Origin of the sequence: Aromatoleum sp., assembly GCF_032027225.1 — a bacterium.
Taxonomy (GTDB): Bacteria; Pseudomonadota; Gammaproteobacteria; order Burkholderiales; family Rhodocyclaceae; genus Aromatoleum.
This window is the reverse complement of the sequence record NZ_JAVSMM010000002.1, coordinates 285,046-338,928: the sequence shown is the minus strand read 5'-3', so window position 1 is coordinate 338,928 and position 53,883 is coordinate 285,046. Positions and strand designations below refer to the sequence as shown.

The following is a 53,883-nucleotide window of genomic DNA, read 5'->3' as shown; positions in this document are numbered from 1 at the left end:
GTCGGGTGCGATCCAGCACCTCGCGGGCATGAAGGATTCGAAGGTCATCGTCGCGATCAACAAGGACCCCGAAGCGCCGATCTTCCAGGTCGCCGACTACGGCCTCGTGGGCGATCTGTTCGAGGTCGTGCCGGAACTGACGCAGAGCACCTGAGAACGTTCTTCCTGCCGGTGCCGGGAATCCTGCCTTTTTCCTGCGTCGCGCCGTCGGTTGAATTCGGCTTCCCGGTTTCACTCCGGGAAGCCGATTGTCGACGTTTGCGGCACAGATCGGCGATGTCCCGGCATGAGTGCCGATTCATTCGAATGCGAAATCGACGTAGGGAAAAAGGAGGCCTTTCCCCCTGAATTTTTCCGTCACGTTAAATTCGCCGAGAATCCCGACGCTAAAACCCGATTTCGCTACCGGGATCGAGAATCCGCCTCTCAATCGTGTCAGACGCTAGCCCGTCCGTCGCCCAACCTCTCCCGCTTCATTCCTTGTCCTGATAGGTCGAGGGTGTCACGCCCGCATGCGCGAGAAATTCCCGCAGCATCTTGATGTCCTGCCGGGAGCAAGTGCTGCCGTGATGCGGGTAATGCAGGAATCCCTCGGCCTTGTTCAGCACCACACGGAATCGCGCGCCGTGCGACGGTTCGATCGTGGCACCGAGGTGGTGCAGCAACGACTCGATTTCGCGCCAATGAATGTTGTTGCCGATCGGGTCCTGGAAGATCGTCCGTAGCAGATGCGCGTGCTTGTGACTCATTGCGGCCCTCGTTCGATGGTCGATCCCGAACGGTGGCGGGTACGAAGCGGGACCGGGGTGAACGCTGCGTCTCCGCCGGCATTTTTCGAGCGCTCCGGGCGGAAGACGGGAGGAACTGCTGCCTCGACTAGTGTAACGCCGCGACGTGGATCGATTTTGCCCTGAATGAGGCCAAGCACGCCTGAAAGGACGTTGCGGCGGTCGAGCCGTTCACCGCAGCAGGGCCCGGCTACGGTCGGGCACGGGCATTGCCCGGACATTCTTCTTCCGACAAAGAGGGGATAGTCATGGCAGACCGGACGCTGGTGCAGGCGATTGCCGGCGCTGCGCGGCCGCTGAAAGAAGGGCCGTCAGCTTGGGATCCACTGCTGGAAAACATAGGCGATGCCCGAATCGTGCTCCTCGGTGAGGCGACGCACGGCACGCACGAGTTCTACAACGCACGCGCCCAGATCACGCGACGGCTCATTGTCGAGAAGGATTTCGACGCAGTGGCAGTGGAGGCCGACTGGCCCGATTCGCTGCGGGCGAGTCGCTATGCACAAGGTGCGACGCAGGACCCGGACGCGAACAGGGCGCTGGGCCGCTTCGAGCGCTTCCCTCGCTGGATGTGGCGAAATGCGGAGGTTCTCGCCTTCATCGAGTGGTTGAAGCGCGAGAACGAGTTGCGCGGTCCCGGGGAGCGCGTCGGTTTTTTCGGCCTCGATCTCTACAGTCTGCGCGCATCGATGGACGCGGTTGTCCGCTATCTCGCGACGGTCGATCCGGAGGCCGAGCAGCGCGCGCGGGCCCGCTATGCCTGTTTCGATCATATCGGTGAAGATCCGCAGCGCTATGGTTACGCAACCACGTTCGGCCTGGTCGAGCATTGCGAGCGAGAGGTCCTGCATCAACTCGTCGAACTGACGCATAACGCCGAACGCTTCCTGTGTCAGGACGGTGTCGCCGCGACCGACGAGCTCTTCTACGTGCAGCAGAACGCGCGGGTCGCGGTGAACGCCGAGCGGTATTACCGGAGCATGTTCCGTGGCCGCAATGAGTCGTGGAACCGGCGCGACACGCATATGGCCGAGACGCTGCATGAGCTGGACGAGCATCTCAGCGGCCGGCGCGGGCGACCCGCCCGGATCGTGGTGTGGGCGCACAACTCGCATCTCGGCGACGCGCGCGTCACGGAAATGGGCGAATCCGGCGAACTCAATCTCGGCCAGCTCGTGCGCGAGCGTTACGGCCCGGCCCACTCGCGACTGGTCGGTTTCACAACCCATCGCGGAACCGTCACGGCGGCGTCCGAATGGGATGCGCCGGCCGAATTGAAGCACGTGCGGGACTCGCACCCCGACAGCTTCGAACGTCTGTTCCATGAGACCGGCATCACGCGCTTTCTCCTGATTTCTTCCGAGGCGCCTGCGCTGCGCCGCGAGCGCCACCTCGAGCGGGCGATCGGGGTCATCTATCTGCCCGAGTCCGAACGCGTCAGCCACTATTTCTACGCCGATCTGGCGAAGCAGTTCGACGCTGTGATCCATTTCGACGAGACGAGGGCTCTGGTGCCGCTGGATCCTTCGGATCTGTGGAAGCACAGCGATCTGCCGCAGGAGATGGAGACTTATCCGAGCGCGATTTGACGAAACCGGAGCGATTCGCGGCCTGCGAGCGCGAATTGAGGGGTTGGAAGGAGGGCGTATGGCGACTTCGGCGGACAAGTCATCGAGCGCGGGGCAGACGGTCGAGATCCCGGCCGGATCCGTGCGGCTCTCGGGCGAGCTGACGATTCCGGCCGACGCGCTCGGGGTTGTCCTCTTCGCGCACGGCAGCGGTAGCAGCCGGCACAGCCCTCGCAATCGTTACGTTGCGCGCACCCTTTGCGACGCGAAGATCGGGACGCTGTTGTTCGATCTGCTGAGCCTCGACGAAGAGGCGGTCGACGCCTCGACCGGCGAATTGCGGTTCGACATCGGCCTGCTCGCGCGCCGCCTCGAGGAAGCGACGCACTGGCTGCGGCGTCAATCAAAGTTTGGTGGTCTGCCGGTCGGCTATTTCGGTGCGAGCACCGGCGGCGGCGCCGCTCTGGTCGCCGCGGCGGCACTCGGCGACGAGGTCAGGGCGGTGGTGTCGCGCGGCGGACGGCCGGATCTTGCCGGGGACGCACTGGGCGCCGTGCGTGCCCCGACGCTGCTTCTCGTCGGGGGGCTCGACGGGCCGGTCATCCGGATGAACCAGGAGGCGTTCGCCCGACTTTCCTGCACGAAGGAACTCACGATAATTCCGAACGCCACCCATCTGTTCGAGGAGCCGGGCACGCTCGAAGCGGTGGCGCAGCATGCGGCCGCGTGGTTCAGGCGCCATCTGCCGGAACGCGTGTAAGCGGAGAACCGCATGTCGGACCGATATTCCGACCGGTGCGAGGCGGGCCGATTGCTTGCCGACCGCCTGAAAGGGTTCGCGACGCGCCGCGGCGATCGCGTTACGCCGTTCGGCTCCGGCTCGGCCGGTGGTCGCCGTGTCGGTTGCCGCGCCCGACACTTGCCACCGGATCGAGACCGACGCCGACGAACCCGTCTGTCTCGCGGAGCCGGACCCGTTCCAGGCAGTCGGCCTCCGGTACCGCGATCTTCCGCAGATCAGTGACGACGAGGTACGGGATCTTCTGGACGATGCCGAATCCTTCGGGCGAAAGGCTTGATCGAGGCGGAATGCCCGCGCTTCTCACGGCCGATGTCGCGTGACGTCGATGGGCACAGGGTTTTACGTCGATTCGATTCAGCGCTAGACGCCGATGCCTCTTGCCCTTGAAGGAATGTGCAGAGGCGTGAAAGTTTTACAGACAGCCGGCGAAGCACCGCACCGCACCGGGTCCGCTGGCCGTTGTACGGCACGTCTTTTGCCCATTGAAGCTTTACGTCGTCTTCAATCTCTGTCCGCGGCTGCAAAGCAGAAAACACGACGAAGCAGGCCAGCCCACCTCTGCTTGAACGCAGCCACTGAACGCAATGCGTCGCTGGCAATTCGGCGAGGAGGTGTGTGATGAGAAGCAGCGAGAATCGGTTTGTGGCAGTTGCGAGGGCTTTCAGCTTCGGACTGCTCGCGATGTATCTTTTCGACCCTGATATCGGACGCCGGCGGCGTTCCTTGCTCGCGGACAAGATGAGGAAGACGCGGCACCGCGTGTCCGATCTAGCCGAAGTGGTGTCCCGGGACGCCGCCAACCGTACGCAGGGCCTGCGCACGACAATCGGTGCTCGGCTTTCGGGCGAACGGCACGCCTCGCCGCGCGTGATCGAGGAGCGCGTGCGTGCACGGATCGGGCGCGCCGTTTCGACCCCGGGGGCGCTGAAGGTGCGGGCTCAGGACGACGGGACTGTCATTCTTGCGGGACCGGTGCTGGCAAGCGAGGTGAGCCGTTTGATGAGGGCGGCGTGGTCGGTGCGGGGCGTGAAGGGGGTGGATGACCAGCTGGAGGTTCACGATCATCCCGGGAACATCTCCGCCCTGCAGGGCGCCCGACAGTCTCGTTCGTCGACGGGCCATGGGGTTACGGAGAACTGGCCACCGTCGGTCCGCGTCCTCGCCGCTGCGGCCGGTGCATCGTTGGCTGTCGCGAGCCTGTTTCGCGGTGCGCCGACGAACCTCGTGGGGCCGGTGTTGGGCGGCGCGTTGTTGATGCGTGCCGCAGGGAACAAGAGCCTCAAGCGGACGGTGGGATTTTCGCGGACGAAGAGTGTGCATATCGACAAGGAGATGTTCATCGCTGCGCCTCCGGAGCGCGTGTTCGATTTCTGGCGCCATCAGGAGAACTTTCCCCAGTTCATGCGCAACGTCCAGGAGGTGCAGCCTGCGGGCGAGGACCGCTGGCACTGGAAAGTGGCCGGACCGCTGGGGCCGGTCGAATGGGATGCCAAGATCGTCGAACGCGAGGAGAACAGGCGCCTCGCGTGGCACACGCTGCCCGGCACGCCGGTGGAAAGCGAAGGGCGGATCGACTTCGAACCTGAAGGTGAGGGCACTCGCCTGCGCGTGTCGATGGGCTACACGCCCGTCGCCGGCGCGCTCGGGCATGCCGCTGCCCGACTTTTCGGCAAGGACGCCAAGAGCGAGATGGACGAGGACCTGATGCGGGTGAAATCCTACCTGGAGACCGGGGTCGCGGCGCGTGACGCAGCAGGCGGGCAACGAAACCAGGCGGAGGACGCGCGCCGCTTGCACTGACGACTGATGCCGCTCGGGAATGGTGATCTTCTCGCGGCAGCGACCCCTCTGAGTGTGGTTCCGCTCGATGGACCGCTTGCGGCTTTCCGATGACGGGCTCCGCCCGTCATCGGAACCGAAAGAAATATTTCGGCTCGTGTGGAACTCTCGAGCGTTAGTCGCTCTCTTAGTGTGGTACCGTTCGCGGCGGCTTGAAATTACAGCAACCAGTCGCCAGATAGGTAACGTCTCACAGGGGGCCGACTTGGCTTCGACGTGGGTCGCGAAGCAGCGCAGTGCATACCGAGGACCAGTGACCTCGTAAATCCATCTGGAAATCAACAAACGCCAACGACGAGCGTTTCGCTCTCGCCGCTTAATCCCGGCGGGCGCTGCACCGGCAGGTCTCTGGGCCGGGTGGTCTCAGCGTAAGCTGAGCCGCTGCAGTGTCATTTACAGAGACTCGCTAGTTGCGCCGGGTTACTTGGCGCAACGGCTAAAACCAAGGTAACTCGCCGCTGGTCGGCCTGCCGTTCGGCTAAGCCAGTAGCTAAATTCAAATAGAGCGGCTAAGTATGTAGATCTGTCTGTAGAGGGCTTGCGGACGGGGGTTCGATTCCCCCCGGCTCCACCACTATTCAAAAAACCAACCGTTCTCGGTTGGTTTTTTTTCGCCCGTTTCCCCCAGTGTTGGCGCGGTTTCCGGGCCTGGCCTCGCGAGCGCCACCCCTGCGAACCCATCGTTTTCACCCCTTCCGGTGCCTCTCTGTTCTCCGTTTTCTCTGCCTGCTCCTGTTCAGTGACGCAGGCCGTGTGGTTATCGAGGTCGACGGATCTCAGCACTTCGCGGAGGACGGGAAACCTTCTCTTGCCAGGTACGCGGACATGGTGGCGGCCGACCGTGACCTCCGGCTTGCCGGGTACGAGGTCTACCGTTTCGGCGCCAACGAGCTCACCGGTCACGGATCGGCAGAACGGATCGAAGGGTTTTTCCGCCGCTTACTTCGGAAGCACGCAGTCCTGCCTGGGACTGGTCTGGCTCAGTGAAGCTATGCCAGCTGAAACGGAATTGCGGACACGGGTTCAATTCCGCAAACGGGAATTCAACTGGCGTCCTGCATGATGCACTTGTCTGGTGACCTCGGACGGGCAGCACTGATAGGATTGACAGCAGTAGGGGCTGGATTCCGTACCTTTCCGCAGGAGTTCGCAGCGGTTCTAAGGCGCTGAGTTACGTAGGTTTGGCGCAGGGTTCCACCCCACCCATACCCCGCAAGTGTTCGATTCTTTCCGCAGGGACCCGCAGGAGTTCGAAATAGTCCGCACAGTCTGATGGTAGGTTGTTGATTTTCAACAAACCGCTTGATCGGTCCGCGCTTGCGGACTGCGGACTTTCAATACCCCGGCAATCTGGCTTGTAAGCGTCGTCGCTGGTGCCGTCGTGTTGCGAAACGTCGGTACTTGGCAATATCTACCGACGATACGGAACATCCTTCAGCCGGCACTGGTCTGCGCCACGACCGTCTTGGTCGAGGTCGCCAAGCAGGACTCCTCATAGGCCTCGATGTCGATCTGGCGGTAGATCACCCGGCCGCAGAGCTTCAGGAACTTGGGTCCGAGCCCCTCACTGCGCCAGCGCTCCAGGGTGGCCTCGCTGAGATGCCAGCGCGCGGCCAGTTGCTTTTGATTGAGGTGAACGACGTCCATCTTGGTCTCCTTCCGAATGAGTTGGCAGGAGTCCATGAAGGCGCTGTTCCGCCCACGAGCCAAGTTAATTCCAGACGCGGCTACTCTGGCAGATCGTTCAGCTCATAGCTGGTGCTACGCCCACCCGCATCCGTTTTCCGCAATACACCTCGCCCAAGTAGATCGTTGATGTCACGCAGAGCCGTGTCCGGCGAACACTTGGCAATGGCCGCCCACTTGCTGCTGGTGAGCTTGCCTTCGAAGCCGTCGAGCAGTTTGTTGAGCAACTTCACCTGTCGCTCGTTCAACGGCATGGTCGCCCAGCGCTGCCAGAAGCGAGCCTTGGTCAGCACGGCGTCGAGCGTGTGCTGCGCCTGATCGACAGCGCGATGCAGCGTATCGAGGAACCAGGCGAGCCACTCGGTGACGTCCATCGATCGCTTCTGGGTCCGCTCCAGGATGTCGTAGTAGGCCTTGCGCTCCCGCTGGATCTGCGCCGACAGACTGTAGAAGCGTTGCGGGCTGCCGTCGGCACGCGCCAGCAGCAGGTCGCCGATGGCCCGAGCGATACGTCCGTTGCCGTCGTCGAACGGGTGCAAGGTGACGAACCAGAGATGCCCCAGGCCGGCCTTGAGGAGCGGCGGTTCGTTCAGCGCTCCATTCACCCAGTCGAGGAATCGGCTGGTTTCAGACTCCAGACGATCGGCGGGCGGCGCCTCGAAATGCACGCGCTGGCGACCGATGGGCCCGGAGACTACCTGCATCGGACCACTGGCATCGTCGCGCCAGCCGCCGACCTCGATCTTGGAGAGGCCTGAGTAGCCGGTAGGAAACAGCGCTGCGTGCCAGCCGAACAGCCGCTCCCGCGACACCGGCGCATGGCAGTTGGCGGTGGCATCGAGCCCCATCTCGACCACGCCTTCGACGTGGCGATCGACCGGGGCGAGCGCGCCGATGTCCACGCCCAGCCGGCGGGCGATGGATGAACGCACGGATTCGACATTGAGCTGCTCGCCCTCGATCTCGCTGGTCTTGACCACGTCCTCGGTGAGCGCGGCCAGGCTGGCCTGGTCGCGCAGCGCCATGCCCACGTCGGCCAGGCGGCCCATCAGGAGCCCTTGGGCACGACTGACCTCGGCCATAGGTCCAGCCAGAGCTGCCAGGTCGAAGCGCCAGGTCGGCCAGTCGCTGGCCTGCCAGATGTATTTGTAATCACCGCTATTCATGCGGCGATTATGGGCCGAATTCTCCGCATGTGCAAGTTATTCACCGCACAGGATGCGGAGAAAGATGACGCCATTCGCCGGAAGAGGGTTCCGGGCCGGTGCCACGCGTCCGAAATGGGTGTAAATGGGTGTGCTTTTGGTCGGGGCGACGGACGCGGGTTCGATTCCGCGTTTGGGAATTGAACTGGCCCCGGAAAGCAGACGAGGTTGAACGGCATTTCCGGTGACCGATCAAGGCGAAAAACCTGTTTGATCGTCCGCCGCCGAAGGGCGCTCCGGCAGACTTTTCGATCGAGTTCGCAATGGTTCGCAGGAGCCCGCAGCGCTTCGATTCCGTACTTTCAATAGTCGTTTGATGCGGGGTACCATCCCACCACCAATACCCGAAACCCCCGACCGTCAGGTTCGGGGGTTTTCTTTTTTTGCACCGAGACCTGCCATCGACGCGGGGGGCGCCTGCTCGGACGAAACCGGGTCAAGCGCAAGCATTCTATGTCCCGATCATCAGTGGACGGTTTCGCGGCACTCGCACTTCCGAGACGAACGGTTCAAGCCAGGCGCTTCGCGTGAACCAGATAATTCACATCCGTGTTTTGCCCCAACGAGTAGGTCTTCGTCAGCGGGTTGTAGCTCATGCCGAGGAGTTCGATGGTATCGAGTCCCGACGAGCGGCAATATCGCGAAAGCTCGGACGGCTTGATGAATTTCGCGTACTCGTGTGTGCCGCGCGGCAACAGGTTTAGAACGTATTCCGCGCCGAGAACAGCGAGCAAATAGGCTTTCACGTTTCGATTGATCGTCGAAAAGAAGACGTCACCTCCGGGTCGGACCAATCGCGCACAAGCCGACACCGTGCTCGCGGGATCGGGCACGTGCTCCAGCATTTCCATGCAGGTAACGATATCGAAACTCGCCGGTTGTTCGGCGGCGAATTGCTCGGCGCTGGTGAGGCTGTAATCGACCTTTTGCCCGCTCTCGAATAAATGCAGGCGCGCGACGCCGAGTGCCTTTTCTGAAAGGTCGATTCCGCAGACGGACGCGCCGAGGGAAGCCATGCTCTCAGCGAGGATTCCACCGCCGCAGCCCACGTCCACGACGCGTTTTCCGCTCAGTCCCGCGCACCGATCGATCCATCCCAAACGCAGCGGATTGATTTCATGGAGCGGTTTGAATTCTGAAGCCGGGTCCCACCAGCGATGAGCGAGATCACTGAATTTCTGCAATTCGATCGGATCAGCATTCGTCTTCGTCAATTTGAAAATCCTCGCGATTTATCGGTCTGAGACCGTCACTCGCACCCGATGTTCGGCTCGCTAAATGAAAAAGCCCTGCCTAAGCAGGGCTTTCCGACAGCAGGTGCGTAACGAGTTAGCGCGTGCCGATCACTTCGACTTCAACGCGGCGATCCGGCTGGAGGCACTCGATCAGAGCCTTGCGACCGAGTTTGTCCGAGCAGTTGTTGCCGGTTACCGGCTGACGCTCGCCCTTGCCTTCGGTGTAAATGCGGTTGGCTTCGATGCCCTTGCCGACGAGGTAGGTCTTCACCGCATTCGCGCGACGCTCGGAGAGTTTCTGGTTGTAGGCATCCGAGCCGAGGCGATCGGTATGACCGACGGCGAGAATGACTTCCAGCTTCACATCCTTGGCCTGGGCGGCCAGTTCGTCGAGCTTGCTGCGGCCTTCCGGCTTCAGGACTGCCTTGTCAAAATCGAACAGCGTGTCGGCAGACAGTTTCACCTTCTCCGCGGTGGGGCGGGGCGCAGCGGCCGGAGCCGGGGCGGGAGCCGGGGCCGGCGCAGCAGCGACGACGCACTTGTCCTTCGGAACGATGTCGCTGTCGCATTCGCAGCCCGCCGGGAATTGGCCGGCCATCGCCGTCCCCGCTGCCGCCGGGCTCCAGTAACCCGTTCTCCAGCACAGGCCGGTGCCGCTGCGGGCGACCGCGTTGCGGGCGTCGATCGCGTAGGGAACCTCACCCTTGCCATCGACCACGACGTCCTTGGTCTGGGCGAACGCGGCGGAGGCGGAAAGGCCGATCGAGGCAATTGCGGCCAGTGCGAACATCTGCTTTTTGGTCTGTTTGATCATGATTTCCTCGTCGATGGGCAGGAGGATGAGTAGGGCGACTGTTTTTAACCGGCGGATGAATTCTTCCATACTCGCCAAGAGTAAGAGCTAAACATATCCAGTTCAGCTACTGAGCCTAGTTTGCCACACGGCCGCAAACGCGAGCAATTCAGCGTTGTTTAATTGCAACATCGATAGTCCTTTATTTACGCGGATTTCGCCGCTTACCCACACGTGCGACACATGCTCCCGGCCGGCGACGTACGCGAGATGGGAGGCCGGATCGAAGCATGGGCGGGTCTCGATGCGGTCGAGCGCGACCGCACAAAGGTCCGCTTCCTTGCCCGCAATTATCGAGCCTATGCGGTCGCCGAGTCCCAGGGCGCGAGCGGGATTGAGCGTCGCCATGCGAATTGCGGCGTGAGCCGGGATCGCCGTGGCATCGAGCGTCGAAACCTTCGCGAGCAGGCTCGCATGACGCATCTCCTGGAGTATGTCGAGGCGGTTGTTGCTTGCGGCGCCGTCGGTGCCGAGGCCGACGTTGATCCCCGCGTCGAGCAGCCGGGTGATCGGCGCGATGCCGCTCGCAAGCTTCATGTTCGAAGTCGGGCAATGGGCGATGCTCGCGTCGCTGCGCGCGAGGATGTCGATGTCCGAGGCGTCGAGATGGACTGCGTGAACGCCGATGACGTTCGAGCCGAGCAGGCCGAGTCTCGCCAGCCGCTCCAGCGGGCGTACCCCATGCTGGGCGATTGAATCGGCGACCTCCTGTGCCGTCTCGTGAACGTGGACGTGGATGCCGGCGTCTAGTTCGGCGGCGAGGGTCGCGATGCGGGCGAGCGTCGCGTCCGAGACGGTGTAAGGGGCGTGCGGCGCGAACGAAAAACCGATGCGCGGGTCGTGGCGCCATTTGTCGCGCGCAGCGAGCCCCTTCCGAAGGTAATCGTCGGCGTCGCTGGCGTAGGGCGTCGGGAAGTCGAGCACGGTGACGCCGACGATCGCGCGCATTCCGGCGCGGGAAAATGCTTCGGCGGCCGCGCCGGGATAGAAATACATCTCGTTGCATGTGGTGATTCCGCCGCGAAGCATCTCGGCCGCTGCGAGCAGCGTGCCGTCGCGCACGAAGTCCGGCGACATGTGCTTGACCTCGGCCGGCCAGATCGCCTCCTGCAGCCAGCGCATCAGCGGCAGATCGTCAGCGATGCCGCGCATCAGGCTCATCGCCGAGTGAACATGGAGGTTGACCAGGCCGGGCATCAGGATGTGCTCGGGCAGTTCGACCGTTTTCTCCGGATGAAAGCGTGAGTGCGCGTCGTCGCGCGGCAACACGGCGACGATGCGGCCGGCGCGTACCGCCACGGCGTGATGCTCGAGTACGGTATCGGCCGGCTCGACCGGGATGATCCAGCGTGCGTTGATCTGCAGGTCGATTGATTCACTCAAGCTATTAACTCCCCGATTTTCAGAAGCGGCGGGCGAGGCCGAAAGTGCTTGAAGCATAGCGCGGCGGCCGTGCCTCCGCGAACGCGGGGTTGGGGCGCGTGCTCGTGGGGGGGGGCGGACAACAGTCGCGCAGGGGGCCGACGCCGTAGTTAGCGATCGCATCTTCATGCGCATCGCGGGACATCCCCGCGGCTCCGGTCGGAAACGGTCCTGGGGGTCCGGCGTGGTAACATTCCACGCTTTTGATCAAGCGGTTTTCGCCGCTGCGGCTAAATGACCCTGTTCGCAAAGGAAACGTTGCCGATCAGTCTCGAAGACGAGATGCGGCACTCCTATCTGGATTACGCGATGAGCGTGATCGTCGGGCGCGCGCTGCCCGACGCGCGCGACGGCCTCAAACCGGTTCACCGGCGCGTGTTGTTCGCGATGCATGAGCTGTCGAACGACTGGAACAAGGCCTACAAGAAGTCCGCGCGTATCGTCGGCGACGTCATCGGCAAATACCACCCGCACGGCGATTCCGCGGTCTATGACACGATCGTCCGCATGGCGCAGGACTTTTCGCTGCGCTACATGCTCGTGGACGGCCAGGGCAACTTCGGTTCGGTCGACGGCGACAGCGCCGCGGCGATGCGTTACACGGAAATCCGCATGGCGCGGATCGGCCATGAACTTCTCGCCGATATCGACAAGGAAACGGTCGATTTCGGGCCGAACTACGACGGCTCCGAGAAAGAGCCGCTGATCCTGCCGGCGAAGATTCCGAACCTGCTGATTAATGGCTCGTCCGGTATCGCGGTCGGCATGGCGACCAATATTCCGCCGCACAACCTCGGGGAAGTCGTCGATGCCTGCCTGAAGGTGCTCGAGAACCCGGACGTCGACATCGAGGAGCTGATCTCGATCGTCAAGGCACCGGATTTTCCGACGGCGGCACTGATCTACGGTCTGTCGGGGGTGCACGAGGGTTACCGTACCGGACGGGGCCGCGTCGTGATGCGTGCGCGCACCCACTTCGAGGATCTCGAGCGCGGAAACCGCCAGGCGATCATCGTCGACGAGCTGCCGTACCAGGTGAACAAGCGCACGTTGCTCGAGCGCATCGCCGAGCTCGTGAACGAGAAGAAAATCGAAGGCATCAGCGAGATCCGCGACGAGTCCGACAAGTCGGGCATGCGCGTCGTCATCGAACTCAAGCGTAACGAAGTGCCGGAAGTGGTGCTGAACAACCTGTTCAAGCAGACCCAGCTGCAGGACACGTTCGGCATGAACATGGTCGCGCTGGTCGACGGCAAGCCGCGCACGCTGAGCCTCAAGCAGATGCTCGACTGCTTCCTGTCGCACCGGCGGGAAGTGATCACGCGGCGCACCGTGTTCGAACTGCGCAAGGCGCGCGAGCGCGGGCACATCCTGGAAGGCCTTGCCGTCGCGCTGTCGAACGTCGACGAGATCATTGCGCTGATCAAGGCGGCGCCGACCCCGTCGGATGCGAAGCGCGAGCTGATGGCGCGCACTTGGCGCTCCGCGCTCGTCGAAGAGATGCTCGCACGGGCGCTGGCCGACAGCTACAGACCCGAAGGACTGCCGCCCGAATTCGGCATGTCGGCCCAGGGCTACCGGCTATCCGATGCGCAGGCCCAGGCGATCCTGGAGTTGCGCCTGCAGCGTCTGACCGGGCTCGAGCAGGACAAGATCGTCAACGAGTACCGCGAGGTGATGGACGTCATCACCGACCTGCTCGACATTCTTGCGAATCCGGCGCGCATCACCGCGATCATCGTCGAGGAGCTGAACGCGGTCCGCAATCAGTTCGGCGACCCGCGGCGCTCCGAGATCGTGCTCAATACCGCGGAAATCAACATCGAAGACCTGATCGCGCCGGAGGACATGGTCGTCACGCTGTCGCACGCGGGTTACTTCAAGCGCCAGCCGTTGACCGATTACCGCGCGCAGCGGCGCGGGGGGCGCGGGAAGCAGGCGACCGGCATGAAGGATGACGACTTCATCGATCACCTCTTCGTCGCGAACACGCACGACTACATCCTGTGCTTCTCGAGCCGCGGTCGCGTCTATTGGCTGAAGGTCTACGAGGTTCCTGAAGGCACCCGAAATTCGCGTGGTCGGCCGATCGTGAATCTCTTCCCGTTGGTCGAAGGCGAGAAGATCAACGCGGTTCTGCCGGTGCAGACGTTCGACGACGATCATTTCGTCTTCATGGCCACCGCCGAGGGCACCGTCAAGAAGACCGCGTTGACTGCGTTCTCCAATCCGCGCAAGGCCGGCATCATCGCGGCGAACCTCGACGACGGCGACCGGCTGATCGGCGTGGCGATCACCGACGGCAACAGCGACGTGATGCTGTTCTCCGACGCCGGCAAGGCGGTACGCTTCCCCGAGGGCGACGTGCGGCCGATGGGACGCGAGGCGCGCGGCGTGCGCGGGATGAACCTCGAGGACGGTCAGCGCGTCATCGCAATGCTCGTCGCGAAGGATGAAACGCTGTCGGTGCTGACCGCAACTGAAAACGGCTACGGCAAGCGCACGCCGGTCGCCGAATACACCCGCCACGGTCGCGGTACGAAAGGCATGATCGCGATTCAGACCTCGGATCGGAACGGCAAGCTCGTCGGTGCCTGCCTCGTCGACGAAAGCGACGAGGTGATGTTGATCTCGACTGGCGGCGTGCTGATCCGCACGAAGGTGCAGGATATCCGTGAACTCGGCAGGGCAACCCAGGGTGTCACGCTGATCAACCTCGACGAAGGCACCTGGCTCGCCGGAATCGAGAAGGTCGCCGAATCCGAAGTGGGCGAGGCGAACGGCGACGACGAGCAGAACGGCGCAGTGCCCGACGCCGCAAATGGTGAGGCTTCCGACGGAAGCGAGGATGGGCACGGCGAGGGCCTGCCGGAGTAAGACCAGCAAGCTGGAGATACGGACGATGACGCGCGTATTCAATTTCAGTGCCGGCCCTGCGGCGCTGCCCGAGCCGGTGTTGCGGCAGGCAGCCGAGGAGATGCTCGACTGGCACGGCGCCGGCTGCGGCGTGATGGAAATGAGCCACCGTGGCAAGGAATTCACGTCGATCATCGAGCGCGCGGAAATCGATTTCCGCGAACTGCTTGCGATCCCCGACGAATACCGGGTGCTGTTCCTGCAAGGCGGTGCGACGCAGCAGTTCGCGCAAATCCCGATGAACCTGCTCGCCGGCGGCTCGGCCGATTACCTCGTCACCGGGACGTGGTCGAAGAAGGCATACAGCGAGGCGAAACACTTGGCGGTCGCGCTCGGCGGCGGGGCGCGTCTTGCCGGCAGCACCGAGCAGGACGGCTTCACGCGCCTGCTGGACGCCGAAGAACTCGAACTCGACGAGAACGCGCGGTATCTGCACCTCTGCACGAACGAGACGATCCACGGGGTCGAGCTGCGCGACCCGGCGCGGTTGCCGCGTACCGCCGTCCCGATCGTCGCCGACATGTCGTCGCACATCCTGTCGCGGCCGATCGACGTGAATCGTTACGGGCTGATCTACGCCGGGGCGCAGAAGAACATCGGCCCGTCCGGGCTCGTGATCGTCATCGTCCGCGAGGATCTGCTCGGCCGTGCGTCGGCGGTGACACCGGCCGTCATGGACTACCGCGTGATGGCCGACAACGGTTCGATGCTGAACACGCCTCCGACCTACGCGATTTACGTCGCCGGCCTCGTCTTCCAGTGGCTCAAGGGTCAGGGCGGCCTCGCGGCGGTCGAGGCGAACAACATTGCGAAGGCGAAGCTGCTCTACGATTTCCTCGATGCAAGCGATTTCTACGCGAACCCGGTCGAACCGACGGCGCGTTCGCGAATGAACATTCCGTTCCTGCTGCGCGACGAGTCGCTCAACGATGCGTTCCTCGCAGGCGCGAAGGAAGCGGGTCTCGCGCAGTTGAAGGGGCATAAGTCCGTCGGCGGAATGCGCGCCTCGATCTACAACGCGATGCCGCTCGCAGGCGTCGAGGCGCTGGTCGATTACATGCGCGATTTTTCAGCACGCAAGGGCTGAACGGGGAAACGGATCAAGGGGCGAAGGGCGAGGATGAGCGACGAACTGCTGCAGCTTAGGAACAACATCGACCGGCTCGACGAGGAAATACTGCTCCGGCTCGCCGAGCGCGCCCGCAACGCGCAACGCATCGGCGAGGTCAAGCAGGGGAACCTCTATCGGCCGGAACGCGAGGCGCAGGTTTTGCGCCGTCTCGGCGAAGCGAACCCCGGCCCGCTGCCGGACGCGTCGGTGCAGCGGATCTTCCGCGAAATCATGTCCGCGTGCCTCGCGCTCGAGCGCCCGCTTCGCGTCGCGTACCTCGGCCCCGCCGGCACATTTTCCGAGAGCGCGTCGCGCAAGCATTTTGGCTCGGCGCCGAATTTTGCGCCGGCGGCGACGATCGAGGATGTCTTCCGAGCCGTCGAGGCCGGCAACGCGGATTATGGCGTCGTTCCGGTCGAAAACTCGACCGAAGGCGCGGTAGGCGGGACGCTCGACCTGTTGCTCGGGAATCCGCTGCAAATTTGCGGCGAAGTCAATCTGCGCATCCATCAGCATCTGCTGTCCAAGGCAGACGGCATCGGTGCGGCGAAGCGCTTGTATTCCCACGCCCAGTCGCTCGCGCAATGCCACGAATGGCTGAACCGCAAGCTCGCCGGCCTGTCGCGCGTGCCGGTCGCGAGCAACGCGGAAGCGGCGCGGCTCGCCGCCGAAGACCCGGAGTCCTGCGCGATCGCCGGAGAGGCGGCCGCGGAGCTTTACGGGCTGAACGTGCTTGCCGCGAACATCGAGGACGAGCCGAACAACACGACGCGCTTCCTCGTCATCGCGCACCACGACGCGGAGCGCTCCGGGCACGACAAGACTTCGCTCGTCTGCTCGGCCGCGAACCGACCGGGAGCGATGCACTCGCTGCTCGCTCCGCTCGCGCAGCACGGCGTCGGCATGACCAAGCTGGAATCGCGCCCGGCCCGCGCCGGCTTGTGGGAGTACGTGTTCTACATGGATGTCGAAGGGCACCGCGACGACCCCGAGGTAGCCGCCGCGCTTAAGGAACTGAACGACCGGGCGGGTTTCGTGAAGGTGCTCGGCTCGTACCCGGTCGCGGTGATCTGAACGGGCCGCGCAGGCAAGAGATACTAGTCAGGAGATCGCAATGACCGTCGCCAGCAAGGCTCCCGAATACATCCGCCGGATTTCACCGTACGAACCCGGCAAGCCGATCGGCGAACTCGCCCGCGAAATGGGGATTCCGGAAGCAGGCATCGTGAAGCTCGCTTCGAACGAGAATCCGCTCGGAATGAGCAGTCTGGCGAAGGAGGCCGCTGCGGCCGCACTCGTCGCCGGCGAGCGCTACCCCGACGGCAACGCGTTCGATCTCAAGGCTGCGCTGTGCTCCCGCTTCGGCGTTCAGCCGGATCAGCTCGTGATCGGCAACGGCTCGAACGACGTCCTCGAACTCGCGGCGCGGGCGTTCCTCGGCGCGGGGCGGTCGGCGGTGTTCTCGCAGCACGCATTCGCCGTCTACGCGCTGTCGACAAACGCCACCGGCGCTGTCGGTATCGAGGTGCCCGCGAAGAACTTCGGGCACGACTTGCAGGCGATGGCCGCCGCGATCCGGCCCGACACGCGCATCGTCTTCATTGCGAACCCGAACAACCCGACCGGCACCTTCCTCGACGGGGCGGCGATCGAGGCCTTCCTCGCGAGCGTCCCGTCGGACGTGCTCGTCGTGCTCGACGAGGCCTACACGGAATACCTCGGCGCGCAGCAGCGCTACGACAGCCTTGCGTGGCTGCCGCGCTTTCCGAACCTGCTGGTCTCCCGCACGATGTCGAAAGCGTACGGCCTCGCGGGTTTGCGTGTCGGCTACGGGATCGGCCACCCGGAAGTCGCGGACCTGATGAACCGCGTCCGGCAGCCGTTCAATGTCAGCAGCGTCGCCCTCGCGGCGGCCGTCGCGGCGCTCTCCGACGTGGAATTTCTCGAGCGGACGGCGGACCTCAACAGTCGCGGAATGGCGCAGATCACCGAAGCGCTCGCGGAACTGTCGCTCGAATGGATTCCGTCGGCCGGCAATTTTCTCGCGTTCAAGGTCGGCGACGCCGCGGCGGTCAATCGCGCGCTGCTGCAGCAGGGCGTGATCGTGCGCCCAATCGCGGGCTATGGCCTGCCCGAGTGGTTGCGGGTGTCGATCGGGCTGCCCGAAGAGAACGCGCGGTTCATCGCGGCGCTGCGACAGGCGCTTTCGTGATTTGGCGAGGGTGATTCGGATGGCGGTGATCGAGAAGCTCGTCGTCTGCGGGGTCGGTCTGATCGGCGGGTCGTTTGCGCTCGCACTCCGCCAGGCCGGTGTCGCGAGGCGGATCGTCGGCATCGGGCGCAGCGAGGCGTCGCTCGCACGGGCGGTCGCGCTCGGCGTGATCGACGAGGCCACCAACGACTGGAGCAGGGCGCTCGACGGCGCGGATTTTGTACTGCTTGCCCCGCCCGTCGGTCAGATGGACGCGGTGATGGCTGCGATGGCGCCGCATCTCGCGGCCGGAACGATCGTCACCGATGCCGGCAGCACGAAGCGCGACATCATCGAAGCCGTTTACCGTCATCTCGGCGCCCACCTGGCGAGCGTCGTGCCTGCGCATCCGATCGCGGGTGCCGAAAAGAGCGGCGTCGAGTCCGCGTTCGCGAGCCTGTATGCCGGGCGCAAAGTCGTCGTCACGCCGCTGCCCGAGAACGAACCTGCCGCGGTGCTGCGGGTGCGCGAGGTATGGGAGGTCTGCGGCGCCCAGATCCACGAAATGCCGCCGCAGGAGCACGACCGCGTGTTCGCGGCGGTGAGCCATCTGCCCCACCTGCTCGCGTTCGGGCTCGTCCACGACCTTGCAGGCCGGGCAAACGCCGACCAGCTCTTCAACTTCGCGGCCGGCGGCTTCCGCGATTTCACGCGCATTGCGGGCAGTCATCCCGAAATGTGGCGCGACATCTGCTTGGCGAATCGGCAGGCATTGCTCGCCGAACTCGACCAGTACCTCGCGGAACTCGCGTATCTTCGCGCGCTTCTTCTGTCGGGCGACAGCGAACGGCTCGAGCAGCTTTTCGATGAGGCGCGGACCGCGCGCAATACCTGGGCCGAGCAGTTTTCGGGGCCGCCCGACCCGACTTTCCCTTCGGAGTGATCATGGATTTTCTCGATCTTCCGCCGATGCTGGGCGCGCGCGGCTGCGTGCGCCTGCCCGGTTCGAAGAGCATTTCGAACCGCACCCTCCTGCTCGCGGCGCTCGCCGAGGGCAAGACCGAGATCCGCGATCTGCTCGCGTCGGACGACATCGAACGGATGCTCGATGCGCTGCGCGCGCTCGGCATCGAGTGGTCGCGTGACGGTGAAAGCGATACGTATCGCGTCACCGGGGGGGCGGGCACCTTCCCGGTGAAGCACGCCGATCTGTTTCTCGGCAACGCGGGCACCGCGTTCCGCCCGCTGACCGCGGCGCTCGCGTTGTCGGGCGGCGAGTATCGGCTGTCGGGCGTGCCGCGGATGCACGAGCGGCCAATCGGCGATCTCGTCGATGGTTTGCGGCAGGTCGGGGCCGACGTGCGCTACGCGGGTACGGAAGGTTTTCCTCCGCTCCATATTCTTCCCGCGGTGATCCGGCCGGGCGGCGTCGTGCGCGTACGGGGCGACGTTTCGAGCCAGTTCCTGACCGCGTTGCTGATGGCGCTGCCGCTGACCGGAGTCGAGACGACCATCGAGGTCGTCGGCGAACTGATATCGAAACCGTATATCTCGATCACGCTCGAACTGATGAAGCGTTTCGGCGTGGACGTGCGGCGCGAGGGGTGGGCGCGTTTCGTTGTCCCCGGCGGTGTTCGCTATCGCAGCCCGGGAACCGTTTTCGTCGAAGGCGATGCCTCGTCGGCGTCGTATTTCCTCGCGGCCGGCGCGATCGGCGGCGGTCCGGTGCGCGTCGAGGGCGTCGGGCGCGACAGCATCCAGGGCGACGTGCGTTTTGCCGAGGCGCTTTCGACCCTCGGCGCCGAGATCCGAGTCGGCGACAACTGGATCGAGGCTGAAGCCTCGCGAAAAGGCCGGCTGAAGGCGTTCGACCTCGACCTGAACCACATCCCGGATGCGGCGATGACGCTCGCGGTCGCGGCGCTCTTCACCGACGGTCCGTGCCGACTGCGCAACATCGCGAGTTGGCGCGTCAAGGAAACCGATCGCATCGCGGCGATGGCCACGGAACTGCGCAAGGTCGGCGCGACGGTGGAGGAGGGCGCCGACTACCTGTGCGTGACGCCGCCCGACGAGCTGACGGCGGCCGCGATCGACACCTACGACGACCACCGCGTCGCGATGTGCTTCTCGCTGGTCAGCCTCGGCGGTTGCCGCGTGCGGATCAACGACCCGAGATGCGTCAATAAGACGTTCCCGACCTACTTCGAGCGCTTTCTCGACATCGCGCAGCCGGTCCCGGTCGTCGCGATCGACGGTCCGTCGGCCTCAGGTAAAGGGGCCGTCGCCGCGCGCGTCGCCGCGGCGCTCGGTTATCACTATCTCGACAGCGGTTCGCTGTACCGTCTCGTCGCGCTCGCGGCAATCAAGGCAGGTGTGTCGTTCGACGACGAGCGGTCGCTCGCGGAACTTGCGGCCGGACTCCCGGCACGCTTCGAGCCCGCAAGGGTGTTTCTCGCCGACGTCGACGTGACCGACGCGATTCGCTCCGAAGACTGTTCCGCCGGCGCCTCGCGCGTGGCCGTGATGCCCGACGTGCGCGCGGCGCTCCTCGATCGCCAGCGCGATTACCGGCGTGTTCCGGGACTCGTTGCCGAGGGGCGTGACATGGGCTCGGTCGTTTTCTCCGACGCGGCGACGAAGATCTTCCTCACCGCCACGGCCGAGACGCGCGCAGAGCGTCGTTATAAGCAGTTGATGGAAAAGGGGATGGCTGCTAACATGGAGAGTCTTTTGAAGGATCTTCAGGATCGGGACGCGCGTGACGCCGCCCGGCCCGTGGCTCCGTTGAAGAAATTGCCGGATGCGGTGCTGCTCGATACGACCGAATTGGACATCGACCAGGCCGTCGGTTTCGTGCTGGACCGGGCGCGCTCCTGATCGAGCGTCTCGGAGGTGGGTAGCCGGATCTTGTCCGAGTGCTGCCTATTGTTAAATCAACCCCTGCGTGCCGCTTTCGGGCGGTTTTTGGATTACCATTCTTTATGACGACTGCCACCCCCGTTTCCGATTTCCAGGAAAGTTTCGCCGATCTGTTCGAAGAGAGCCTTTCCCGGCAGGAAATGCGCTCCGGCGAGGTGATCACCGCCGAAGTGGTCAGCATCGACCACAACTTCGTTGTCGTGAATGCCGGCCTCAAGTCCGAGAGCTATGTTCCCATCGAAGAGTTTCGCGATGACCGCGGTGAACTCGAAGTCACGGTCGGCGATTTCGTTCACGTCGCCATCGACGCGCTGGAAGACGGTTACGGCGAAACGCGCCTGTCGCGAGAGAAGGCCAAGCGTATCGCCGCGTGGAACGACCTCGAGCGGGCGCTCAACGAAGGCACGCTGGTCAAGGGTCTGATCTCGGGTCGCGTGAAGGGTGGTCTGACCGTCATGACCAACAGCATCCGTGCGTTCCTGCCGGGCTCGCTGGTCGATATGCGTCCGGTCAAGGACACCTCGCCGTACGAAGGCAAGGAATTCGAATTCAAGGTCATCAAGCTCGACCGCAAGCGCAACAACGTGGTTGTGTCGCGCCGCGCCGTGCTCGAGGAGACGATGGGCGAAGAGCGCGAAAAGCTGCTCGCGAACCTCAAGGAAGGCACCGTCGTCAAGGGTATCGTCAAGAACATCACCGATTACGGTGCGTTCGTGGATCTGGGCGGCATCGACGGCCTGCTGCACATCACCGACCTCGCGTGGCGTCGCGTGCGTCACCCGTCCGAAGTGCTCAACGTCGGTGACGAGATCGACGCGAAGGTCCTCAAGTTCGACCAGGAAAAGAACCGCGTCTCGCTCGGCCTCAAGCAACTCGGCGAAGATCCGTGGGTCGGCATCTCGCGCCGCTACCCGCAGGGCACCCGCCTGTTCGGCAAGGTGACGAACATCACCGACTACGGCGCGTTCGTCGAAGTCGAGCAGGGCATCGAGGGCCTGGTCCACGTGTCCGAGATGGACTGGACCAACAAGAATATCCACCCGACGAAGGTCGTCCAGCTCGGCGACGAAGTCGAAGTGATGATTCTCGAGATCGACGAGGACCGCCGCCGCATCTCGCTCGGCATGAAACAGTGCATGTCGAACCCGTGGGACGATTTCGCGATCAACCACAAGAAGGGCGACAAGGTTCGCGGCCAGATTAAGTCGATCACCGACTTCGGCGTGTTCATCGGCCTCGAGGGTGGCATCGACGGTCTGGTTCACCTGTCCGACCTGTCGTGGAGCGACGCGGGTGAAGAGGCCGTGCGCCGCTTCAAGAAGGGCGACGAAGTCGAGGCGGTCGTGCTGGCGATCGATGTCGAGCGCGAGCGCATCTCGCTCGGCGTCAAGCAACTCGAAGGCGATCCGTTCACGAACTTCATCGCAACGCACGAGAAGAACAGCATCGTCAGCGGCGCCGTGAAGTCGGTTGACGCGCGCGGTGCGGTGATTGCGCTGAACGACGACGTCGAAGGCTATCTGCGCGCTTCCGAAGCGGCCGCGCATCGGATCGACGACCTGACGACCGTGCTGAAGGAAGGGCAGGACGTCGAGGTGATGATCATCAACGTCGATCGCAAGACGCGTTCGATCAACCTGTCGATCCGGGCGAAGGACCAGGCCGAGCAGAGCGACGCGATGCAGAAGTTCGCCGCGGATAGCTCTGCCGCCAGCGGTACGACCAACCTCGGTGCACTGCTGAAGGCCAAGCTCAACGAGCAGAAGCACTAAGCTCCCGCTGTCATGACCAAATCGGAGCTGATTGCGAGGCTGGCGGCGCGCTTTCCGCAGCTGGTCGCAAAGGACGCCGATTACGCGGTCAAGATGGTGATCGATGCGATGTCCGACGCGCTCGCGCGGGGGGATCGCATCGAGATCCGGGGGTTCGGTAGCTTCGCGCTGAACTACCGGCCGCCTCGCGTGGGACGTAACCCCAAGTCCGGCGACAAGGTGCTCGTGCCGGAAAAGTACGTGCCCCATTTCAAGGCGGGCAAGGAGTTGCGGGAGCGCGTCGATATTGCCGGATGATTCGCGGCAATCGGGTTGGAGTTTGCAACACAATAGTGTGGGAAGGCGGCGCGAGCCGCCTTCTTTTTTGCCTTTCGCTCGGAGATAATCGACGCCCATGCGCATCGTAATGTGGATAATCCGGCTGCTTCTGTTCTTCTTCCTGTTCGGTTTCGCAGTGAAGAACGACCACCTCGTGAGCCTCCAGTTCTTCTTCGGGAGCCATTGGCAACTGCCGCTGGTGTTCGTGATCCTCGTGGCCTTTTCGGCCGGCGCGCTGCTAGGAGTGACGGCGACCTTCGGCTCGCTGCTGCGGCAGCGCCGTGAGATCGGCAAATTGCGGCGACAGCTCGATCGCGCGACGCGGGAACGCGAGGCCGTGCCAGTGCCGACGGAGCGTCTGCCCGAGGTCCAGGCGCCCGAGATGTTCTGAACAGTATGGACATCGAATTCTGGTGGCTGTTGGCGCTGCCGCTTTTCTTCGCGCTCGGCTGGCTCGCCGCGCGTATCGACATTCGTCAGGTCGTCCATGAATCGCGCGCGTTGCCGCGTTCGTATCTGTCCGGCCTGAACTTCCTGCTGAACGAGCAGCAGGACAAGGCGATCGACGCGTTCATCGAGGCGGTGAAGATCGATCCGCAGACGGTCGAGCTGCATTTCGCGCTAGGCAACCTGTTCCGGCGCCGCGGCGAGACCGATCGGGCGATCCGGATGCACCAGAACCTCGTCGATCGCGAGGATCTTTCCGAGGAGCAGCGCCTGCAGGCGCTCGCCGAACTCGGACAGGATCACCTGAAAGCCGGGCTGCTCGACCGCGCGGAAGCTGTGTTCGCACGGCTTCGCGGTTCGCGTCTCAATGACCTCGCGATGCGATTCCTGCTCGAGATTTATCAGCAGGAAAAGGACTGGGAGAAGGCGGTCGAAGCTGCCGAGGCGCTCCCGGGGCACGAGAGCGTGCTGTGGCGCAAGGAGGTTGCGAATTTCTACTGCGAGCTCGCGACGTCCGCGCTGGCGAGTTCGCGCCTGGATGCGGCCCGTCGTTACCTGGATGAGGCGTTCGCCGTCAATCGGCGCTGCGTCAGGGCGAGCCTCGTGCTCGGGGACGTGCTCGTCGCCGAGCAGCGCTACGAAGAAGCGATCGAGACCTGGAAACGGGTCGAAAGCCAGGATCCCATCTATCTCGCGCTCGTCGCGGAGCGAGTCATGGAGGCGCACCGGAAGCTCGATCGCGTCGAGCAGGGTCAGACCTTGTTGCGTTCGTGGCTCGAGCGCCACCCGTCGTTGGATCTGCTCGACGAAGTCTTCCATTGGGAACTCGAAAAGGCGGGTGCCCGAGCGGCTTACGATCTCGTTCGCGAAGAACTGCGCCGCAATCCGACGCTGCTCGGACTCGACAAGCTTCTCGAAGCAGCGCTGCTGAACGCTCCGGTCGAGCAGCGCAGCGACATCGAGCTCGTCAAGCAACTGATCCACGGTCATACCCGCAGGGTCGCCCGCTACCGCTGCACCGAATGCGGTTTCAAGGCGCGTCAATTCCAGTGGCGTTGCCCCGCATGCGGCGGTTGGGAGACCTATCCGCCACGCCGGACGGAGGAATACGACCTCGAGCCTTGAGGCGGTCCGGCGGTCCTTCGCGAACAGCGATCGAAGTCTCACCTTTCAATCGAGGGCGCATCATGAAGATATCTGTCGTTGGAACTGGATATGTCGGACTTGTCAGCGGCGCGTGTCTTGCCGATGTCGGCAATGACGTGCTGTGCCTGGACCTCGATCCCGAGAAGATCCGGGTCCTCGAGGCTGGGGACATTCCGATCCACGAGCCGGGACTGCTCGAGATCGTCCGCCGCAACGTCGCTGCCGGACGCCTGTCCTTCACGACCGACATCGAGGCAGCAGCCCGATTCGGGACGATGCAATTCATCGCGGTCGGCACTCCGCCCGACGAGGATGGCTCGGCCGACCTGCAGTACGTGCTCGCCGCGGCGCGCAACATCGGCCGCTACATGGACGGCTACCGCGTGGTCGTCGACAAATCGACGGTTCCGGTCGGGACCGGCGACCAGGTCAGCGCAGTGATCGCGGAGGAGTTGCGCCGACGCGAGTCGGACCTCGAATTCAGCGTCGTGTCGAATCCGGAGTTCCTTAAGGAAGGCGCCGCGGTCGAGGATTTCATGCGCCCGGACCGCATCATCGTCGGCGCCGAGGACGAACGTGCGATCGAGTTGATGCGCGAGCTTTACGGCCCCTTCCAGCGCAATCGCGAAAAGGTCCTCGTCATGGACGTGAAGAGCGCGGAGATGACGAAATACGCGGCTAACGCGATGCTGGCTACGCGGATCAGCTTCATGAACGAGCTCGCGAACCTCGCCGAGACGCTCGGTGCGGACATCGAACTCGTGCGCCAGGGGATCGGCTCGGACCCGCGTATCGGCTGGCAATTCCTGTACGCGGGTTGCGGGTATGGCGGCTCGTGCTTTCCGAAGGATGTGAAGGCGCTGGTGCGCACCGGTCGCGAATCCGGCCACGAGCTTCAGATCCTGAATGCCGTCGAGTCGGCGAATGAGGCGCAGAAGCTGCGGCTCGTCGACAAGATCGTCGCGCGCTTCGGCGAAGATCTTTCGGGCAAGCATTTCGGCCTGTGGGGGCTCGCGTTCAAACCGAATACCGATGACATGCGCGACGCGCCGAGCCGGACGATCGTTGCCGAGTTGTTCCGCAGGGGCGCGAGCGTCGCGGCGTACGATCCAGTTGCTGTGACCGAAGCTCGACGCATTTTCGGCGACGATGCGCGCCTGAGCTTCGTCGAGCGTCCGATGAGTGTGCTCGAAGGCGCCGATGCGCTGGTGATCGTTACCGAATGGAAGGAGTTCCGCAGCCCGGACTTCGAACGCATGCGGCAGATGCTGAAGACGCCGGTCGTGTTCGACGGACGCAACATGTACGAACCGGCCGTGATGAAACGCTACGGCCTCGAGTATCACGGCATCGGCCGTCGCTGAGCGGGTTTTCCGGCGCGGCGCTGCTATAAGCTTATGCCGCCGCGTCGGGGTGTCCGGTCGCGGCGCCCGCTTAATATCGGGCATCCGCAGCAGATGGAATACCGGGAAATGGAATACAAGACGCTCGAAGACTACGTCGGCCATACACCGCTCGTGCGCTTGAAGCGCATCGGCGCGGGACGCAACAACGTCATCCTCGCCAAGCTCGAAGGAAACAACCCGGCGGGCTCCGTGAAGGACCGGCCGGCGCTGTCGATGATCGTGCACGCGGAGGCGCGCGGCGACATTCGACCCGGCGACACGCTGATCGAGGCGACCAGCGGCAACACCGGCATCGCGCTCGCGATGGCGGCGGCGATGCGCGGGTACCGGATGATTCTCGTGATGCCGGAAAACCAGAGCATCGAGCGCCGACAGACGATGCGCGCGTTCGGCGCCGAACTCGTGCTGACGCCGCGCGAAGGCGGGATGGAAATGGCGCGCGACGTCGCCGACCGGATGCGCGACGAAGACAAGGGCATCATCCTCGACCAGTTTGCAAACCCGGACAATCCGCTGTCGCACTACGAGGCGACCGGCCCCGAAATCTGGGAGCAGAGCGGCGGACGCATCACGCATTTCGTCAGCAGCATGGGGACGACCGGCACGATCATGGGCTGCTCGCAGTACCTGAAGGAGAAGAATCCCGCGATCCGCATCATCGGCTGCCAGCCCGAGGAAGGGTCACAGATTCCGGGCATCCGCAAGTGGCCGGAAGCCTACTTGCCCAAAATCTACGAAAAACCGCGGGTGGACGCGCTCGAATACGTCAGCCAGGCGGACGCCGAGGAGATGACGCGCCGGCTCGCGCGTGAGGAAGGGATCTTCGCGGGCATTTCGTCGGGCGGGGCGCTGCACGTCGCGGTGCGACTCGCGGCCGGACTCGAGAACGCCGTGATCGTCTCCATTGTCTGCGATCGTGGCGACCGTTACCTGTCGACCGGCGTTTTCCCGGGCTGATTGTCGCCGCCGGCGCAGGCTGGACGGTTTCCCTGCCGGCCATTTCGCGCTTCTCGTTCTTCTGCTGATCGTCGTCCGGCCGGCGCTTGCGGCCGTCGGTTCGCTGTACCTCGAACTCGGCCGCTTCGAGCATCCCGCGTTCGTCATCGACGGGCTGACCCTGCGCATAGACGGCGACGGCAAAGCGGCGCGCATGGAGCTTGCGCGCATCGAGGCCGGCGGGCACCGGTGGGAGCGGTCGAGCATCCACTGCGCCCGGTTCCGGTTCGATGCGGGCGTCCTCGACTGCCGTGCGGGTACGCTCGCGCTGCCCGGCGTGATCGACACCGCGACGGTCGATTTCCACTTCGACCTTGGAGGCAGGACCGGCGAGGCGTCGCTGCGCTACGGCGGCGGCGAGTCGATCGATCTGGCGGTGGGCCGGGATGGACGGCTCGGGCTTCGGCTCGCGAACGTCCTCATCGCCCGACTCGCCGCCGCGCTCCCCGAGCTCGCGTCGTGGCAAGCGAACGGGCGCCTTGACGGTCGTCTCGACTATTCGCCCGGCACGAACGGCGGCAAGCTCGCCGCCTCGGCCACACTCACGGACGCCGCGTTCGCGAGCGCAGACGGCCTTCGTGCCGCGGAGAAGCTTGCGCTCGACCTCGACCTGCGCGCCTCGGCTGCACAGCAGGGATGGAACTGGGAGGCGCGCGTGGCGTGGACCGGCGGTGAAGCCTATTGGCATCCGGTGTATCTCGTCGCGGGCCCGGTGGTCGACGCGGCGGGGCGGTACAGCCAGGGTTCGCTCAGCGTCGATCGCGCGCATCTCGAGCTCGCAGGCGTGCGTACGATCGCCGCGACGGGCGAGTTCGACCTGCAAGCGACTGCCGTGCGCCGCCTTGCGCTTTCGGTCGCCGATGCCGATCTCGCTGTCATCGGTCCGCGCTTTCTCGCGCCGGTGCTGGCTCCCGCCAAAGCGGAACACCTGCGGTTCGCCGGCGGGCTGAGCGCCGGCATCGAGATCGAAAACGGCGTGCTGCAGGCGATCGACGTGGCGCTCGATGAGGCCGGGTTCAGCATGGCCGACAAGGCGCTGAGTTTCGGCCCGCTGACCGGCGTCGTCCCCTGGCGCGCCGACAGTGAAATGCGGGCCAAGTTGGAGGTCGGTGGCGGTCGCTGGCAGAAACTCACGCTCGGTGAATTCGACGTCGTCGCAAGTCTTACCGGTTCGCGCATCGATGTCGAACGCGTCGCGGTGCCGCTGCTCGACGGCGCATTCGTCGTCGACGAACTCTCGCTGCGCAAGGAAGCGACGGGTTGGCACGGGCGCGGCAAGCTCGTCGTCGAGCCGGTGTCGATGAGCCTTCTGACCGCCGTGGTCGACCTGCCCGCAATGTCCGGAACACTGGCCGCATCGCTGCCGAACCTGCGCGTCTCGCCCGGCGAGATTTCGGTCGATGGCGCGCTCGTGATTTCGGTCTTCGGCGGCTACCTGCAGGCGACCGGGCTGCGTCTTCTCGAACCTTTCGGCGTCGCACCCCATCTTTATGCGGATGTCGAGGCGCGGTCGATCGACCTCGGGCAACTCACCGAAACCTTTTCGTTCGGCAGCATCACCGGTCTGATCGACGCGGACATTCGCGCGCTGGAACTCGCCGGCTGGCGGCCGGTGCAGTTCGATGCGCGCGTCGCGAGCAGTCCGGGGTCCTACCGTCGCCGGGTCAGCCAACGGGCGGTGCAGAACATCGGCGCGCTCGGCGGGGCCGGCGCGGTCGCGGCGCTGCAGCGCGGCTTCATCGGCTTGTTCGACACCTTCGGCTATCGCGACATCGGCTTTTCGTGCGTGCTGCGCCACGGCGTATGCATGGTGGGTGGCCTTGCCGACGTCGGCGGAGCGGGCGAAGGGTTTTATCTGGTGCGCGGCGGCGGCGTCCCGGCGCTGAATGTCATCGGCTACAATCGCCGCGTCGATTGGAACGAGCTGATCGGCCGGTTGCAGCGGGTGATCGCATCGAACACCGCGCCGATCGTCCGCTAGCGATCGCCGCCCCGGTGGCGCCAACATTCTTCCCGGCTAGCGCCGGCTCTCCAGGAGTCCGCATGACCGCTCTCCGCAGCATAGCGATGCTCGGCGCGATCGTCGCCAGCACCAGCGCGTGCGTAACGATCAACATCTATTTTCCGGCCGCGGCTGCCGAGAAGGCTGCCGATCGCATCATTGATGACGTGTGGCAGCTACGCGAGCGCGCGACGCCGGCCGCGCCGCAACCGGTGGAAGGAGAGGCAAAATGATCCCGCTGATGACCGTTGTCCGATCGTGGCTCGCGATCATCCTGTTCGCCGCCGCCGGGCTTGCCGTGGCGCAGGGCAACCTGGAGATCGACACGCCCGCGATCGGGGCGCTGAAGCAATCCATGCAGCAGAGGCATGCGCAGCTCGCGCCGCTGTATGACTCGGGTGTGATCGGACTCGCCGCCGATGGAAACATCACGCTGCGCGATGCCTCCGGACTGCCGCTCGCCCAGCGCGGTCCGGTGAATGCGCTGGTCGCCGCTGAAAACGCCGATCGTGCGGCGCTCTATCGTGAGATCGCGCGCGCGAACGGCCATCCCGAATGGGAAGCCGATGTGCGAGCGACCTTCGCCGAACGCTGGATCGACCGTGCCCCTGCCGGCTGGTGGGTGCAGCGCGGTGGGGGCTGGGGGCGCAAGTGATGCCGATCCTCGTCTTCGACATCGAAACGATCCCCGACGTCGCGGGCATCCGCGCGCTCAACGACCTGCCCGCCGACCTGAGCGACTACGAGGTGGCCGAGTTCGCGTTCCAGCAGCGGCGTGCCGCGAACGGCAGCGACTTCCTGCAGCATCACCTGCAACGCATCGTGACGATTTCGTGCGCGCTGCGCGACGCCAACCAGTTCCGCGTGTTCTCGCTGTCCGAGCCCGATTGCACGGAGGGTGAGATCGTGCAGCGCTTTTTCGACGGCATCGAGCGCTACACGCCGCAGATCGTGTCGTGGAACGGCGGCGGTTTCGACCTGCCGGTGCTGCATTACCGCGGTCTGCAACATGGCGTTTCGGCGCCGCGCTACTGGGACCAGGGCGAGGGTGATTACCACGATTCGCGCGATTTCAAGTGGAACAACTACATCGGCCGCTATCACAGCCGCCATCTCGACCTGATGGACCTCCTCGCGCTGTATCAGCCGCGCGCCAATGCGCCGCTCGACGAGCTCGCGAAGCTGATGGGGTACCCGGGGAAGCTCGGGATGGACGGTTCGGCGGTCTGGACGGCGTGGCAGGAGGGGCGTGCGGCGGAAATCCGCGACTACTGCGAGACGGACGTCGTGAATACCTATCTCGTGTATCTCGGCTTCCAACGCATGCGCGGCCAGCTCGACGCCTCGGCGCATGCGGCGGAACTCGCGGTCGTCCGGGAAGCCCTCACGCGGATCGACGCACCGCACTGGAAACAGTTTCTTGCAGCATGGCCCGAGAGGGCATCCGAAGATGGACGGGGATCAGGCAGGAGGGAGGCATGTCCATCATCGGAACAATCGTCATCGGGTTCATCGTAGGGTTGATCGCCCGTTTGCTTCACCCGGGCCGCGACGGGATCGGCATCATCCTGACGACGCTGCTCGGTATCGCAGGCGCGATGCTCGCGACCTACGGCGGTCAGCTCCTCGGCTTCTATCGCGCCGACGAGCCCGCCGGTTTCATCGGCGCGATTGTCGGCGCGATCATCATCCTGTTCGTCTTCACCCGTCTGCGCCGTCGGTAGCCGGCGCAAAAAAACGGCCGGCATGTCGCCGGCCGTTCGTGAAGGACCTCCGAAGGGCTCGTGTGGAGCCCCCGGAAATCAATACACGTCGTGCTGCGTGTTGTAGATGTTGAAGTGGCCGGTCGGGGTGATCAGCTTCGGATCCTTGATCACGGTCTTCAGCTCGAGCGTCTTGTCATCGACGACGACGATCGCGGATTCCTTGTCCTTCGCCGACCACACTGCGAACCACACCTCGTTGCCGTCCTTGTTGTATTCCGGCTGCACGACCCGCTTCGCGCCGTCGTCCTTCAGGCCCGCCCACTCGGCGATCGGCAGCACCTTCGAGCCCGCCTGCAGATTGCTCAGGTCATATACTGCGACGGTCTGGCTGACCTTCGCTTCGGGGTGCAGCGGATTGTCGACGTAGAGGTGCTTCGACTTCGGGTGGGTCTTGATGAACAGCGACCCGCCACCCTGGCTCTTCAGCGTGTCGACCATCTTCCACGCGTACTGCTTGTGCTTCACAGGGTCGGTGCCGATCAGCGCGATCGAGTCGTCGCCGAGGTGGCCGGTCGCCCACACCGGGCCGTACTTCGGATGCGTGAAATTCGCGCCGCGCCCCGGGTGCGGAATCTTGCCGACATCGACGAGGCCGGCGAGCTTGCCGTCCTTCGCGTCGATTGCGGCGACCTTGTTCGACTGGTTCGCCGCGACCATGAAGTAGCGCTTCGACGCGTCCCAGCCGCCGTCGTGCAGGAAGCGGGCCGAACCGATCTCGGTCGTCTTCAGGTTCTTGATGTCCGAGTAATCGACCATCAGCGTCTTGCCGGTTTCCTTGACGTTGACGACGAATTCCGGCTTGAAGTGCGACGCGACGATCGCGGCCACGCGGGGCTCGGGGTGATATTCCTGCGTGTCCACCGTCAGGCCGCGCGTCGACACGATCTTCCGCGGCTCGAGCGTGTCGCCGTCCATGATCACGAATTGGGGCGGCCAGTAGGCGCCCGCGATCGCGTACTTGTCCTCGTAGCCCTTGTACTTCGAAGTGTCGACCGACCGCGCTTCGAGACCGATGCGGATCTCGGCGACGTTGTCGGGCTTCTCCATCCACAGGTCGATCATGTTGATCTTCGCGTCGCGACCGATCACGAACAGGTAACGTCCGGACGCGGAAATGCGGGAAATATGCACCGCGTAGCCGGTCTTGACGATGCTGATGATCTTCTTGGTGTCGCCGTCGATCAGCGCGATCTCGCCGGTGTCACGCAGCGTCGTCGAGAAGATATTCGAGATGTTGTAGTTGTTCATCTTCTTCTTCGGGCGCTGCTCGGGCGGGATGATGACCTTCCACGTCTCCTTCATCTGCGGCATGCCGAATTCCGGCGGCTGCGGAGGCGACTGCTGGATGTAGCGCGCCATCAGGTCGACTTCGTCGTCGGAGAGCTCACCCGAGGTACCCCAGTTCGGCATCCCCGCGGGAGATCCGTACTTGATGAAGACCTTGAGATACTCGCTGCCGGCCGCGAGCGTCTTGTCCGGAGTCAGCGGCTTGCCGGTCGCGCCCTTGCGCAGCACGCCGTGGCAGCCTGCGCAGCGCTGGAAGTAGATGTTCTGGCCCTTCGCGAATTCGGCCTCGGTCATCTTCGGCGCGTCGGGGTTGATGTCCTGATGCATCTTGACATCCGCCAGCGGAGATCCTCCGGCCTGGTATTTCAATTCCTCTGCGTCGACGTGCTCCTTGGTGTCGGCCTGCGCGAACGCCTGCGACATCGCAAAAGGCAAGGTTGCCAGCAGAAGTGCCCCTGTCGCCCATTTCCTTCTCATGCTCATGCTCGGTCTCCTTGGGTAAAAAGTTTGCGTTCCGCGCGCTGGGATATCGGCGTTCACGCCGTCATCGCGAGTCGTTCCAGCGGTGCTGCGCCTTCCTGTAAAGCGTGAAGCGATATGACCGAGCCGATCATGATCAGCGCGGGCGACTTGAGTCGGGCGCGCTTGACCGCGCCGGGCAGACGATCGAGGCGCTCGGTCACGACGATCTGCTCGGCGGTCGTGCCCTTGTGGACGACCGCTGCGGGCGTGTCGCCGGCGAGCCCGTGGACGATCAGCTGCGAGCAGATGATGTCGAGTGCACCGAGCCCCATGTAGATCACGACGGTCTGATTCGGGCGCGCGAGTGCTGTCCAGTCGAGGTTGACGGTTCCGTCTTTCAGATGACCGGTCGTGAAGACGACCGAGCGTGCGTGGTCGCGATGCGTCAGCGGCATGCCCGTACAGGCAGAGATTCCACATGCCGCGGTGATTCCGGGCACGACCTCGCATTCGATGCCGGCAGCAAACAGTTCCTCCATTTCCTCGCCGCCGCGGCCGAAGAGGAACGGGTCGCCGCCCTTGAGCCGGACGACGTCGTCCCCGCCGCGAGCGAGCTCGACGAGCAGGTCGTTGATGCGGTCCTGCGGCAGCGCGTGATGCCCCGCCTCCTTGCCGGCGTAGATCATCCGGGCGGAGGGGTCGATCAGACCGAGAATGCCGTCGCCGACGAGGTGGTCGTAGACCACGACGCGGGCGCCGGCGAGCAGGCGGGCCGCCTTGAGCGTGAGCAATTCGGGATCGCCGGGCCCGGCACCGACGAGGTACACCTTGCCGGGACGGCAGCGTCCCGTGTTCGCCTCGCGACGCGCCGGGGCGTGGATGCCGTCGACATGTTTGCTCATGAATGGGCTCTCCGCGTATGCCGCGAAACGGTCGCTCGCAGCGATGTCATTTTTGGCGCGAACAGGTGTTCGAGCGCCGCTACTTTAGCCCTACTTCCGGTCCGGGAAATTAACCGATATCAAGGAGCGCAGGTCGATGCGGGCCGGATACTCCGGCTGCACCGCGGGGCGAGTTCCGGGCGATTGCCGCGCGGCCGCGGTTTCCATTACCGGGGGTTGAAGAGTGTCCGATCAAGTTGTCCTGCTCGCGGCCTGTGTCGCCTCGCTCGTCGCGGTGCCAGCCCACGCCGCTGGCGCCGGCCCCGACGACGCGCGTCAGCGCGAACTCGTGCATATCGTCCGCCAGGATTGCGGGTCGTGCCACGGTCTGACGCTCGCCGGCGGGCTTGGTCCGGCGCTGACGCCGGCAACGCTGCGCGACAAGCCCGTTGAAGGACTCGTCGCGACGATCGTCGGCGGCCGGCCGGGCACGCCGATGCCGCCGTTCCGGGGAATCGTCTCCGAGGACGAGGCGCAGTGGATTGTAGAGCGCCTCATCGAAGGTTTTCCGTCGGACCCGGGGCCGCGCGCGGACGGTTCGCGCGCGCCGCGTTGATCCGTAACGCACCGCCGAAACGAAACGAGATATACGATGCTGCAGACATTCGCGAAGTACTTCTGGTGGGTGGTTCCGGTATTGCTGCTGTCGGCGTGCGCGTCGCAGCCCCCGTCCGCGCTGCGCGGTACCGGCGACCTCGGCGTCGTCGTCGAACGGGCGACCGGCCAGCTGCAGATCGTCGAAACGACCGGGCGCCGGGCGCTCGCGCAGGTATCCGGACTCGGTGACCTGTCGCACGCATCCGTCGTGTTCTCGCGCGACAGCCGCTATGCGTACGTCTTCGGTCGCGACGGCGGGCTGACGAAAGTCGATCTGCTGCGTGCCGAGATCGCCGGTCGCGTCGTGCAGGCCGGCAACGCAATCGGCGGCGCGATTTCGCAGGACGGACGCATTCTCGTCGCGCAGAACTACGAACCCGGCGGCATCAAGGCGTTCGACGCTGACACGCTCGAACTGCTCGCGGACGTGCCCGCGACGTATGGCAGCGACGGCAAGCGGGCGAAGGTCGTCGGACTCGCCGACCTGCCCGGCAACCGTTTCGTGTATTCGCTGTTCGAAGCGAACGAGATCCGCGTCACCGACTTCTCCGATCCGCGTCAGCCGAAGACGGACCGCTACCCGGCAGGGAAGCAGCCCTATGACGCGCTGGTGACTCCCGACGGCCGCTATTACATTGCCGGTCTGTTCGGCGAGGACGGGCTGTCGATGCTCGACTTGTGGCAGCCGGCGCTCGGCGTGCGCACGATCCTGCCCGGCTACGGGCGCGGCGAGCAGGCGCTGCCGGTGTACAAGATGCCGCACCTGCGCGGCTGGGCGGTCGCCGCGGGACGCGCCTACCTGCCTGCAATCGGCCGGCACGAAGTGCTCGTCGTCGAACTCGGCACGTGGAAGGAAGTCGGCCGCATCCCGGTCAAGAGCCAGCCGGTGTTCGTCATGGCGCGGCCCGACGGCCGCGAGGTGTGGGTCAATTTCGCCTTCCCGGACAACGGCTGGATGCAGGTCATCGACACATTCGAGCACCGCGTCGTCGACACGCTGCAGCCGGGCCGGGCGATCCTGCACATGGAGTTCACGCCGAAAGGCGAGGCGGTATGGATTTCGGCGCGCGATGACAACAAGGTCGTAATCTATGACACGGCGAAGCGCGAAAAGCTTGCGGAGCTGCCGGCCGCGAGCCCGAGCGGGATCTTCTTCACGAGCCGCGCGTTCAGGACCGGTTTCTGACATGGCAAGGCCTGGCGCAACTGCGGCGAACATCAGATCGGCGCCCGACCTGCTCGCGCGCGAGGCGACCTTCCGGCTGCTCAACGATTTCCAGCGCGGCTTCCCGATCGTCGGAGCGCCGTTCGCCGCCGTCGGCGACGCGTGCGGGCTGACGGAGGATGAAGTGCTCGCGACCTTGCGCAGCTGGACCGGGACCGGCGTCGTGAGTCGCGTCGGGGCTGTGTTCGCGCCGCGGCGCGTCGGTGCGAGCGCGCTCGCCGCGCTCGCGGCGCCTATCGCCGAACTCGACGCGATTGCCGCGCGCGTCAATGCGATCCCCGAGGTGAACCACAACTATCAGCGCGAGCATGCGTTCAACCTGTGGTTCGTCGTCACCGCGGCGTCGGCCGAGCGCCTCGGCCAGATCGTTGCCGACATCGAGCGCGACACGGCGTGCAGGGTGATCGTGCTGCCGCTCGAAGAGGAGTTCCACATCGATCTCGGTTTCGATCTGGCCGGAGGTGCCCGGGAAAAGGCGTCCGCTGTCACGCCCGTGCTGCCGCCGATCGGCGAGCGTGCCTTCGTGCTTGGTCCGGTCGAGCGCCGGTTGATCACCGGACTGCAGGCGGGGCTGTCGCTCGAGCCGCGGCCCTTCGCTGCGCTCGCGCGCGGAGCGGGGCTCGAGGAGGCCGAGGCGATCGGGCTGATCCGCCGGTGGCTCGACGACGGACTGATCAAGCGCTTCGGCGTCGTCGTGCGCCACCACGAGCTCGGCTTTCGTGCGAACGCGATGTGTGTCTGGGACGTCCCGGACGAGCAGGTCGCGGTGCTCGGACACCTGCTTGCCCGCGAGCCGGCGGTCACATTGTGCTACCGGCGTACCCGGGTGCCGCCGCACTGGCGCTACAACCTCTTCTGCATGATTCACGGCAAGTCGCGCGACACCGTGCAGTTGCTGCGCAACGATCTCGCCGCGCGGCTGGAGCTCGACCGCTGGCAGCACGCGGTGCTGTTCAGCTGCCGGCGCTTCAAGCAGCACGGGGCGCGCTACCTCAACGAGGTCGTCGCATGACGGACACGATGAAGCGGTCGGGTGCGCCGGTGGAACTCGACGCGACTGACCGGGCGTTGATCAACGCGCTGCAGGGGGACTTCCCGCTGACCCGCGAACCTTTTGCGGAAGTTGCCGCGGCCTTCGGTCTCGCCGAGGACCAGGTCATCGCTCGCATGCGCAGGTTGCTCGATGCGCGCGTGCTGACGCGCTTCGGGCCGATGTTCCAGATCGAGCGTATTGGCGGCGCGTTCTGTCTCGCGGCGATGCGCGTACCCGAGACCGACTTCGAGCGCGTCGCGGCAGCGGTTAACGCGTTTCCCGAGGTTGCGCACAACTATCGTCGCGAGCACGCGCTGAACATGTGGTTCGTGCTCGCCACCGAAACGCCGGCCGGCATCGAGGATACCGCGGCGCGAATCGAGGCGACCACCGGCTTGCCGGTGTTCAGGTTCCCGAAGGAACGGGAGTACTTCGTCGAGATGAAGCTGGAGGCGTGATGGGCGAACGGCAAGGCGGCACCGTGGATGACGTCGAGCGCCGCATCATCGTCGCGACACAGGCGGGCCTGCCGCTCGTTGCGCGTCCGTGGGACGAAGTCGCGGCCAGCGTCGGGGTCGGCGTCGACGAGCTCCTCGCGCGCGTGCGCTCGATGCTCGACCGCGGCGTGATTCGGCGCATCGGCGCGGTGCCGAACCACTACGCCATCGGCTACACCGCGAATGGCATGAGCGTCTGGGACATCGACGACGCGCGCGTCGATGCCGTTGGCGAATTCGTCGGTGCGCTCGAAGGCGTCACGCACTGCTACCGCCGACCCCGCCGCCTGCCCGAGTGGCCGTATAACCTGTTCGCGATGGTGCACGGCCGCAATCGCGAGGCGGTCGAGCGCCAGATCGGCGAAATCGCGGCGCGCATCGGCGAGCGTTTCCCCGGCGCCTGCCGGGAGCGCGACGTCCTGTTCTCGTCGGCGATCCTGAAGAAAACCGGGCTGCGCCTCGGCGCTCCCGGCTAATCATCCGCGCGACACTCCGCCTCGCTTCCTTCCTGAACGGCGGGCGATCCTCGCCGTAGAAAACCCGGGCGGCATGACTCAAGCCCTGCCGTCGTGCGCGTTCGCCCGAATTATCGATGCGACGGCCTCCTACCTACATGACATTTCCTATCGCAACGATTAGGGCTTCAGCATTTACCCACACATCGTCTGTGGAAATTTAAGGCACATCAAAGATTACCGGTTTCAGAGGAGTCAATATCCGCTCCGGTAAGTAGGACATCCCGCATCGCACAAGGAGAAGGAAGTGCAAAATAATAGTTGGATGGGAAAGGCGCTGGCCATGGCGGTCCTCCCGATGGCCGTCGGGGCGGTTTGGGCGCAGTCGGCGCCGCAGCTGACTCCGGACGAGAAGGAGAAAGCCAAGCAGATCTACTTCGAGCGCTGTGCGGGCTGCCACGGCGTGCTGCGCAAGGGGGCGACGGGCAAGAACCTTGAGCCGCATTGGGCGAAGACCGCGGCCGACGGCACGAAGACCGAAGGCGGCACGCTCAAGCTCGGCACGGAACGTCTCGAGAAGATCATCGCCTACGGTACCGAAGGCGGGATGGTGAACTACGACGACATCCTGACGAAGGAAGAGATCAACATGATGGCGCGCTACATCCAGAACACCCCGGATGTGCCGCCCGAGTTCTCGCTTCAGGACATGAAGAACAGCTGGAAGCTCCTCGTTCCGGTTGCCGAGCGTCCGAAGAAGCAGATGAACAAGATCAATCTTAAGAACGTCTTCGCGGTGACGCTGCGCGACGCCGGCAAGCTCGCGCTGATCGACGGCGACACGCACAAGATCTGGAAGGTGCTCGACACCGGCTACGCGGTGCATATCTCGAGGCTGTCGGCGTCGGGTCGCTACGTCTATACCGTCGGCCGTGACGGCCTGACGACGATCATCGACATGTGGTACGAGGAGCCGAAGACGGTCGCGACGGTGCGCCTCGGCTCGGACGCGCGCTCGGTCGACACGTCGAAGTTCAAGGGCTTCGAGGACAAGTACCTCATCGGTGGCACGTACTGGCCGCCCCAGTACTCGATCATGGACGGCGAGACGCTGGAGCCGATCAAGGTCGTGTCGACGCGCGGCCAGACGGTCGACGGCGAGTACCACCCGGAGCCGCGCGTCGCGTCGATCGTCGCGTCGCACATCAAGCCGGAGTGGGTGGTGAACGTGAAGGAGACCGGGCAGATCATGCTGGTCGACTATACCGACATCAAGAACCTGAAGACGACGACGATCGAGTCCGCGAAGTTCCTGCACGACGGTGGCTGGGATGCGTCGAAGCGCTACTTCATGGTCGCGGCGAACGCGTCGAACAAGGTCGCGGCGGTTGACACCAAGACTGGCAAGCTCGCGGCGCTGATCGACACCGCGAAGATCCCGCACCCGGGTCGCGGCGCGAACTTCGTGCATCCGCAGTTCGGTCCGGTGTGGACGACCGGCCACCTCGGCGCCGACGTGATTTCGGTGATCTCGACCGCCTCGGACGAAGCCAAGTACGCCAAGTACAAGGACAAGAACTGGAAGGTCGTGCAGGAGCTGAAGATGCCGGGCGCGGGCAACCTGTTCGTGAAGACGCACCCGAAGTCGAAGCACCTGTGGGCCGATGCGCCGATGAACCCGGAGCGTGAGGTCGCCGAGTCGGTCTATGTGTATGACATGGGCGATCTGTCGAAGGAGCCGAAGCGCCTCGACGTCGCGAAGGACTCGGGCCTGCCGGAAAGCAAGGCGATCCGCCGCGCGACGCACCCCGAGTACAACCAGGCGGGCGACGAGGTGTGGATCTCGCTGTGGGGCGGCAAGACGGACCAGTCGGCGATCGTCGTCTATGACGACAAGACCCTCAAGCTGAAGAAGGTCATCACCGACCCGTCGATCGTCACGCCGACCGGCAAGTTCAACGTGTTCAACACGATGCAGGACGTCTATTGATCGCGCTGCCGATCTCCTGCTGAACCATCCCCCGCCGCGGCGGGGGATGGCCGAGGAAGAATGCAATGACAGACAACAGCAGCGACAACAAGCAACAAGACCGGGGCGGGCTGTGGGCCTCCTTGCGCCGACCGAGCATGAAGTATTCACTCGGCGGCTTGCTCGTGGTGGGTGTGGTCTTGGGCGTGGTTTTCTGGGGCGGCTTCAACACCGCGCTCGAGGCGACCAACACCGAGAAGTTCTGCATCTCGTGCCACGAGATGGAGACCAACGTCTATCAGGAGTACAAAAAAACCATCCACTACACGAACCGCACCGGCGTGCGGGCGACCTGTCCCGACTGCCACGTGCCGAAGGACTGGACGCACAAGATGATCCGCAAGGTCCAGGCGTCGAAGGAGGTCTGGGGCAAGCTGACCGGCACCATCGACACGCGCGAGAAGTTCGAAGCGAAGCGGCTGCAGCTCGCGAGGAACGAGTGGAAGCGGATGAAGGCGTCGGATTCGCGCGAGTGCCGCAACTGCCACAGCCTCGAGAGCATGAATACCGAGACGCAGAAACAGCGTGCGCGCAAGCAGCACGAGATGGCACGCGACGACAACATGACGTGCATCGACTGCCACAAGGGCATCGCGCACCAGAAGCCGGAAGGCATGACCGAGGAAGACGAAGGTTGAGCCACGGCAGCCCCGAAATTCGAGCATTCACTGAGAGGAAGCGAACATGAGAAAAAACTTGATCGCGAGTGCAGTCGGCACTCTCCTGGCAATGGGCGCGGGCAGCGCGCTCGCGGCGGCGCCGGCAGACTGGAGCAAGATTCCGGCGAAGGAGATAACGCTGCTCTATCCCGGCGTGTCGCCGATCGAGTGGATCACGAAGGGGACCGAGCACGGCGGGGCGCGCGCGTTGAAGAAGGGCGAGCGCTGTGCCGATTGTCACGACGAAGAAGCGTCCGACATGGGCGCGAAGATGGTGACCGGCAAGAAGATCGAGCCGAACCCGATCGCGGGCAAGGCGCCCGCGATCCCGGTCAAGGTGCAGGCCGCGCACGATGGCGAGAACCTGTACCTGCGCTTCTCGTGGACCCAGCCGAAGGCGTCCGGCGCCGCGAAGATGGACGACAAGAACCCGGTCAAGATCGCGTACATGCTCGAGTCCGGCGGAAAGGTCGAACTCGCCGACCTCGCGGGCTGCTGGGCGAGTTGTCACAGCGACTCGCGCACGATGCCGGGCGCGGCCGACACCAAGACGAAGTACGTGAAGGGCGGTTCGCTCGCCGAGGGCCGTTTCTACGACCTCGTCCAGTGGCGCAGCGGTGAGAAAAAGGGCTACGACGGCTATGTCGCCGACAAGCGCGTGATGGAAGGCGGCAAGGGCCTCGTCAGTGCCGACGGCAAGCTCGACGGCAACACTTGGACGGTCGTCTTCACGCGTAAGCTCGCCGGCGGCGGCGAAGGCGACGTCAAGCTCGAAACCGGCAAGACCTACAACTTCGGTTTCGCGATCCACGACGACAGCGCGGTCGGCCGCTTCCACCACGTGTCGCTCGGTCACCATCTCGGCATCGACGCGAAGGCCGACATCACCGCCGCGAAGCAGTAAGCTTTTCGCACCGCCAGCCAGCCGTCTCCCCGCGCGCGGGAGACGGCTGTTTTTTTTGAGCGCACCCTTGACGGAGGTTCCGATGATGCCCTTGCCGATCCTGATCGCCGCCGCGCTGCTGACGGGCGGCACCGCGATGGCCGCGGATTACGAGGTGAGCGTGGCGGAGTACAAGTTCGCGCCGCCCGAGCTGCGGATACGTGCCGGCGACACGGTAACCTGGGTCAATCGCGAAAAACGCACGAGCCATTCGGTGCTGTTCAACGTGACTGGCGAGGAGTCGGAACGCCTGTTCCCGGACGAGAAATGGACGCGTGCGTTCCCTGCTGCAGGACGTTTCGAGTACCACTGCGGACCGCACCCCGAGATGACTGGAGTCGTCGTCGTCGAGGACTGAGGCCGCGCATCCCGATCGCGCCGGCGCCCATGCCATCGTCCTCGCTCCCGGGGCTTGACCCGCATCATTTTGCCGGCGCCGCGTCTCCGGTGTAATCACCGCATCTAGGAGACCCCCATGTTCCGCATCTCGAGCTTCATCCGCGAACTTGACCACCCGACACCGGCGCTTCCACGCCGCAACCCGCCGGGCCCGGTCGTAATCTGGAATCTGATCCGCCGCTGCAATCTCACTTGCAAGCATTGCTATTCGATCTCTGCCGACAAGGACTTCCCCGGCGAGCTGTCGACCGGCGAGGTGTTTCGCGTCATGGACGACCTCAAGGCCTTCCATGTGCCGGTGCTGATCCTGTCGGGCGGCGAGCCGCTGCTGCGCCCCGATATCTTCGAAATCGGCCGCCGCGCGAAGGCGATGGGGTTCTACGTCGGCCTGTCGAGCAACGGCACGCTGATCGATGAATCGAACATCGACGCGATCGCCGAAACCGGCTTCGATTACGTCGGCGTGAGCCTCGACGGCATAGGCGCGACACACGATAAGTTCCGCCGCCTCGACGGCGCGTTCGACGCCTCGATGCGCGGCATCGCGCTGTGCGCGGAGCGTGGCATCAAGGTCGGCGTGCGCTACACGATGACGGAGGACAACGCACAGGATCTGCCGGCGCTGCTGCGCCTGGTCGAGGACAATGGCATCGACAAGTTCTATTTTTCGCACCTCAATTACGCCGGCCGCGGCAACAAGTACCGCGGCGACGACGCGCGCCACCAAACGACGCGCGCGGCGATGGATCTCTTGTTCGACACCTGCCTGGATCTGCATCGGCGCGGCATCGAGAAGGAATTCGTCACCGGCAACAACGATGCCGACGGCGTTTATATGTATCACTGGGTCGCCCGCCGCTTCCCCGACCGCGCCGAGCACATCCGCGCAAAGCTGCTGCAGTGGGGCGGCAACGCGAGCGGCGTCAATGTCGCGAACATCGACAATCTCGGCGTCGTCCATCCGGACACGATGTGGTGGCACGTGCCGCTCGGGAACGTGCGCGAGCGGCCGTTTTCCGAAATCTGGACCGACGTCTCGGATCCGCTGATGGCGGGGCTGAAGCGACATCCCCGCGAGCTCGTCGGACGTTGCGGCGAGTGCAAGTTCCTCGCGATCTGCAATGGCAGTTCGCGCGTGCGGGCGCAGCAGATCACCGGTGATCCGTGGGTCGAGGATCCGGCCTGTTACCTCGACGACGAGGAAATCGGCGTCGTGCCGACCGACTACGGCAGTGAGCGGGTCGTGACCACGCCTTTCCCGCGCCGCCGCAGCGCCTGACCTTCGAAGGATCGACGATGAACTCCCGCAATTCCCAACGCACGCTGGCCGCCCGTGTGCCGTATCGCGCCGTCGCCGCAGCGGTGCTCGTCGTCGCAGCGGCTGTCGGCTACGCGTCTGCGCGTGCGGACGATACGCCTGGACCTGCCGGTCAGTATCAGCAGCATTGCGCGTCGTGCCACGGCGCAGACCGACTCGGCGGCAGCGGTCCGGCGCTGCTGCCGGAGAACCTCGCGCGCCTGAGGAAGGATGAAGCGCTCGACGTGATCCGCGGCGGACGCACGGCGACGCAGATGCCGGCCTTCGGCAGTGTCCTGAAGGCGGACGAGATCGCCGCGCTCGGCGCGTGGATCTATTCGCCGGTCGTGCCGGCGCCCAAATGGAGTGAGGCCGACATCCGCGCGTCGCGCATCCAACACGTCGACCCCGCGACCCTCTCGGCGAAGCCGGTGTTCGACGCCGATCCGATGAACCTCTTCGTCGTCGTCGAGGGCGGCGACCACCACGTGTCGGTGCTCGACGGCGACCGCCTCGAACCGATCCACCGTTTCCCGTCGCGTCACGCGCTGCACGGTGGTCCGAAGTTCACGCAGGACGGACGCTACGTGTTCTTCGGCTCGCGCGACGGCTGGGTCACGAAGTACGACCTGTGGAACCTGAAAGTCGTCGCCGAGGTACGCGCCGGCATCAACACGCGCAACGTTGCCGTGTCTCCCGACGGCAAGCACGTCGCGGTCGCGAACTACCTGCCGCACACGCTCGTGCTGCTCGACGGCGACCTGAACCTGCTGAAATCGATCGCCGTCACCGATCGTGAAGGCAAGATTTCGTCGCGTGTTTCCGCGGTCTATGAGGCGACGCCGCGCAACTCCTTCGTCGCCGCGCTGAAGGACGTGCCCGAAGTGTGGGAGATCAGCTACGATCCGACCGCCGAGGAAATCCCCACCGGCTATATCCACGACTACCAGTACCGCGAGGGCGCGTTTGTTCGTGGCTACCTGAACCCGCGACGGACCGAGCTCGCGGAAGTGCTCGACGACTTCTTCTTCACGCAGGACTACTCGACGGTGCTCGGCGCGTCACGCGACGGCGTCGGGCAGGTCGTGAATCTCGACGTGCGCCGCAAGATCGCCGATCTGCCGCTCGACGGCATGCCGCACCTCGGTTCGGGGATCACATGGGACTGGCAGGGGCGCCGCGTGATGGCGAGCACGAATCTGAAGGCCGCCGAGGTCACGGTCATCGACATGCAGGACTGGAGCGTCGTAAAGCGCATCCCGACGCGCGGCCCCGGCTTCTTCCTGCGCAGCCACGAGAACAGCCGCTACGCCTTCGTCGACTCGATGATGAGCCGCGAGGCGAAGAATGTGCTCCAGGTCATCGATAAGCAGACGCTCGAAATCGTCCGAGAGCTCAAGACGGACCCCGGCAAGACGCTCGCGCACATCGAGTTCACGCGCGACGGACGCTATGCGCTGGCGAGCCTGTGGGAGATGGATGGCGCGGTGATCGTCTACGACGCGCAGACGCTCGAAGAGGTCAAGCGCCTCCCGATGAAGAAGCCGGTCGGCAAGTACAACGTGTGGAACAAGATCACCCGCGAGGAAGGCACGAGCCACTGATGCGGCAGGCCGGCGCAGCGCACGGGACGAGACCTCCGCCGGCAGTCCCGGGCGCTCAGCCGGCCGCGGGCACGAATTTCAGCGCGACGCCATTGTTGCACCAGCGCTTGCCGGTCGGCGGCGGGCCGTCGTCGAAGATATGCCCCTGGTGCCCGCCGCAGCGCGCGCAGTGATATTCCGTCCGCGGCAGGATCAGCTTGAAGTCGCGCTTCGTTTCGAGGTGCCCGGGGATCGACGTGTAGAAGCTCGGCCAGCCGGTGCCGCTCTCGTACTTCATGTCTGACGTGAAGAGCGCGAGATCGCAACCGGCACATCGATATTCCCCAGCGCGCTTCTCGTCGTTCAATGGGCTGCTGCGGGCGCGCTCCGTTCCGTCGTCGCGCAAGACGTCGAACTGCTCCGGCGTCAGCACCTTGCGCCATTCGGCATCCGAGCGGTGGATCTTCTCGATCTTCGCCGACGAAGGCTCAGTGTTCGCGGAGTACGTTGCCCGTATCAGCGGGAGCGACGCCGTCCCGAGCAGGCCGGCCAGAAATATTCGCCTTTTCATCGTTGCTTGTCTCCATTGCCCGCGGCAGTGCCCCACAAGGATTCGAGCCGCCGGTCGCGCCCGCAGCCGTGACGGTAGAACTTGTAGCGCAGCGGATTCTTCAGGTAATAGTCTTGGTGGTATTCCTCGGCCGGGTAGAACGTGCTGGCGGCGACGATATCGGTGACGATCGGCTGCGGGAACGGCTTCTTCGCCGCGAGCGCGGTGCGCGAGTGCTCCGCCGCGACCCGCTGCTCCTCGTTCGAGTAGAAGATCTCGGCCCGGTACTGGTTGCCGCGGTCGCAGAACTGGCCGCCGGCATCGGTGGGGTCGATGTTGTGCCAGAAGGTTTCCAGCAGCCGGTCGTAACCGATCTTTTTCGGGTCGTATTCGACGCGCACTGCCTCCGCATGTCCCGTACGGCCGGACGACACCGCTTCGTAAGTCGGATTCGCAACATTCCCGCCGGTGTAACCCGACGTCGTCGAGATCACTCCGTCGAGCTTGTCGAACGGGGGCTCCATGCACCAGAAGCAGCCGCCGGCGAAGATTGCCGTTGCCGTTGCCGTTGCCGCTGGTGCTGCCCCGGCGGCGCTACCCGCGATCGCAATTGCCAGCGTGCTCGCGAGAGCGACTTTTGCCAGCACCCGTCGCCCGCTCCGAACGTCCCTTGCCATTGAATTGCCCTCCGGCCCGAATGACTGTTGGACAGGGTTGCGGGGAAATCGATTCCTGCGACGCGGGAGTCGTCTCGCGACCATGACACGCTCGCGCGGGCTCCGAGCCTTTGATGCAATGGAACCGCGTTCGCTGCTGGGGGGGCGGCGGGCGCGAGCCAGCCGGCCGGGCTTCGCGCTGTGCGGGGAGCGAGCGCTCCGCAGCGGGAATCTCAGCGTCGACACCTCTCTGTCGTCAGGGGGTGAGAAACATTCGAAAAGCGCTTGCGTGGATCGAACGGCCTACCTATAATGCGCAGCTCTTGCAGGCGCGTAGCTCAGCTGGTTAGAGCACCACCTTGACATGGTGGGGGTCGTTGGTTCGAGTCCAATCGCGCCTACCAACACTTGGAGTTTGATGAGGGATGTTCCGAACTACTGCCGTAGCCGGAAACTGAAATCGGGCTCCACTGTAGTACCTGCAGGAAAAAGTGCGGCCCGTCCGCACTTTTTTTTCGTCCACAATTCGCTGAAACACTAGCCCGAGGCTTCGACACCATGCCGAACATAACGCTTCCCGACGGTTCCGTCCGCAGCTTCGACCACCCGGTCACCGTGTCCGAGGTGGCGGCGTCGATCGGGGCCGGGCTCGCGAAGGCGGCGCTCGCCGGCAAAGTGGACGGGCGGCTCGTCGACCTCTCGCATCGCATCGAAACCGACGCGCCGCTCGCAATCGTCACCGACAAGAACGAGGAAGGCGTCGACGTCATCCGGCACTCGACGGCCCACCTGCTCGCGCATGCGGTCAAGGAGCTCTTCCCCGAGGCGCAGGTAACGATCGGTCCGGTGATCGAAAACGGCTTCTACTACGATTTTGCGTACAAGCGCCCCTTCACGCCTGAAGACCTCGAAAAGATCGAAAAGCGCATGGCGGAGCTCGCGAAGCGCGAGATCCCGGTGGCCCGCGAGGTCTGGCCGCGCGACCAGGCGGTCGAGTTCTTCAAGTCGCAGGGCGAGCACTACAAGGCCGAGATCATCGCGTCGATCCCGCAGGCCGAGGACGTGTCGTTGTACCGCCAGGGCGATTTCATCGACCTGTGCCGCGGACCGCACGTCCCGTCGACCGGCAGGCTCAAGGTCTTCAAGCTGACGAAGGTTGCCGGTGCGTACTGGCGCGGCGACTCGAAGAACGAGATGCTGCAGCGGATCTACGGCACCGCGTGGGCGAAGAAGGAAGATCTCGAGAGCTATCTGCACATGCTCGAGGAGGCCGAGAAGCGCGACCACCGCAAGCTCGGGCGCCTGCTCGATCTCTTCCACATCCAGGAAGAGGCGCCCGGGATGGTGTTCTGGCACGCGAAAGGCTGGACGCTGTGGCAGCAGGTCGAGCAATACATGCGCCGCACGATCGGCGACAACGGCTACCAGGAGGTTAAGACGCCGCAGATCGTCGATCGCTCGTTGTGGGAGAAGTCCGGCCACTGGGGCATGTATTCCGATCTGATGTTCACGACGCAGTCCGAGAAGCGCGACTTTGCGGTCAAGCCGATGAACTGCCCGTGCCACATCCAGATCTTCAACCAAGGGCTGAAGAGCTACCGCGATCTGCCGCTGCGGATGGCGGAGTTCGGATCGTGCCATCGCAATGAGCCGTCTGGATCGCTGCACGGCATCATGCGCGTGCGCAACTTCGTGCAGGATGACGCGCACATCTTCTGCGCCGACGACCAGGTTCAGGCCGAGTCGGCGGCGTTCATCGAACTGTTGCAGAAGGTTTATGCGGATTTCGGTTTCAACGAGATCCTGATCAAGCTGTCGACGCGCCCCGACAAGCGCGTCGGGACCGACGAGCAGTGGGATGCGGCCGAGGCGGCGCTCGCCGCGGCACTCGAGGCGCAGGGCCTCGCATACGACCTGCAGCCCGGCGAAGGCGCGTTCTACGGGCCGAAGATCGAGTTCTCGTTGAAGGACTGCCTGAACCGCGTCTGGCAGTGCGGGACGCTGCAGCTCGACTTCAACCTGCCGGTGCGTCTCGATGCCGAGTATGTCGCCGACGACAACACCAAGAAGTACCCGGTGATGCTGCACCGGGCGATCCTCGGTTCGCTGGAGCGCTTCATCGGCATCCTGATCGAGCACTACGCCGGGGCGCTGCCGATGTGGCTCGCGCCGGTCCAGGCGGTCGTGCTGAACATCTCGGAAGGGCAGGCGGAATACGCCATCGAAGTTACAAAACGCTTGAAGCAGGCGGGTTTCCGGGTCGAGTCGGATTTGCGTAATGAGAAGATTAACTATAAAATTCGGGAACATAGCGTGCACAAACTGCCATACCAGATCGTCATCGGCGAGAAGGAAAAGGCAGCCGGCCTCGTAGCCGTGCGCGTGCGGGGCGGCCAGGACCTTGGCCAGATGTCCCTCGATACATTGATCGAGCGTTGGCAGCGCGAAGTCGAAGCGCGGTCAGCCTCGATCTGATTTTTTGGCCTTCGTGGAGAACGAACCATCGCTCAAGAAAAGAAGCAGCGCGTCAATGAGGAGATCAGCGCGCCCGAAGTCCGTCTGATCGGCGAAGACGGCGAGCCGCTCGGTATCGTGTCGCTGAGTGCGGCGCTGAACGCGGCCGAGGAGGCCGGGCTGGACCTGGTCGAGATCGCGCCGATGGCGCAGCCCCCGGTCTGCCGGGTGATGGACTTCGGCAAGTTCAAGTACCAGGAGCAGAAGAAGGCCCACGAGGCCCGGCTCAAGCAGAAGCAGGTGCAGATCAAGGAGGTCAAGCTCCGGCCCGCGACCGACGAGAACGACTACCAGATCAAGTTGCGGAATCTGAAGCGTTTTCTCGAGGAGGGCGACAAGTGCAAGGTGACCTTGCGCTTTCGCGGGCGCGAGATGGCCCACCAGGAGTTCGGCCTGCGGCAGCTCGAGCGGGTGAAGGCGGATCTGGAAGAAATCGGCCAAGTCGAGCAGATGCCCAAGATGGAAGGGCGGCAGATGATCATGGTGATCTCTCCGAAGAAGAATCGCTGAACGAGCGACGGAATTCGCTTCCGCTTTCGGGCGGGAGCAAAACCGCGGGACAAGGTCCGGCGGAAAACAAGTGGTGTCAGGTCCAAAACGCGCCGCACAGCGGCGCTACCTGACGGCATTCATAAACCTGGAGTTAGCAATGCCCAAGATGAAGACGAAGAGCGGAGCCGCGAAGCGGTTCAAAGTCCGCTCGAGTGGCGGGATCAAGCGGTCCCAGGCGTTCAAGCGCCACATCCTTACCAAGAAGACGACCAAGAGCAAGCGCCAGCTGCGCGGCATGACCGAAGTTCACGCCGCCGACGAGAAGCTGATCCGCGCAATGCTGCCTTACGCCTGATAGGAGACCGCCATGCCCAGAGTCAAACGTGGTGTAACCGCCCGCGCGCGTCACAAGAAGGTTCTCGATCAGGCCAAGGGTTACCGCGGCCGCCGCAAGAACGTATATCGCATCGCCAAGCAGGCGGTGATGAAGGCCGGTCAGTACGCGTACCGTGACCGCCGCCAGCGCAAGCGCCAGTTCCGCACGCTGTGGATCGCCCGTATCAACGCGGCCGCGCGTGAAGTCGGTCTGACCTACAGCACCTTCATGAACGGCCTGAAGAAGGCCGCGATCGAAGTCGATCGCAAGGTGCTGGCCGATCTGGCGGTGTTCGACAAGCCCGCGTTTGCGGCGCTCGCCGATCAGGCCCGGGCCAAACTCGCTGCGTAAGCCAACGCGGCGCGAAAAAAGGAGGCCTCGCCTCCTTTTTTTTTCTGAATTTTCAATGGCACGCAAATGGATAAGCTCGATCAACTCGTTCAACAGGCTTCGGCGGACTTCGCTGCGGCCGCTGACGGCGTCCAGCTCGAACAGGCGAAGGCCCGGTATCTCGGCAAGACCGGCGCGCTGACCGAGCGCCTGAAGGGGCTCGGCAAGCTCGCCGCCGAGGAGCGGCGGGTGGCCGGCGCCGAGATCAACCAGGCGAAGGACGCGATCGAGGCCGCTCTCGAAGCCCGCCGGGAGGCCTTGCGCGAGGCGCTGTTGCAGGCCCAGCTGGCGGCCGAGGCGCTCGACGTCACCTTGCCCGGGCGCGGCGAGGGACAGGGCGGTCTGCATCCGGTCAGCCGTACGCTCGAACGCATCGAGGCACTGTTCCGCTCGATCGGCTTCGTCGTCGCCGACGGCCCCGAGATCGAAACCGACTGGCACAATTTCACCGCGCTCAACACGCCCGAAAACCACCCGGCGCGTTCGATGCACGACACCTTCTATCTCGAAGGTCATGACGAAGTACTGCTGCGCACGCATACGAGTCCGGTGCAGATCCGTACGATGCTCGATCACGTCGCGCGCTACGGCGATCGCGCCTCGATGCCGGAAATCCGGGTCATCATCCCGGGGCGCGTCTACCGCGTCGACTCCGATGCGACGCATTCGCCGATGTTCCATCAGGTCGAAGGGCTCTGGGTCGGCGAGTCGGTGAGCTTCGCGGACCTGAAGGGCGTGATCGCCGACTTCCTGCGCAAGTTCTTCGAGACCGACGATCTCAAGGTCCGATTCCGCCCGTCGTTCTTCCCATTCACCGAGCCGAGCGCGGAGATCGACGTCGCGTTCATGAGCGGCGCGCTCGAAGGCCGCTGGCTCGAGATCGCCGGCTGCGGCATGGTCCATCCCAACGTGCTGCGCTTCGGCGGGATCGATCCCGAGCGTTACACCGGATTCGCCTTCGGCATGGGGCCCGACCGGCTGACGATGCTGCGCTACGGTGTCAACGACCTGCGTCTCTTCTTCGAAGGCGACCTGCGCTTCTTGAGCCAATTCAGGTAATCGAATCATGCAATTTTCGGAACACTGGTTGCGGAGTTTCGTGAATCCTCCGCTCGACAGCGACGCGCTCGGCCATCTGCTGACAATGGCCGGCCTCGAAGTCGAAGAGTCGGTGCCGGCCGCGCCGGCGTTCACGGGCGTCGTCGTCGCCCGGATCGTCGAAGCCGAGAAGCACCCGAACGCCGACAAGCTGAAGCTGTGCAAGGTCGATGCGGGACAGGGCGAGCTGCTGCAGATCGTCTGTGGCGCACCCAACGCCGCCGCCGGCATGAAGGTGCCCTGCGCGGTCGTCGGCGCGAGCTTGCCCGGCTTCGAGATCAAGGCTGCGAAACTGCGCGGCGTCGAGTCGTTCGGCATGCTGTGTTCGGCGCGCGAGCTCGGGCTCTCGGACGATCACGGCGGCCTGCTCGAACTGCCGCCCGATGCGCCGATCGGCCAGGACGTGCGCGAGTTTTTCGCTCTCGACGACACCCTGTTCACGATCAAGCTCACGCCCAACCGTTCCGATTGCCTCAGTCTGGCCGGCGTCGCACGCGAAGTTGCGGCGTTGACCGGGCAGCCGCTCGTAATGCCGCCGCTCGACGCGGTCGCTCCGACGATCGACGACCGGCGCTCAATCGTGCTCGACGCCCCGGAGGCCTGTGCGCGCTACTGTGGCCGGATTGTGCGCGGAGTCGACGCGAAGGCTCCGACGCCGGACTGGATGAAGCAGCGGCTGCAGCGCAGCGGGCTGCGCTCGGTCAGCGCGCTCGTCGACGTCACGAACTACGTGATGCTCGAACTCGGACAGCCGCTGCACGCTTTCGACAACGCGAAGCTGAGCGGCGCGATTCACGTGCGTTATCCGCGCGAGGGCGAAGAGGTGCTGCTACTCAACGAGCAGACCGTGACCCCCGCCGCAGATACGCTGCTGATCGCGGACGAGGCGCGCGCGCTCGCGCTGGCGGGCATCATGGGCGGCGAGGAAAGCGGCATCACGCTCGACACCGTCGATCTTTTCCTCGAGAGCGCGTTCTTTGCGCCCGCCGCGATCGCAGGGCGTGCGCGCAGCTACGGCTTCGTGTCCGACGCTTCGCACCGCTTCGAGCGTGGCGTCGACTTCGCGCTCGCGTCGCCGGCGATCGAACGCGCGACGAAGCTGATCCTCGAGATCTGCGGCGGCGCCGCCGGCCCGGTGGAGGAAGCGGTGGCGCCGGAGCATCTGCCGCTCCGCAACCCGGTGCGCCTGCGTCCGGCGCGCGCGCGACGTCTCCTCGGCATCGATCTCGATGACGAAGCGATCGTGCGGTTGCTCGAAAGTGTCCACCTCACGGTGCGGCGCGACGGCGACGTGCTGCTCGTCGAGCCGCCGTCGTTCCGTTTCGACATCGAGATCGAGGAGGACCTGATCGAGGAGATCGCACGACTGCACGGCTACGACGCGATTCCCGCAATCGCACCGCAAGGGGCGCTCGCGATGCTCGACCGTTCGGAGTCGAGCCGCACCCCTTGGGACGTGCGGCGTCGGCTCGCCGGGCGCGGCTATCAGGAAGTCGTGAACTACGCGTTCGTCGAGGAGGCGTGGGAACGCGACTTCTGCGCGAACGAGACGCCGATCCGCCTCGCGAATCCGATCGCGAGCCAGATGAGCGTGATGCGCTCGAGCCTGATTCCCGGTCTCGCGGCGAACCTCGTCGCGAACCGCAAGCGCCAGCAGGCACGCGTGCGCGTATTCGAAATCGGCCGCTGCTTCGAGCGCAAGGCGGACGGCGAGCCGGTTGCCGGTTTTCATCAGCCGCTGCGGATCGCCGCGCTCGCCGCCGGGCTTGCGCTACCGGAACAGTGGGGCAGCGCGTCGCGGTCGATCGATTTTTTCGACGTCAAGGGCGATCTCGAGGCATTGTTCGCGCCGCGTGCGCTGCGCTTCGAGCCCGTCTCGCACCCCGCGCTCCATCCCGGGCGCGCCGCAACGGTGCTGACGGGCGAGCGTCGCATCGGCGTCGTCGGCGAGATTCATCCGGTGTGGGTGCAGCGGTACGAACTCGGGAGCGCGCCGGCCGTGTTCGAGGCCGAGCTCGACGCCGCGCTCGCGGCCGAGCTGCCCGCGTATCGCGAAATTTCGAAGCTGCCCGCCGTCACGCGCGACATCGCGCTGGTCGTCGAGCAGACCGTCCCGGTGGCGCGTGTTCTCGACGTGATGAACGAGGTCGCCGCGTCGATCGTGAAGGGAATCGAACTCTTCGATGTCTATCATGGCAAAGGCATCGATCCGGAGAAAAAGAGCCTTGCCTTCAGAGTGTTGATGCAAGATACTCAGCGCACTCTCGAGGACGCGGAAGTCGATTCCGCCGTCGAAGCGATCGTGCGTCATGCGGAAACTTCTTTGGGTGCGCGATTGCGTGGATAGCCAGATGAACGTCACCCTTACGAAGGCGGAGCTCGCCGACCTGCTGTTCGAGCGGGTCGGCCTGAACAAACGCGAAGCCAAGGACATGGTCGAAGGCTTCTTCGAGGAGATCCGGCAGGCGCTCGAGCGCGGCGAATGCGTCAAGCTGTCGGGTTTCGGAAACTTCCAGCTCCGAGACAAGCCGCAGCGCCCCGGGCGCAACCCGAAGACCGGTGAAGAGATTCCGATCACCGCGCGCCGGGTCGTCACCTTTCACGCGAGCCAGAAGCTGAAGGCCGCTGTGGAGCAGTTGAGCGATGCAAGCAAGCAGCCATAACGACGAGTCGGAGCAGCTCCCGCCGATTCCCGCCAAGCGGTATTTCACGATCGGCGAAGTCAGCGAGCTGTGCGCGGTCAAGCCGCACGTGCTTCGCTACTGGGAGCAGGAGTTCACCCAGCTGAAGCCGGTGAAGCGACGCGGCAACAGGCGCTACTACCAGCACCACGAAGTGCTGCTCGTGCGCCGGATCCGCGAGCTGCTCTACAACGAGGGCTTCACGATCTCCGGGGCGCGCAACAAGCTCGGCGAGACCGCGATTCACCGGCACGAGGAGGCGGAGGAAGCCGAACGCCTCCGTAGCGCGCTCGCGCATGTGCGAGCCGAGATCGTCGAAACGCTCGAACAGCTGCGGGCGTAACGATAGCCGGCGCGTGGCTGCCCGGACATGAGGGTGTTCGTGGCGTGACGGAGGCCGAGAGGGCAGCGGTCCTGCGGGCGTCGGCGCGCGAAGTGGCGGCGACTCCGAGTGCGGCGGAAGTCCTTGTGATTGGCTCACGTAAGGGCCGCGCGTGACACTGGCAAACCCGACCGATCCTGCTATAATGCGCACTCGTGTCGGGGCGTAGCGCAGCCTGGTAGCGCACTTGCATGGGGTGCAAGGGGTCGCGAGTTCGAATCCCGCCGCCCCGACCAATAGAATCAAGCACTTGGGCCAGTCGAGAGACTGGCCTTTTTGCTTTTCGCATGGGCCGCAGCGCAATCCTGCGCTCGAGGACCGCCTCCAGTGCGGTCGCAGATTCGAATCCTCCGGCCGGGCCGATGAAATCAGGCGTTCCGGAGTCGAAAGACTTACCTTGCTTTCGCGATTATTAGGAGGTCTCGTCTTGCGCTTTCTCGAAGCTTGGCTCGAACCGCGCATTCTCGCGATCGTCGTCGCTGCGACCTCCGCCCTTTGGGCTTTTATCGAAGTCGCCGAAGAGGTCGTCGAGGGGCAAGCGCACGCGGTCGATAGCGCGATTCTCGCGATGCTGGGGGTAACGGGCGAGATCGTCGCGCCGCTCGGCCCGCCGTGGCTTCAGGCTGCCGCTCGGGATATCACCGCACTCGGAAGTTTCACTGTGCTCGGGCTCGTCGTATTGGCGGTCAGCGTCTTTCTGGTCCTTGCACGGAAGCTGCGGACCGCCGCGTTCGTCGTAGTTGCGACCGTCAGCGGGGCACTCGCGTCCTCGCTGCTCAAACACCTCTTTTCGCGCCCGCGGCCACATCTCTTTCCGCATGGCGATTACGTCGTTTCCGCGAGTTTTCCGAGTGGGCACGCGATGATCTCCGCGCTCGTCTACCTGACGCTCGGCGCGTTGCTTGCGCGCATCGTGCCGCGCCGCCGGTTGAAGCTGTACGTGATG

The 53,883-nt window shown here is 64.5% G+C and carries 50 protein-coding genes, 2 tRNA genes, 1 other RNA gene and 1 pseudogene (1 of these 54 only partly in view); 44 read left to right on the top strand and 10 right to left on the bottom strand.

Annotated features, from left to right (window positions below; genetic code table 11):
• Window positions 1–154, top strand: a pseudogene (locus ROZ37_RS04775) (electron transfer flavoprotein subunit alpha/FixB family protein); the annotation flags it as partial.
• A gap of 319 nt (window positions 155–473) precedes the next feature.
• On the opposite strand, the gene ROZ37_RS04770 reads toward ROZ37_RS04775, so the two are convergent.
• Window positions 474–749 (bottom strand): type II toxin-antitoxin system HicA family toxin, encoded by a 276-nt coding sequence (locus tag ROZ37_RS04770; RefSeq protein ID WP_312657920.1) that lies wholly within the window; start codon window positions 747–749, stop codon window positions 474–476.
• 287 nt (window positions 750–1,036) lie between these two features.
• Between ROZ37_RS04770 and ROZ37_RS04765 the strand changes: the two genes are divergently transcribed.
• The 4 genes from ROZ37_RS04765 (at window position 1,037) to ssrA (ending at window position 5,571) form a co-directional block, all read left to right on the top strand.
• Window positions 1,037–2,377, top strand: coding sequence for an erythromycin esterase family protein (locus tag ROZ37_RS04765; protein WP_312657918.1), 1,341 nt, complete (start codon window positions 1,037–1,039; stop codon window positions 2,375–2,377).
• Between the two features lie 58 nt (window positions 2,378–2,435).
• Window positions 2,436–3,116: a dienelactone hydrolase family protein gene (locus ROZ37_RS04760; protein WP_312657916.1), complete on the top strand. Its 681-nt coding sequence runs from the start codon at window positions 2,436–2,438 to the stop codon at window positions 3,114–3,116.
• Between the two features lie 660 nt (window positions 3,117–3,776).
• Window positions 3,777–4,958 (top strand): SRPBCC family protein, encoded by a 1,182-nt coding sequence (locus ROZ37_RS04755; protein WP_312657914.1) that lies wholly within the window; start codon window positions 3,777–3,779, stop codon window positions 4,956–4,958.
• A 235-nt stretch (window positions 4,959–5,193) separates the two neighbouring features.
• Window positions 5,194–5,571: a transfer-messenger RNA gene (ssrA, locus tag ROZ37_RS04750) on the top strand.
• An 860-nt stretch (window positions 5,572–6,431) separates the two neighbouring features.
• Here ssrA and ROZ37_RS04745 read toward each other — a convergent pair.
• The 5 genes from ROZ37_RS04745 to ROZ37_RS04725 all read right to left on the bottom strand — a co-directional run bounded on the left by ROZ37_RS04745 (window position 6,432) and on the right by ROZ37_RS04725 (window position 11,359).
• On the bottom strand, window positions 6,432–6,644 hold the full coding sequence (locus tag ROZ37_RS04745; RefSeq protein WP_312657913.1) for a DNA-binding protein: 213 nt from the start codon (window positions 6,642–6,644) through the stop codon (window positions 6,432–6,434).
• An 80-nt stretch (window positions 6,645–6,724) separates the two neighbouring features.
• Entirely contained in the window at window positions 6,725–7,849 is a 1,125-nt protein-coding gene (locus ROZ37_RS04740) for a Fic family protein (protein WP_312657912.1), read from the bottom strand.
• A gap of 548 nt (window positions 7,850–8,397) precedes the next feature.
• Entirely contained in the window at window positions 8,398–9,102 is a 705-nt protein-coding gene (gene ubiG, locus ROZ37_RS04735; RefSeq protein WP_312657911.1) for a bifunctional 2-polyprenyl-6-hydroxyphenol methylase/3-demethylubiquinol 3-O-methyltransferase UbiG, read from the bottom strand.
• Window positions 9,103–9,217: 115 nt separating this feature from the next.
• A complete protein-coding gene (locus ROZ37_RS04730) occupies window positions 9,218–9,937 on the bottom strand; it encodes an OmpA family protein (RefSeq protein WP_312657930.1) in 720 nt (239 codons plus the stop codon).
• A 102-nt stretch (window positions 9,938–10,039) separates the two neighbouring features.
• Window positions 10,040–11,359: a TRZ/ATZ family hydrolase gene (locus ROZ37_RS04725; RefSeq protein ID WP_312657910.1), complete on the bottom strand. Its 1,320-nt coding sequence runs from the start codon at window positions 11,357–11,359 to the stop codon at window positions 10,040–10,042.
• 273 nt (window positions 11,360–11,632) lie between these two features.
• Between ROZ37_RS04725 and gyrA the strand changes: the two genes are divergently transcribed.
• From gyrA to ROZ37_RS04640, 17 genes are all read left to right on the top strand, one after another.
• A complete protein-coding gene (gene gyrA / locus ROZ37_RS04720; protein ID WP_312657909.1) occupies window positions 11,633–14,275 on the top strand; it encodes a DNA gyrase subunit A in 2,643 nt (880 codons plus the stop codon).
• A gap of 25 nt (window positions 14,276–14,300) precedes the next feature.
• Complete coding sequence (serC, locus tag ROZ37_RS04715; protein WP_312657907.1) at window positions 14,301–15,401, top strand: 3-phosphoserine/phosphohydroxythreonine transaminase; 1,101 nt, start codon at window positions 14,301–14,303, stop codon at window positions 15,399–15,401.
• 33 nt (window positions 15,402–15,434) lie between these two features.
• On the top strand, window positions 15,435–16,499 hold the full coding sequence (pheA, locus tag ROZ37_RS04710) for a prephenate dehydratase (protein ID WP_312657906.1): 1,065 nt from the start codon (window positions 15,435–15,437) through the stop codon (window positions 16,497–16,499).
• 40 nt (window positions 16,500–16,539) lie between these two features.
• Window positions 16,540–17,637, top strand: coding sequence for a histidinol-phosphate transaminase (gene hisC, locus ROZ37_RS04705; RefSeq protein WP_312657905.1), 1,098 nt, complete (start codon window positions 16,540–16,542; stop codon window positions 17,635–17,637).
• 19 nt (window positions 17,638–17,656) lie between these two features.
• On the top strand, window positions 17,657–18,559 hold the full coding sequence (locus ROZ37_RS04700; RefSeq protein WP_312657904.1) for a prephenate dehydrogenase/arogenate dehydrogenase family protein: 903 nt from the start codon (window positions 17,657–17,659) through the stop codon (window positions 18,557–18,559).
• Window positions 18,560–18,561: 2 nt separating this feature from the next.
• The gene (locus tag ROZ37_RS04695) at window positions 18,562–20,496 is read left to right on the top strand and encodes a bifunctional 3-phosphoshikimate 1-carboxyvinyltransferase/cytidylate kinase (protein WP_312657903.1); all 1,935 of its coding nucleotides are present in this window, start codon (window positions 18,562–18,564) and stop codon (window positions 20,494–20,496) included.
• 104 nt (window positions 20,497–20,600) lie between these two features.
• On the top strand, window positions 20,601–22,310 hold the full coding sequence (gene rpsA / locus ROZ37_RS04690) for a 30S ribosomal protein S1 (protein ID WP_312657901.1): 1,710 nt from the start codon (window positions 20,601–20,603) through the stop codon (window positions 22,308–22,310).
• Between the two features lie 12 nt (window positions 22,311–22,322).
• Window positions 22,323–22,607: an integration host factor subunit beta gene (locus ROZ37_RS04685; RefSeq protein ID WP_312657899.1), complete on the top strand. Its 285-nt coding sequence runs from the start codon at window positions 22,323–22,325 to the stop codon at window positions 22,605–22,607.
• Window positions 22,608–22,704: 97 nt separating this feature from the next.
• Window positions 22,705–23,019 (top strand): LapA family protein, encoded by a 315-nt coding sequence (locus ROZ37_RS04680; RefSeq protein ID WP_312657897.1) that lies wholly within the window; start codon window positions 22,705–22,707, stop codon window positions 23,017–23,019.
• 5 nt (window positions 23,020–23,024) lie between these two features.
• Window positions 23,025–24,200, top strand: coding sequence for a lipopolysaccharide assembly protein LapB (gene lapB / locus ROZ37_RS04675; RefSeq protein ID WP_312657895.1), 1,176 nt, complete (start codon window positions 23,025–23,027; stop codon window positions 24,198–24,200).
• Window positions 24,201–24,262: 62 nt separating this feature from the next.
• Window positions 24,263–25,585, top strand: coding sequence for a UDP-glucose/GDP-mannose dehydrogenase family protein (locus ROZ37_RS04670; protein ID WP_312657893.1), 1,323 nt, complete (start codon window positions 24,263–24,265; stop codon window positions 25,583–25,585).
• 108 nt (window positions 25,586–25,693) lie between these two features.
• Window positions 25,694–26,584, top strand: coding sequence for a cysteine synthase CysM (cysM, locus tag ROZ37_RS04665; protein ID WP_312657891.1), 891 nt, complete (start codon window positions 25,694–25,696; stop codon window positions 26,582–26,584).
• Window positions 26,532–28,604 carry a hypothetical protein gene (locus tag ROZ37_RS04660; protein ID WP_312657889.1) on the top strand — a complete coding sequence of 691 codons (2,073 nt, stop codon included), beginning with the start codon at window positions 26,532–26,534 and terminating at the stop codon, window positions 28,602–28,604. The genes cysM and ROZ37_RS04660 overlap by 53 nt, the downstream gene beginning before the upstream one ends.
• Before the next feature lie 62 nt (window positions 28,605–28,666).
• Window positions 28,667–28,858: a hypothetical protein gene (locus tag ROZ37_RS04655; RefSeq protein WP_312657887.1), complete on the top strand. Its 192-nt coding sequence runs from the start codon at window positions 28,667–28,669 to the stop codon at window positions 28,856–28,858.
• Window positions 28,855–29,280, top strand: coding sequence for a YdbL family protein (locus ROZ37_RS04650; protein WP_312657885.1), 426 nt, complete (start codon window positions 28,855–28,857; stop codon window positions 29,278–29,280). Before ROZ37_RS04655 ends, ROZ37_RS04650 begins: the two co-directional genes overlap by 4 nt.
• On the top strand, window positions 29,280–30,143 hold the full coding sequence (locus ROZ37_RS04645; protein ID WP_312657883.1) for a 3'-5' exonuclease: 864 nt from the start codon (window positions 29,280–29,282) through the stop codon (window positions 30,141–30,143). The genes ROZ37_RS04650 and ROZ37_RS04645 overlap by 1 nt, the downstream gene beginning before the upstream one ends.
• Complete coding sequence (locus tag ROZ37_RS04640) at window positions 30,104–30,349, top strand: GlsB/YeaQ/YmgE family stress response membrane protein (protein ID WP_312657881.1); 246 nt, start codon at window positions 30,104–30,106, stop codon at window positions 30,347–30,349. Before ROZ37_RS04645 ends, ROZ37_RS04640 begins: the two co-directional genes overlap by 40 nt.
• Before the next feature lie 78 nt (window positions 30,350–30,427).
• Here the strand turns inward: ROZ37_RS04640 and ROZ37_RS04635 are convergent, their stop codons facing one another.
• Together ROZ37_RS04635 and cobA are read right to left on the bottom strand one after the other, a co-directional pair.
• On the bottom strand, window positions 30,428–32,155 hold the full coding sequence (locus tag ROZ37_RS04635; RefSeq protein ID WP_409449928.1) for a cytochrome D1 domain-containing protein: 1,728 nt from the start codon (window positions 32,153–32,155) through the stop codon (window positions 30,428–30,430).
• Between the two features lie 59 nt (window positions 32,156–32,214).
• Entirely contained in the window at window positions 32,215–33,042 is an 828-nt protein-coding gene (gene cobA, locus ROZ37_RS04630) for a uroporphyrinogen-III C-methyltransferase (RefSeq protein WP_312657877.1), read from the bottom strand.
• A 223-nt stretch (window positions 33,043–33,265) separates the two neighbouring features.
• Between cobA and ROZ37_RS04625 the strand changes: the two genes are divergently transcribed.
• From ROZ37_RS04625 to ROZ37_RS04575, 11 genes are all read left to right on the top strand, one after another.
• The gene (locus tag ROZ37_RS04625) at window positions 33,266–33,637 is read left to right on the top strand and encodes a c-type cytochrome (protein ID WP_409449926.1); all 372 of its coding nucleotides are present in this window, start codon (window positions 33,266–33,268) and stop codon (window positions 33,635–33,637) included.
• A gap of 36 nt (window positions 33,638–33,673) precedes the next feature.
• Window positions 33,674–34,864, top strand: a complete 1,191-nt coding sequence (locus tag ROZ37_RS04620) for a cytochrome D1 domain-containing protein (protein ID WP_312657875.1) — start codon at window positions 33,674–33,676, stop codon at window positions 34,862–34,864.
• Window position 34,865: 1 nt separating this feature from the next.
• The gene (locus tag ROZ37_RS04615; protein ID WP_312657874.1) at window positions 34,866–35,915 is read left to right on the top strand and encodes an Lrp/AsnC family transcriptional regulator; all 1,050 of its coding nucleotides are present in this window, start codon (window positions 34,866–34,868) and stop codon (window positions 35,913–35,915) included.
• Entirely contained in the window at window positions 35,912–36,394 is a 483-nt protein-coding gene (locus ROZ37_RS04610; protein ID WP_312657873.1) for an AsnC family transcriptional regulator, read from the top strand. The genes ROZ37_RS04615 and ROZ37_RS04610 overlap by 4 nt, the downstream gene beginning before the upstream one ends.
• Entirely contained in the window at window positions 36,394–36,909 is a 516-nt protein-coding gene (locus tag ROZ37_RS04605) for an Lrp/AsnC family transcriptional regulator (RefSeq protein ID WP_312657872.1), read from the top strand. The genes ROZ37_RS04610 and ROZ37_RS04605 overlap by 1 nt, the downstream gene beginning before the upstream one ends.
• A 286-nt stretch (window positions 36,910–37,195) precedes the next feature.
• Window positions 37,196–38,878: a nitrite reductase gene (locus ROZ37_RS04600; RefSeq protein ID WP_312657870.1), complete on the top strand. Its 1,683-nt coding sequence runs from the start codon at window positions 37,196–37,198 to the stop codon at window positions 38,876–38,878.
• Between the two features lie 65 nt (window positions 38,879–38,943).
• On the top strand, window positions 38,944–39,555 hold the full coding sequence (locus ROZ37_RS04595) for a NapC/NirT family cytochrome c (protein WP_312657867.1): 612 nt from the start codon (window positions 38,944–38,946) through the stop codon (window positions 39,553–39,555).
• A gap of 46 nt (window positions 39,556–39,601) precedes the next feature.
• Window positions 39,602–40,480 carry an ethylbenzene dehydrogenase-related protein gene (locus ROZ37_RS04590; protein WP_312657865.1) on the top strand — a complete coding sequence of 293 codons (879 nt, stop codon included), beginning with the start codon at window positions 39,602–39,604 and terminating at the stop codon, window positions 40,478–40,480.
• Between the two features lie 82 nt (window positions 40,481–40,562).
• Window positions 40,563–40,877, top strand: a complete 315-nt coding sequence (locus ROZ37_RS04585; RefSeq protein ID WP_312657863.1) for a plastocyanin/azurin family copper-binding protein — start codon at window positions 40,563–40,565, stop codon at window positions 40,875–40,877.
• Between the two features lie 117 nt (window positions 40,878–40,994).
• Window positions 40,995–42,197, top strand: coding sequence for a heme d1 biosynthesis radical SAM protein NirJ (gene nirJ, locus ROZ37_RS04580; protein WP_312657861.1), 1,203 nt, complete (start codon window positions 40,995–40,997; stop codon window positions 42,195–42,197).
• A 17-nt stretch (window positions 42,198–42,214) separates the two neighbouring features.
• Window positions 42,215–43,819, top strand: a complete 1,605-nt coding sequence (locus ROZ37_RS04575; RefSeq protein WP_312657859.1) for a cytochrome D1 domain-containing protein — start codon at window positions 42,215–42,217, stop codon at window positions 43,817–43,819.
• A 55-nt stretch (window positions 43,820–43,874) separates the two neighbouring features.
• Here ROZ37_RS04575 and msrB read toward each other — a convergent pair whose 3' ends face one another.
• Both msrB and msrA read right to left on the bottom strand, forming a co-directional pair.
• Complete coding sequence (gene msrB, locus ROZ37_RS04570) at window positions 43,875–44,369, bottom strand: peptide-methionine (R)-S-oxide reductase MsrB (RefSeq protein WP_312657857.1); 495 nt, start codon at window positions 44,367–44,369, stop codon at window positions 43,875–43,877.
• Window positions 44,366–45,025 (bottom strand): peptide-methionine (S)-S-oxide reductase MsrA, encoded by a 660-nt coding sequence (gene msrA / locus ROZ37_RS04565; RefSeq protein ID WP_312657854.1) that lies wholly within the window; start codon window positions 45,023–45,025, stop codon window positions 44,366–44,368. The genes msrB and msrA overlap by 4 nt, the downstream gene beginning before the upstream one ends.
• 306 nt (window positions 45,026–45,331) lie before the next feature.
• Between msrA and ROZ37_RS04560 the strand changes: the two genes are divergently transcribed.
• From ROZ37_RS04560 to ROZ37_RS04510, 11 genes are all read left to right on the top strand, one after another.
• Window positions 45,332–45,408, top strand: a tRNA-Val gene (locus ROZ37_RS04560).
• A 154-nt stretch (window positions 45,409–45,562) separates the two neighbouring features.
• Window positions 45,563–47,479, top strand: a complete 1,917-nt coding sequence (gene thrS, locus ROZ37_RS04555; protein WP_312657853.1) for a threonine--tRNA ligase — start codon at window positions 45,563–45,565, stop codon at window positions 47,477–47,479.
• Window positions 47,480–47,506: 27 nt separating this feature from the next.
• Entirely contained in the window at window positions 47,507–48,028 is a 522-nt protein-coding gene (infC, locus tag ROZ37_RS04550; RefSeq protein ID WP_312657927.1) for a translation initiation factor IF-3, read from the top strand.
• Window positions 48,029–48,167: 139 nt separating this feature from the next.
• Window positions 48,168–48,365, top strand: coding sequence for a 50S ribosomal protein L35 (gene rpmI, locus ROZ37_RS04545; RefSeq protein ID WP_076602261.1), 198 nt, complete (start codon window positions 48,168–48,170; stop codon window positions 48,363–48,365).
• A gap of 12 nt (window positions 48,366–48,377) precedes the next feature.
• Window positions 48,378–48,737 carry a 50S ribosomal protein L20 gene (gene rplT / locus ROZ37_RS04540; protein ID WP_312657849.1) on the top strand — a complete coding sequence of 120 codons (360 nt, stop codon included), beginning with the start codon at window positions 48,378–48,380 and terminating at the stop codon, window positions 48,735–48,737.
• A 66-nt stretch (window positions 48,738–48,803) separates the two neighbouring features.
• Entirely contained in the window at window positions 48,804–49,835 is a 1,032-nt protein-coding gene (gene pheS / locus ROZ37_RS04535) for a phenylalanine--tRNA ligase subunit alpha (protein ID WP_312657848.1), read from the top strand.
• 7 nt (window positions 49,836–49,842) lie between these two features.
• Complete coding sequence (gene pheT, locus ROZ37_RS04530; RefSeq protein ID WP_312657847.1) at window positions 49,843–52,221, top strand: phenylalanine--tRNA ligase subunit beta; 2,379 nt, start codon at window positions 49,843–49,845, stop codon at window positions 52,219–52,221.
• Window positions 52,222–52,225: 4 nt separating this feature from the next.
• Window positions 52,226–52,537 (top strand): integration host factor subunit alpha, encoded by a 312-nt coding sequence (locus tag ROZ37_RS04525; protein ID WP_011236311.1) that lies wholly within the window; start codon window positions 52,226–52,228, stop codon window positions 52,535–52,537.
• A complete protein-coding gene (locus tag ROZ37_RS04520) occupies window positions 52,518–52,898 on the top strand; it encodes a MerR family transcriptional regulator (RefSeq protein ID WP_312657844.1) in 381 nt (126 codons plus the stop codon). Before ROZ37_RS04525 ends, ROZ37_RS04520 begins: the two co-directional genes overlap by 20 nt.
• Before the next feature lie 198 nt (window positions 52,899–53,096).
• Window positions 53,097–53,173 (top strand) — tRNA-Pro (locus ROZ37_RS04515).
• Between the two features lie 191 nt (window positions 53,174–53,364).
• Window positions 53,365–53,883, top strand: partial view of a phosphatase PAP2 family protein gene (locus ROZ37_RS04510; protein WP_312657842.1) — the 5' portion only. Its footprint extends 189 nt past the window's final position; the window shows 519 of its 708 coding nt (coding positions 1–519); the start codon lies at window positions 53,365–53,367; its stop codon lies beyond the right edge, outside the window.

What these genes read in the sequence shown, in the direction of transcription:
- ROZ37_RS04770 (WP_312657920.1), bottom strand. Translation starts at nt 749, where the DNA reads ATGAGTCACAAGCACGCGCATCTGCTACGGACGATCTTCCAGGACCCG.
- ROZ37_RS04765 (WP_312657918.1), top strand. Translation starts at nt 1,037, where the DNA reads ATGGCAGACCGGACGCTGGTGCAGGCGATTGCCGGCGCTGCGCGGCCG.
- ROZ37_RS04760 (WP_312657916.1), top strand. Translation starts at nt 2,436, where the DNA reads ATGGCGACTTCGGCGGACAAGTCATCGAGCGCGGGGCAGACGGTCGAG.
- ROZ37_RS04755 (WP_312657914.1), top strand. Translation starts at nt 3,777, where the DNA reads ATGAGAAGCAGCGAGAATCGGTTTGTGGCAGTTGCGAGGGCTTTCAGC.
- ROZ37_RS04745 (WP_312657913.1), bottom strand. Translation starts at nt 6,644, where the DNA reads ATGGACGTCGTTCACCTCAATCAAAAGCAACTGGCCGCGCGCTGGCAT.
- ROZ37_RS04740 (WP_312657912.1), bottom strand. Translation starts at nt 7,849, where the DNA reads ATGAATAGCGGTGATTACAAATACATCTGGCAGGCCAGCGACTGGCCG.
- ROZ37_RS04730 (WP_312657930.1), bottom strand. Translation starts at nt 9,937, where the DNA reads ATGATCAAACAGACCAAAAAGCAGATGTTCGCACTGGCCGCAATTGCC.
- gyrA (WP_312657909.1), top strand. Translation starts at nt 11,633, where the DNA reads ATGACCCTGTTCGCAAAGGAAACGTTGCCGATCAGTCTCGAAGACGAG.
- serC (WP_312657907.1), top strand. Translation starts at nt 14,301, where the DNA reads ATGACGCGCGTATTCAATTTCAGTGCCGGCCCTGCGGCGCTGCCCGAG.
- pheA (WP_312657906.1), top strand. Translation starts at nt 15,435, where the DNA reads ATGAGCGACGAACTGCTGCAGCTTAGGAACAACATCGACCGGCTCGAC.
- hisC (WP_312657905.1), top strand. Translation starts at nt 16,540, where the DNA reads ATGACCGTCGCCAGCAAGGCTCCCGAATACATCCGCCGGATTTCACCG.
- ROZ37_RS04700 (WP_312657904.1), top strand. Translation starts at nt 17,657, where the DNA reads ATGGCGGTGATCGAGAAGCTCGTCGTCTGCGGGGTCGGTCTGATCGGC.
- ROZ37_RS04695 (WP_312657903.1), top strand. Translation starts at nt 18,562, where the DNA reads ATGGATTTTCTCGATCTTCCGCCGATGCTGGGCGCGCGCGGCTGCGTG.
- rpsA (WP_312657901.1), top strand. Translation starts at nt 20,601, where the DNA reads ATGACGACTGCCACCCCCGTTTCCGATTTCCAGGAAAGTTTCGCCGAT.
- ROZ37_RS04685 (WP_312657899.1), top strand. Translation starts at nt 22,323, where the DNA reads ATGACCAAATCGGAGCTGATTGCGAGGCTGGCGGCGCGCTTTCCGCAG.
- ROZ37_RS04680 (WP_312657897.1), top strand. Translation starts at nt 22,705, where the DNA reads ATGCGCATCGTAATGTGGATAATCCGGCTGCTTCTGTTCTTCTTCCTG.
- lapB (WP_312657895.1), top strand. Translation starts at nt 23,025, where the DNA reads ATGGACATCGAATTCTGGTGGCTGTTGGCGCTGCCGCTTTTCTTCGCG.
- ROZ37_RS04670 (WP_312657893.1), top strand. Translation starts at nt 24,263, where the DNA reads ATGAAGATATCTGTCGTTGGAACTGGATATGTCGGACTTGTCAGCGGC.
- cysM (WP_312657891.1), top strand. Translation starts at nt 25,694, where the DNA reads ATGGAATACAAGACGCTCGAAGACTACGTCGGCCATACACCGCTCGTG.
- ROZ37_RS04655 (WP_312657887.1), top strand. Translation starts at nt 28,667, where the DNA reads ATGACCGCTCTCCGCAGCATAGCGATGCTCGGCGCGATCGTCGCCAGC.
- ROZ37_RS04650 (WP_312657885.1), top strand. Translation starts at nt 28,855, where the DNA reads ATGATCCCGCTGATGACCGTTGTCCGATCGTGGCTCGCGATCATCCTG.
- ROZ37_RS04645 (WP_312657883.1), top strand. Translation starts at nt 29,280, where the DNA reads ATGCCGATCCTCGTCTTCGACATCGAAACGATCCCCGACGTCGCGGGC.
- ROZ37_RS04640 (WP_312657881.1), top strand. Translation starts at nt 30,104, where the DNA reads ATGTCCATCATCGGAACAATCGTCATCGGGTTCATCGTAGGGTTGATC.
- ROZ37_RS04635 (WP_409449928.1), bottom strand. Translation starts at nt 32,155, where the DNA reads ATGAGAAGGAAATGGGCGACAGGGGCACTTCTGCTGGCAACCTTGCCT.
- cobA (WP_312657877.1), bottom strand. Translation starts at nt 33,042, where the DNA reads ATGAGCAAACATGTCGACGGCATCCACGCCCCGGCGCGTCGCGAGGCG.
- ROZ37_RS04620 (WP_312657875.1), top strand. Translation starts at nt 33,674, where the DNA reads ATGCTGCAGACATTCGCGAAGTACTTCTGGTGGGTGGTTCCGGTATTG.
- ROZ37_RS04615 (WP_312657874.1), top strand. Translation starts at nt 34,866, where the DNA reads ATGGCAAGGCCTGGCGCAACTGCGGCGAACATCAGATCGGCGCCCGAC.
- ROZ37_RS04610 (WP_312657873.1), top strand. Translation starts at nt 35,912, where the DNA reads ATGACGGACACGATGAAGCGGTCGGGTGCGCCGGTGGAACTCGACGCG.
- ROZ37_RS04605 (WP_312657872.1), top strand. Translation starts at nt 36,394, where the DNA reads ATGGGCGAACGGCAAGGCGGCACCGTGGATGACGTCGAGCGCCGCATC.
- ROZ37_RS04595 (WP_312657867.1), top strand. Translation starts at nt 38,944, where the DNA reads ATGACAGACAACAGCAGCGACAACAAGCAACAAGACCGGGGCGGGCTG.
- ROZ37_RS04590 (WP_312657865.1), top strand. Translation starts at nt 39,602, where the DNA reads ATGAGAAAAAACTTGATCGCGAGTGCAGTCGGCACTCTCCTGGCAATG.
- ROZ37_RS04585 (WP_312657863.1), top strand. Translation starts at nt 40,563, where the DNA reads ATGATGCCCTTGCCGATCCTGATCGCCGCCGCGCTGCTGACGGGCGGC.
- nirJ (WP_312657861.1), top strand. Translation starts at nt 40,995, where the DNA reads ATGTTCCGCATCTCGAGCTTCATCCGCGAACTTGACCACCCGACACCG.
- ROZ37_RS04575 (WP_312657859.1), top strand. Translation starts at nt 42,215, where the DNA reads ATGAACTCCCGCAATTCCCAACGCACGCTGGCCGCCCGTGTGCCGTAT.
- msrB (WP_312657857.1), bottom strand. Translation starts at nt 44,369, where the DNA reads ATGAAAAGGCGAATATTTCTGGCCGGCCTGCTCGGGACGGCGTCGCTC.
- msrA (WP_312657854.1), bottom strand. Translation starts at nt 45,025, where the DNA reads ATGGCAAGGGACGTTCGGAGCGGGCGACGGGTGCTGGCAAAAGTCGCT.
- thrS (WP_312657853.1), top strand. Translation starts at nt 45,563, where the DNA reads ATGCCGAACATAACGCTTCCCGACGGTTCCGTCCGCAGCTTCGACCAC.
- rpmI (WP_076602261.1), top strand. Translation starts at nt 48,168, where the DNA reads ATGCCCAAGATGAAGACGAAGAGCGGAGCCGCGAAGCGGTTCAAAGTC.
- rplT (WP_312657849.1), top strand. Translation starts at nt 48,378, where the DNA reads ATGCCCAGAGTCAAACGTGGTGTAACCGCCCGCGCGCGTCACAAGAAG.
- pheS (WP_312657848.1), top strand. Translation starts at nt 48,804, where the DNA reads ATGGATAAGCTCGATCAACTCGTTCAACAGGCTTCGGCGGACTTCGCT.
- pheT (WP_312657847.1), top strand. Translation starts at nt 49,843, where the DNA reads ATGCAATTTTCGGAACACTGGTTGCGGAGTTTCGTGAATCCTCCGCTC.
- ROZ37_RS04525 (WP_011236311.1), top strand. Translation starts at nt 52,226, where the DNA reads ATGAACGTCACCCTTACGAAGGCGGAGCTCGCCGACCTGCTGTTCGAG.
- ROZ37_RS04520 (WP_312657844.1), top strand. Translation starts at nt 52,518, where the DNA reads ATGCAAGCAAGCAGCCATAACGACGAGTCGGAGCAGCTCCCGCCGATT.